This window comes from Actinomycetospora soli (assembly GCF_021026295.1).
Classification (GTDB): domain Bacteria; phylum Actinomycetota; class Actinomycetes; order Mycobacteriales; family Pseudonocardiaceae; genus Actinomycetospora; species Actinomycetospora soli.
This window is the reverse complement of sequence record NZ_JAJNDA010000008.1, coordinates 170472-226392: the sequence shown is the minus strand read 5'-3', so window position 1 is coordinate 226392 and position 55921 is coordinate 170472. Positions and strand designations below refer to the sequence as shown.

At 74.4% G+C, this 55921-nt stretch carries 61 protein-coding genes and 1 riboswitch (2 of these 62 only partly in view); of the genes, 43 read left to right on the top strand and 18 right to left on the bottom strand.

Annotated elements, in window-relative coordinates:
• The 4 genes from LN037_RS15505 to LN037_RS15490 all read right to left on the bottom strand — a co-directional run.
• On the bottom strand, positions 1–190 hold the 5' portion of the coding sequence (locus tag LN037_RS15505; RefSeq protein WP_255694252.1) for an ABC transporter ATP-binding protein. The gene continues 875 nt to the left of window position 1, outside the view; 190 of the gene's 1065 nt are visible here — the first part of the coding sequence; its start codon is at positions 188–190; its stop codon lies off the left edge, out of view.
• A gap of 10 nt (positions 191–200) precedes the next feature.
• Entirely contained in the window at positions 201–887 is a 687-nt protein-coding gene (locus LN037_RS15500; protein WP_230754125.1) for an ABC transporter permease, read from the bottom strand.
• Positions 884–1906 carry an IclR family transcriptional regulator gene (locus LN037_RS15495; RefSeq protein WP_230754123.1) on the bottom strand — a complete coding sequence of 341 codons (1023 nt, stop codon included), beginning with the start codon at positions 1904–1906 and terminating at the stop codon, positions 884–886. Before LN037_RS15495 ends, LN037_RS15500 begins: the two co-directional genes overlap by 4 nt.
• A gap of 344 nt (positions 1907–2250) precedes the next feature.
• Complete coding sequence (locus LN037_RS15490) at positions 2251–2907, bottom strand: DUF6474 family protein (RefSeq protein WP_230754121.1); 657 nt, start codon at positions 2905–2907, stop codon at positions 2251–2253.
• A 148-nt stretch (positions 2908–3055) separates the two neighbouring features.
• Here LN037_RS15490 and LN037_RS15485 point away from each other — a divergent pair, with 148 nt between their 5' ends.
• Positions 3056–4873: a TM0106 family RecB-like putative nuclease gene (locus LN037_RS15485; protein ID WP_230754119.1), complete on the top strand. Its 1818-nt coding sequence runs from the start codon at positions 3056–3058 to the stop codon at positions 4871–4873.
• Here LN037_RS15485 and LN037_RS15480 read toward each other — a convergent pair.
• Entirely contained in the window at positions 4833–5591 is a 759-nt protein-coding gene (locus LN037_RS15480) for an SDR family NAD(P)-dependent oxidoreductase (RefSeq protein ID WP_230754117.1), read from the bottom strand. The genes LN037_RS15485 and LN037_RS15480 overlap by 41 nt on opposite strands.
• A 127-nt stretch (positions 5592–5718) precedes the next feature.
• The gene (locus tag LN037_RS15475) at positions 5719–7014 is read right to left on the bottom strand and encodes an SAM-dependent methyltransferase (protein WP_230754115.1); all 1296 of its coding nucleotides are present in this window, start codon (positions 7012–7014) and stop codon (positions 5719–5721) included.
• Positions 7015–7234: 220 nt separating this feature from the next.
• On the opposite strand from LN037_RS15475, the gene LN037_RS15470 reads away from it, so the two are divergent.
• The 5 genes from LN037_RS15470 to LN037_RS15450 all read left to right on the top strand — a co-directional run bounded on the left by LN037_RS15470 (position 7235) and on the right by LN037_RS15450 (position 11059).
• A complete protein-coding gene (locus LN037_RS15470) occupies positions 7235–8269 on the top strand; it encodes a hypothetical protein (RefSeq protein ID WP_230754113.1) in 1035 nt (344 codons plus the stop codon).
• A 16-nt stretch (positions 8270–8285) separates the two neighbouring features.
• Positions 8286–9077, top strand: coding sequence for a PIG-L family deacetylase (locus LN037_RS15465; protein ID WP_230754111.1), 792 nt, complete (start codon positions 8286–8288; stop codon positions 9075–9077).
• Between the two features lie 19 nt (positions 9078–9096).
• Positions 9097–9762, top strand: coding sequence for a peptide-methionine (S)-S-oxide reductase MsrA (gene msrA, locus LN037_RS15460; RefSeq protein ID WP_230754109.1), 666 nt, complete (start codon positions 9097–9099; stop codon positions 9760–9762).
• Positions 9763–9773: 11 nt separating this feature from the next.
• Positions 9774–10664: an alpha/beta hydrolase gene (locus LN037_RS15455; RefSeq protein WP_230754107.1), complete on the top strand. Its 891-nt coding sequence runs from the start codon at positions 9774–9776 to the stop codon at positions 10662–10664.
• 110 nt (positions 10665–10774) lie between these two features.
• Complete coding sequence (locus LN037_RS15450) at positions 10775–11059, top strand: hypothetical protein (protein ID WP_230754105.1); 285 nt, start codon at positions 10775–10777, stop codon at positions 11057–11059.
• 93 nt (positions 11060–11152) lie between these two features.
• On the opposite strand, the gene LN037_RS15445 is transcribed toward LN037_RS15450, so the two are convergent.
• Positions 11153–11839 carry a response regulator transcription factor gene (locus LN037_RS15445; RefSeq protein WP_084681620.1) on the bottom strand — a complete coding sequence of 229 codons (687 nt, stop codon included), beginning with the start codon at positions 11837–11839 and terminating at the stop codon, positions 11153–11155.
• Between the two features lie 372 nt (positions 11840–12211).
• Between LN037_RS15445 and LN037_RS15440 the strand changes: the two genes are divergently transcribed.
• The 25 genes from LN037_RS15440 (at position 12212) to LN037_RS33645 (ending at position 36593) form a co-directional block, all read left to right on the top strand.
• On the top strand, positions 12212–13588 hold the full coding sequence (locus LN037_RS15440) for a DUF1996 domain-containing protein (RefSeq protein WP_230754101.1): 1377 nt from the start codon (positions 12212–12214) through the stop codon (positions 13586–13588).
• Between the two features lie 64 nt (positions 13589–13652).
• Positions 13653–13763: riboswitch (TPP riboswitch) on the top strand.
• Positions 13762–15141, top strand: a complete 1380-nt coding sequence (locus LN037_RS15435) for a purine-cytosine permease family protein (RefSeq protein ID WP_230754098.1) — start codon at positions 13762–13764, stop codon at positions 15139–15141. (Overlaps the previous riboswitch by 2 nt.)
• Before the next feature lie 71 nt (positions 15142–15212).
• On the top strand, positions 15213–16343 hold the full coding sequence (locus tag LN037_RS15430; protein WP_230754096.1) for a glutathione-independent formaldehyde dehydrogenase: 1131 nt from the start codon (positions 15213–15215) through the stop codon (positions 16341–16343).
• Positions 16344–16415: 72 nt separating this feature from the next.
• Positions 16416–17444: an aldo/keto reductase gene (locus LN037_RS15425; RefSeq protein ID WP_230754094.1), complete on the top strand. Its 1029-nt coding sequence runs from the start codon at positions 16416–16418 to the stop codon at positions 17442–17444.
• Between the two features lie 89 nt (positions 17445–17533).
• Positions 17534–18169, top strand: a complete 636-nt coding sequence (locus tag LN037_RS15420; protein WP_230754092.1) for a hypothetical protein — start codon at positions 17534–17536, stop codon at positions 18167–18169.
• Between the two features lie 208 nt (positions 18170–18377).
• Positions 18378–19262, top strand: coding sequence for a methyltransferase domain-containing protein (locus LN037_RS15415; RefSeq protein WP_230754090.1), 885 nt, complete (start codon positions 18378–18380; stop codon positions 19260–19262).
• Positions 19263–19441: 179 nt separating this feature from the next.
• Positions 19442–21223, top strand: a complete 1782-nt coding sequence (locus LN037_RS15410; RefSeq protein WP_230754088.1) for a PHA/PHB synthase family protein — start codon at positions 19442–19444, stop codon at positions 21221–21223.
• A 219-nt stretch (positions 21224–21442) separates the two neighbouring features.
• Positions 21443–21655 (top strand): hypothetical protein, encoded by a 213-nt coding sequence (locus tag LN037_RS15405; protein WP_230754086.1) that lies wholly within the window; start codon positions 21443–21445, stop codon positions 21653–21655.
• 81 nt (positions 21656–21736) lie between these two features.
• A complete protein-coding gene (locus LN037_RS15400; RefSeq protein ID WP_230754084.1) occupies positions 21737–22042 on the top strand; it encodes a hypothetical protein in 306 nt (101 codons plus the stop codon).
• 4 nt (positions 22043–22046) lie between these two features.
• The gene (locus tag LN037_RS15395; RefSeq protein ID WP_230754082.1) at positions 22047–22541 is read left to right on the top strand and encodes a helix-turn-helix domain-containing protein; all 495 of its coding nucleotides are present in this window, start codon (positions 22047–22049) and stop codon (positions 22539–22541) included.
• A complete protein-coding gene (locus LN037_RS15390; protein ID WP_230754080.1) occupies positions 22538–23425 on the top strand; it encodes an alpha/beta fold hydrolase in 888 nt (295 codons plus the stop codon). The genes LN037_RS15395 and LN037_RS15390 overlap by 4 nt, the downstream gene beginning before the upstream one ends.
• A 20-nt stretch (positions 23426–23445) precedes the next feature.
• Positions 23446–23892, top strand: a complete 447-nt coding sequence (locus tag LN037_RS15385; RefSeq protein ID WP_230754078.1) for a hypothetical protein — start codon at positions 23446–23448, stop codon at positions 23890–23892.
• A gap of 9 nt (positions 23893–23901) precedes the next feature.
• Positions 23902–24762, top strand: a complete 861-nt coding sequence (locus tag LN037_RS15380; RefSeq protein WP_230754076.1) for an Fpg/Nei family DNA glycosylase — start codon at positions 23902–23904, stop codon at positions 24760–24762.
• Between the two features lie 85 nt (positions 24763–24847).
• A complete protein-coding gene (locus tag LN037_RS15375) occupies positions 24848–26053 on the top strand; it encodes a histidine kinase (protein ID WP_230754074.1) in 1206 nt (401 codons plus the stop codon).
• 23 nt (positions 26054–26076) lie between these two features.
• Positions 26077–26982: a S49 family peptidase gene (locus LN037_RS15370; protein ID WP_230754072.1), complete on the top strand. Its 906-nt coding sequence runs from the start codon at positions 26077–26079 to the stop codon at positions 26980–26982.
• 72 nt (positions 26983–27054) lie between these two features.
• The gene (locus LN037_RS15365; protein WP_230754070.1) at positions 27055–28371 is read left to right on the top strand and encodes a WXG100 family type VII secretion target; all 1317 of its coding nucleotides are present in this window, start codon (positions 27055–27057) and stop codon (positions 28369–28371) included.
• Entirely contained in the window at positions 28368–29111 is a 744-nt protein-coding gene (locus LN037_RS15360) for an ESX secretion-associated protein EspG (RefSeq protein ID WP_230754069.1), read from the top strand. Before LN037_RS15365 ends, LN037_RS15360 begins: the two co-directional genes overlap by 4 nt.
• The gene (locus tag LN037_RS15355) at positions 29108–29461 is read left to right on the top strand and encodes a hypothetical protein (protein WP_230754068.1); all 354 of its coding nucleotides are present in this window, start codon (positions 29108–29110) and stop codon (positions 29459–29461) included. The genes LN037_RS15360 and LN037_RS15355 overlap by 4 nt, the downstream gene beginning before the upstream one ends.
• Before the next feature lie 128 nt (positions 29462–29589).
• Complete coding sequence (locus LN037_RS15350) at positions 29590–30450, top strand: LytR/AlgR family response regulator transcription factor (protein WP_230754067.1); 861 nt, start codon at positions 29590–29592, stop codon at positions 30448–30450.
• On the top strand, positions 30447–31382 hold the full coding sequence (locus LN037_RS15345) for a DUF485 domain-containing protein (protein WP_230754066.1): 936 nt from the start codon (positions 30447–30449) through the stop codon (positions 31380–31382). The genes LN037_RS15350 and LN037_RS15345 overlap by 4 nt, the downstream gene beginning before the upstream one ends.
• 6 nt (positions 31383–31388) lie before the next feature.
• Entirely contained in the window at positions 31389–33107 is a 1719-nt protein-coding gene (locus tag LN037_RS15340) for a sodium/solute symporter (protein WP_230754065.1), read from the top strand.
• Positions 33108–33253: 146 nt separating this feature from the next.
• Positions 33254–33610 (top strand): DUF485 domain-containing protein, encoded by a 357-nt coding sequence (locus tag LN037_RS15335; protein ID WP_230754064.1) that lies wholly within the window; start codon positions 33254–33256, stop codon positions 33608–33610.
• A complete protein-coding gene (locus tag LN037_RS15330) occupies positions 33607–35256 on the top strand; it encodes a monocarboxylic acid transporter (protein WP_230754063.1) in 1650 nt (549 codons plus the stop codon). The genes LN037_RS15335 and LN037_RS15330 overlap by 4 nt, the downstream gene beginning before the upstream one ends.
• 76 nt (positions 35257–35332) lie before the next feature.
• Positions 35333–35653, top strand: a complete 321-nt coding sequence (locus tag LN037_RS15325) for a rhodanese-like domain-containing protein (protein ID WP_230754062.1) — start codon at positions 35333–35335, stop codon at positions 35651–35653.
• Between the two features lie 4 nt (positions 35654–35657).
• Positions 35658–36593 (top strand): DUF4328 domain-containing protein, encoded by a 936-nt coding sequence (locus LN037_RS33645; protein WP_230754061.1) that lies wholly within the window; start codon positions 35658–35660, stop codon positions 36591–36593.
• A gap of 17 nt (positions 36594–36610) precedes the next feature.
• Here the strand turns inward: LN037_RS33645 and LN037_RS15315 are convergent, their stop codons facing one another.
• Together LN037_RS15315 and LN037_RS15310 are read right to left on the bottom strand one after the other, a co-directional pair.
• Positions 36611–37171, bottom strand: a complete 561-nt coding sequence (locus LN037_RS15315; protein ID WP_230754060.1) for a ferritin — start codon at positions 37169–37171, stop codon at positions 36611–36613.
• A 62-nt stretch (positions 37172–37233) separates the two neighbouring features.
• The gene (locus tag LN037_RS15310) at positions 37234–38667 is read right to left on the bottom strand and encodes a ferric reductase-like transmembrane domain-containing protein (protein WP_230754059.1); all 1434 of its coding nucleotides are present in this window, start codon (positions 38665–38667) and stop codon (positions 37234–37236) included.
• A 217-nt stretch (positions 38668–38884) separates the two neighbouring features.
• On the opposite strand from LN037_RS15310, the gene LN037_RS15305 reads away from it, so the two are divergent.
• Positions 38885–39607, top strand: coding sequence for a class I SAM-dependent methyltransferase (locus tag LN037_RS15305; RefSeq protein ID WP_230754058.1), 723 nt, complete (start codon positions 38885–38887; stop codon positions 39605–39607).
• Between the two features lie 63 nt (positions 39608–39670).
• On the opposite strand, the gene LN037_RS15300 is transcribed toward LN037_RS15305, so the two are convergent.
• The 3 genes from LN037_RS15300 to LN037_RS15290 form a co-directional block, all read right to left on the bottom strand.
• Entirely contained in the window at positions 39671–40684 is a 1014-nt protein-coding gene (locus LN037_RS15300; protein WP_372460463.1) for a Rieske (2Fe-2S) protein, read from the bottom strand.
• Positions 40685–40788: 104 nt separating this feature from the next.
• The gene (locus LN037_RS15295) at positions 40789–41979 is read right to left on the bottom strand and encodes an arginine deiminase (protein ID WP_230754057.1); all 1191 of its coding nucleotides are present in this window, start codon (positions 41977–41979) and stop codon (positions 40789–40791) included.
• Positions 41980–42001: 22 nt separating this feature from the next.
• Positions 42002–42802, bottom strand: coding sequence for a CPBP family intramembrane glutamic endopeptidase (locus LN037_RS15290; protein WP_230754056.1), 801 nt, complete (start codon positions 42800–42802; stop codon positions 42002–42004).
• A 55-nt stretch (positions 42803–42857) separates the two neighbouring features.
• On the opposite strand from LN037_RS15290, the gene LN037_RS15285 reads away from it, so the two are divergent.
• Both LN037_RS15285 and LN037_RS15280 read left to right on the top strand, forming a co-directional pair.
• On the top strand, positions 42858–43295 hold the full coding sequence (locus LN037_RS15285; RefSeq protein ID WP_230754055.1) for a hypothetical protein: 438 nt from the start codon (positions 42858–42860) through the stop codon (positions 43293–43295).
• Positions 43292–43627 carry a DUF3817 domain-containing protein gene (locus tag LN037_RS15280; RefSeq protein ID WP_230754054.1) on the top strand — a complete coding sequence of 112 codons (336 nt, stop codon included), beginning with the start codon at positions 43292–43294 and terminating at the stop codon, positions 43625–43627. The genes LN037_RS15285 and LN037_RS15280 overlap by 4 nt, the downstream gene beginning before the upstream one ends.
• On the opposite strand, the gene LN037_RS15275 is transcribed toward LN037_RS15280, so the two are convergent.
• A complete protein-coding gene (locus LN037_RS15275; protein WP_230754053.1) occupies positions 43596–44402 on the bottom strand; it encodes a DUF2470 domain-containing protein in 807 nt (268 codons plus the stop codon). The two genes, LN037_RS15280 and LN037_RS15275, sit on opposite strands and share 32 nt — an antisense overlap.
• Positions 44403–44516: 114 nt before the next feature.
• On the opposite strand from LN037_RS15275, the gene LN037_RS15270 reads away from it, so the two are divergent.
• The 3 genes from LN037_RS15270 to LN037_RS15260 are packed head-to-tail and all read left to right on the top strand — an operon-like array spanning position 44517 to position 47073.
• Positions 44517–45434 carry a hypothetical protein gene (locus LN037_RS15270; protein ID WP_308286151.1) on the top strand — a complete coding sequence of 306 codons (918 nt, stop codon included), beginning with the start codon at positions 44517–44519 and terminating at the stop codon, positions 45432–45434.
• Complete coding sequence (gene pheA, locus LN037_RS15265; RefSeq protein ID WP_230754052.1) at positions 45434–46417, top strand: prephenate dehydratase; 984 nt, start codon at positions 45434–45436, stop codon at positions 46415–46417. Before LN037_RS15270 ends, pheA begins: the two co-directional genes overlap by 1 nt.
• A gap of 11 nt (positions 46418–46428) precedes the next feature.
• Positions 46429–47073: a histidine phosphatase family protein gene (locus LN037_RS15260; protein WP_230754051.1), complete on the top strand. Its 645-nt coding sequence runs from the start codon at positions 46429–46431 to the stop codon at positions 47071–47073.
• Between the two features lie 93 nt (positions 47074–47166).
• Here LN037_RS15260 and LN037_RS15255 read toward each other — a convergent pair whose 3' ends face one another.
• Genes LN037_RS15255 through LN037_RS15245 form a run of 3 tightly spaced genes read right to left on the bottom strand, consistent with a single transcriptional unit; the run spans position 47167 to position 49005 of the window.
• Entirely contained in the window at positions 47167–47409 is a 243-nt protein-coding gene (locus LN037_RS15255; RefSeq protein WP_230754050.1) for a helix-turn-helix domain-containing protein, read from the bottom strand.
• A gap of 43 nt (positions 47410–47452) precedes the next feature.
• Entirely contained in the window at positions 47453–47800 is a 348-nt protein-coding gene (locus tag LN037_RS15250; protein ID WP_372460460.1) for a metallopeptidase family protein, read from the bottom strand.
• Between the two features lie 2 nt (positions 47801–47802).
• Positions 47803–49005 (bottom strand): septum formation family protein, encoded by a 1203-nt coding sequence (locus LN037_RS15245; RefSeq protein ID WP_230754049.1) that lies wholly within the window; start codon positions 49003–49005, stop codon positions 47803–47805.
• 100 nt (positions 49006–49105) lie between these two features.
• Between LN037_RS15245 and LN037_RS15240 the strand changes: the two genes are divergently transcribed.
• From LN037_RS15240 to LN037_RS15225, 4 genes are read left to right on the top strand one after another with little or no spacing between them, the layout of a single operon-like run.
• On the top strand, positions 49106–49954 hold the full coding sequence (locus LN037_RS15240; RefSeq protein WP_230754047.1) for a hypothetical protein: 849 nt from the start codon (positions 49106–49108) through the stop codon (positions 49952–49954).
• 13 nt (positions 49955–49967) lie between these two features.
• Complete coding sequence (locus LN037_RS15235; RefSeq protein ID WP_230754046.1) at positions 49968–51134, top strand: glutathionylspermidine synthase family protein; 1167 nt, start codon at positions 49968–49970, stop codon at positions 51132–51134.
• A 1-nt stretch (position 51135) separates the two neighbouring features.
• Positions 51136–51939 carry an SCO6745 family protein gene (locus tag LN037_RS15230; RefSeq protein ID WP_230754044.1) on the top strand — a complete coding sequence of 268 codons (804 nt, stop codon included), beginning with the start codon at positions 51136–51138 and terminating at the stop codon, positions 51937–51939.
• 45 nt (positions 51940–51984) lie between these two features.
• A complete protein-coding gene (locus tag LN037_RS15225) occupies positions 51985–52422 on the top strand; it encodes a DUF350 domain-containing protein (RefSeq protein WP_230754041.1) in 438 nt (145 codons plus the stop codon).
• A 15-nt stretch (positions 52423–52437) separates the two neighbouring features.
• Here the strand turns inward: LN037_RS15225 and LN037_RS15220 are convergent, their stop codons facing one another.
• Positions 52438–53688, bottom strand: coding sequence for a carboxylate--amine ligase (locus LN037_RS15220; RefSeq protein ID WP_230754039.1), 1251 nt, complete (start codon positions 53686–53688; stop codon positions 52438–52440).
• A gap of 72 nt (positions 53689–53760) precedes the next feature.
• Positions 53761–54393 carry an endonuclease gene (locus LN037_RS15215; RefSeq protein ID WP_230754037.1) on the bottom strand — a complete coding sequence of 211 codons (633 nt, stop codon included), beginning with the start codon at positions 54391–54393 and terminating at the stop codon, positions 53761–53763.
• 56 nt (positions 54394–54449) lie between these two features.
• Here LN037_RS15215 and LN037_RS15210 point away from each other — a divergent pair, with 56 nt between their 5' ends.
• Positions 54450–55241 (top strand): HAD family hydrolase, encoded by a 792-nt coding sequence (locus LN037_RS15210; protein WP_230754035.1) that lies wholly within the window; start codon positions 54450–54452, stop codon positions 55239–55241.
• Between the two features lie 131 nt (positions 55242–55372).
• A protein-coding gene (locus LN037_RS15205) for a phosphatase PAP2 family protein (RefSeq protein ID WP_372460459.1) crosses the window boundary here: on the top strand, positions 55373–55921 show its 5' portion. 6 nt of this gene lie beyond the right edge of the window; the window shows 549 of its 555 coding nt (coding positions 1–549); the start codon lies at positions 55373–55375; its stop codon lies off the right edge, out of view.

Here is a 55921-nt window from a genome sequence, read left to right as displayed (position 1 = left end):
CGTCGAGGATGATGCGGCCGCCCGTGGGCTCGATGAGCCGGTTCATCATCTTGAGGGTCGTCGTCTTGCCGCAACCGGAGGGGCCGATGAGCATGACGATCTCCCCGCGGGGGATGGCCATGTCGAGGCGTTCGACCGCCGGGGAGCTGGAGCCGGGATAGATCTTCTCGACGGCTTCCAGGACGATCATGTTCTCGGTGTCAGACACGGATCCCCCTCGGGATGGTCAGGCGCTGCACGATGGCGAACGCGATTTCGAAGACGGCGGCCACCACGAGGCACATGAACGTGCCGATGAGGACCTGGGGGAAGGCGTTGGCCGCGCCGATGCGGGTGATGCCGGTGAGGAGCAGCTGACCGAGGCCCGGTCCCTGCACGATGGAGCCGACCACGGCGATCGAGATCGAGATCAGCGTGGTGACGCGGATGCCGTTGAGGATGACCGGCCAGGCCAGCGGCAGCTGGATCGTCAGGAGCCGGCGGACGCGGCCGTAGCCCAGGCCGCGGGCCGACTCGAGGACGGCGCGGTCGACCGAGGTCAGGCCGGCCACCGTGTTCCGCAGCACCGTGTAGAGCGAGTAGACGGTGAGCACGATGATCGCGGTGGTGACGCCCAGCCCCGTGATGGGCAGGAAGAGCACGAACAGCGCCAGCGAGGGCACGGTGAGCACGGCCGCCGTGATCAGCAGCGAGCCCTCGCGGATCCCGGTGGCCCACCAGTCGAAGCTGAACCGGGTGGGGTTCGGCTCGCCGGTCGACACGATGAGGCCGAGGACGATGCTGATGGCGGAGCCGATGCCCACGCAGATGAGCACGTAGAGGAAATGCGCCTGGGTCAGGAACAGGATCTGCTGGCTGTTCGCCGAGAAGTACTGGAAGACGTTCACGACACTCCTTCCTTTCTGGTCGGAGGAACGGGGCGGGTGGTCGGAGGGCGGCGCTGCCGGGGTGGTCGGGGAGGACCCGTCGCCGGGGGCGGCAACGAGGCGCCGAGGGCGCGGGAGAGATCGGCGGCGGCGCGCAGCACGCCCGCGCTCACCTCGGGCAGCACGGGGTCGATCCGGGAGTCCGGCCCGGCGACGCCGACCGCGGCGACGACCCCACCGGCGGCGTCGCGCACCGGCGCGCCGACGGCGAGCAGCCCGCGGTCCATCTCGTGGCGGGCGAGCGAGTGGCCCCGCTCGCGGTCCTCGCCGATGCGCGCGACGAGCTCGTCGAGCGACCGCGGGGCGCCGGGGCCGGCCTGGGCGAGGCCCTCGGGGACGATCAGGCGGGCGACGGCGGGGGTGTCGAGGTCGAACAGCAGCGCGCGTCCGGTGGCGGTGCAGGACAGGGGCACGATCCGGCCCACCCAGCCGATGGCGCGCAGCTCGCTGTCCGGGGCGGCGGTCGCGACCGTCATCGACGAGCCGCCGCTGCGCACGCAGACCTCGACGCGCTCGCCGAGCAGGGCGGCCTCGCGCTCGACGAGGGCGTCGGCCTCGTCGCGCAACCGGCGGCTCACGGCACGCACCCCGAGGGAGAACAACCGCGTGCCGATCCGGTACCGCAGCGTGCCCGCCTCGCGCTCGACGAAGCCGGCGTCGGCGAGCAGGCGCAGCAGCCGCGAGATCTGCGACTTGTCCCGCCCGAGGGTGCGGGCGATCTCGACGACGCCGAACGAGGTCGGCACGTCCGCGCCGCCGACCGCACCCCCGAGTCCGCGCGACTCCGGGTCGCCGAGGAGCTCGAGGATCGCGAGCGCACGGTGCACCTGGCCGCCCTCGAGGCCGCCGCGCACGGGCCGCTCGTCCTCGGCGGCTTCGGTGGCGTCGGCCCCGTCCGGGTCCGCGTCGGTGACGGCCGGGGCGCTCGACGGGGCGGTGGCGGTCGGGGTCGACGGACGGCGCGGGGCTCGCGGGCTCACTCCGGGTCCCCCTCTCGGCTCCCCTGACGCCGGGAGCGCGAGGGACAACGGTCGTTGTCTGTCGGGCAACGGCCGTCGAGAGGTTAAGGGGAGGGCCACCGGGTTGTCACCCGGAAGTTGGTTCTTTCTGGTCGGTACGTCACGCCGACATCGGAGCAACCTCGTCACGCACGGTCGGAATCGCCGTGACGCGAGCGCGAACGTTCCTGGTCAGGGCGATGCGGCCCCGTCAGGGTGAACGATCCGAGGCCGGACCGTGACGTGGCGTGATCTCGCGAGATCCACCCGGCCGGGCGGTACCCGGGAGCGGCGCGTTGCAGATTCCGCCGACGCGCGGGGCGGGATCAGCGCTCGCCGGTGGGCAGCTGCGCGGTCCGGTCGAGGCCCCACAGCTCCAGCAGCCGCGCCTCCAGCCGGTCGAGCTCGGCGGCCACGGCGAGGTGCGCCCGACGGCGCCGGGCGGTCGGCATCTGCTCGGCGGAGCGGACGGCGGCCTCGAGGTCGGAGAGGCGGTCGCGGGCGTCGCGCGCGAAGGCGCGGACGTCGGCGTCGCCCTCGCGGCGCCGCTCGATCTCGCGCACGGAGGTGGCGAGGTTGTGCGCGCGGGCGTAGAGCCCCGTGCCGCGGCCGGAGAACGACGACAGCTCGTCGGGGGCCACCCCGAAGCGGCGCGCGCGCTGCTCGTCGATGCGGGACCGGGCGGCGCCGACGGCCTGGTAGACCAGCGGCGCGGCGATCGGCACGACGATGCGGGCGATGCCGATCCAGCGCTTCACCGTGGCCCCGGTGAGGTGGGTGTCCTCGGGGTCGGGGGCCTCCGCGGCACGGCGGGCCTCGACCTCGGCCGCCTCCGCGCGCTTCTCGGCCGCCTTCCGGTCGGCCTTCGCGGCCCGACCGGCCTGCTTCTCGGCCTTCGCCGCGTGCTTCGCGGCCTTGCGGGACCAGATGACCACACCGTCCCCGCCGTCGAGCTCGACCGTGTGACTGGTGCGCCGTGCCATCGGGTTCCTCCCCGCCGTTGCCCCGGGAGGTCCCGGGACGATCTCCTCGCGGGGACGGTTCCCCACCCGGGGCCGGACCCTAACGGTGGTGCCCCCTCCGTGGGCGGTGACACGGAGACCGTCGGGGGTCCGTGGCACCCTGACGGCCATGAGCAGCATTCCCGACGGCGGGTCGGTGCCGGCTCCGGGCGCGGTGCTGCTCGACGCCGCCGTCACCACGCGGTGCCGGCGCCGGGTGCACCTGGAGCACGATCCGGCCGCCGGGCGGGCCGTGGGGGCCACGGGCGTGGAGGGCGCAGGCCAGATCGTGCTGCCCGAGCCCGATCCCGGGGTGGAGATGCGGGTGGCCGACGCGGCGGAGCACCGCGCCCAGCTCGCCGCGCGCTTCGCGGCCGACCTCGTGGACGCCTACCGCCGGGTGCCCGACGGACGGCGGTCCGAGCGGGTCGAGGCGACGCGCGCGCTGCTGGCCGACCCCGCCGTCCGGGCCGTCGGTGCCGCCGAGCTCCCCCCGGACGAGGGCCGGCGGGGGCACGCCGAGCTGCTCGTCCGCGCGGGGGGCGACGACGCCGGGTGGTACCCCGTGATCGTCGTGCGCCACCGGGTCACCGACCCGGGCACCGGGGCGCTCACCTCGCCGCTGGACCGCCCGCACCCGTCGTCGCTGACCGTCGACCCGGACCGCAAGCCGCGCGCCGTCTCCCGGGACGTCCTGCGGCTGGCCCACCTGCACCGGATGCTCGCCGCCGCCGGGCTGGGCGCGCGCCGGGCCTGGGGCGGCGTGGTGGGGCTGGACGCCGACTGCGTGGTGTGGACCGACCTCGCGGCCGGGCCCGGGCAGGAGGCGGGCCGCAGCCCCCTCGACACCTACGACCGTCGCTTCGCCGACCGGCTGGCGGTCGCCACGGCCGCCCGGACCGGCGGGCCCGCGCTCGCCGAGCCGTCGCGCATCACCGAGTGCCGCCGCTGCCCCTGGTGGCCGGTGTGCGAGTCGGAGCTGCGCCGCGCCGACGACGTGAGCCTCGTGGTCCGCGGGGAGGACGCGCTGCGCCTGCGCGGCCGCGGGATCACCACCGTGCGTAGCCTCGCCGCGCTCGACCCGCGGCAGGGGCTGCCCGCGCCCACCGAGGACGGCGACGAGCAGGTGGGGGGCGAGCTGACGGCCGACCTGCGCGAGGCGGTGGCGCTGGCCCGCGCCTGGCGGGCGGACGTGCCGCTGGTGCGTCGGGTGCGCCGGCCCGAGGTCCCGCGGGGGGCCGTGGAGGTCGACGTCGACATGGAGAGCCTCGGCGAGGACGGCGCCTACCTGTGGGGCGTCCTGCTCTCCGGGGTCGACGTCGGACTCGACCACGGCTACCGCGGCTTCGTCACCTGGGACCCGGTGCCCACGCGTGACGAGGCGCGTTCGTTCGCGGCGTTCTGGGCCTGGCTCACCGACGTGCGGCGGCGGGCGGCCGAGCGGGGGCTGTCCTTCCGGTCCTACTGCTACAACGAGCAGGCCGAGAACCGCTGGCTGCGCGGGTCGGTCGAGCGCTTCGCCGGCGAGCCGGGCATCCCCGCGGCGGCCGAGGTCGAGGCGTTCATCGCCTCCGACGAGTGGATCGACCTGTTCCCGGCCGTGAGCACCTCGTTCCTGTGTCCCCACGGCAAGGGACTCAAGCGGGTGGCGCCGTCCGCGGGGTTCGGGTGGCGGGACCCGGAGGCCGGCGGGGAGAACTCGATGCGCTGGTACCGGCGGGCCGTGGGCCTCGACGGCGAGCCGCCGGAGCCCGCGATGCGCGACCGGCTGCTGATCTACAACGAGGACGACGTCCGGGCCACCCACGCCCTGCGGACGTGGATGACCTCGGACGCCGTGCTGGCGGTCCCGCACCTCGACGACCTGCGGCCCGACCCCGGGGAGCCCGGGGCGCCGCAGGACCGGGTCAGCGCGGCTGCATGCGCAGCGCCCCGTCCATGCGGATGACCTCGCCGTTGAGGTAGTCGTGCCCGACGATCATGCCGACGAGCGCCGCGTACTCGGTCGGGTCGCCGAGACGCTGCGGGAACGGCACGCCCTTCGCGAGGTCCGCGCGGAAGGACTCCTCGACGCCCGCGAGCATCGGGGTGTCGACGATGCCGGGGGCGATCGTCATGACCCGGATTCCGTACTGCGCGAGGTCGCGCGCCGCGGGCACCGTCATGCCGACGACGCCGCCCTTCGACGCCGCGTAGGCGATCTGACCGATCTGCCCCTCGAAGGCGGCGATCGACGCCGTGTTGATCACGACCCCACGCGCGTTGTGCTCCAGCGGCTCGGTCTGCGCGATCGCGGCGGAGGCGAGGCGCATCACGTTGAAGGAGCCGATCAGGTTGACCCCGACGACCTGCGAGAACACCCCGAGGTCGTGCGGGCCCTTCTTCGACAGCACGCGGCCCGCGGTGCCGATGCCGGCGCAGTTCACGACGACGCGCAGCGGGAGCCCGGTGCCCACGGCCGCGTCGACGGCCGCCTGCACCTGGTCGCCGTCGGTGACGTCGGCCGGGACGTAGTCGACCCGCTCCAGCTTCTCGGCGTCGTCGATCGCCTTCGGCAGGTCGATCGCGATGACGTGGGCGCCGTCGGCGGCCAGTCGCCGGGCGGTCGCCCCGCCCAGACCGGACGCCCCTCCGGTGACGATGGCGGCGACGTCGGTTACGTCCATGGTGGGTGCACTCCTCGGCAGGTGGTCCGGTGGCTCGGGTGGCCCCGCTCGGGCGGAGGCTATCCCCTCGACGGTCAGCGCTGACCGTTACGGGTCGGGGTCACACCCGACCGGGCCCGACCGGACGTCAGGAACGCGTGATGCCGAACTGCCAGTCGTCGAGGTAGCGCGACGCGAAGCCGGCCTCGCAGTAGGCGAGGTAGAAGTCCCACATCCGCACGAAGGTCTCGTCGAAGCCCAGGCCCCGCACCTGCTGCTCGCGGGCGAGGAAGGTGTCCCGCCAGCGGTGCAGCGTCTCGGCGTAGTCGAGGCCGATCGAGCGCCGGTCGTCGATGTGCAGCGTGGTGTGGCGGTCCAGGGTCTGCTCGATCGCCTCGACGCTGGGGATGATCCCGCCCGGGAAGATGTACTTGTGGATCCAGGTGTACGACGACTTCGTCGCCTGGAGCCGGTGGTGCGGCATCGTGATGGCCTGCAGGCCGAAGCGGCCGCCGGGGGCGAGCAGCCGGTCGATCGTGCGGAAGTACTCCGGCCAGTAGCGCTCGCCGACCGCCTCGATCATCTCGATGGAGATGGCCGCGTCGTACTCGCCGCGGGCGTCGCGGTAGTCGCGGATGTCGATCGTGATCCGGTCGGAGACGCCGGCGGCCTCGGCGCGGGCGCGGGCGAGCTCGGCCTGCTCGACCGACAGCGTCAGGGTGGTGACGCGGGCGCCGCGCTGCGCGGCGCGGATGGCGGCCTCGCCCCACCCGGTGCCGATCTCGATGACGCGGGAGCCGTCGCGGACGCCGGCGAGGTCGAGGATGCCGTCGACCTTGCGGTGCTGGGCGGCGGTGAGCGACTCGAGGTGCTGCCCGTCGGGGCCGACCGGGCCCTCGAACCAGGCGGCGGAGTACATCATCGACTCGTCGAGGAAGAGCTGGAACAGGTCGTTGGACAGGTCGTAGTGCCGGTGCACGTTCTCCTGGGAGACGGCGGCGTCGGCGGCGCGCTCCTCGCGCGGCTGCCCGCGGTCGTAGAGCCGGCGCAGGTTGCGGACCGGCTTCGGGACCAGCGACTCGATGTGGTCGGTGAAGCAGCGCATGACGCCGACGAGGTCGTCGGAGTCCCAGTCGCCGACCATCCAGCCCTCGCCGAGACCGATGAGTCCCTCGGTGCCGAGGCGGGTGAAGAACGCCTCCGGCCGGATCACGCGCATGTCCGGGCTGGTCGCGTCGCCGGCGCCCTCGCTCGACCCGTCGGGCCAGGTGAGACGCATCGGCATGCGGCGCACGGCCGCGCGCAGCAGCGAGCGGGCGATGACCATCCGCACCCGGTTCTCGCCGGGGTCCTGCAGCCCCGGCCAGACGCCCTCCGCGGGGCGCGGCACGACGCGCTCGGCGCGCAGCGGGGTCCGGTCGGGCACGGGCACGGTGGACGACACGGCGGTGGTCCTCTCGACGCTGGGGTGTCAACGGGCGACGGAGTTCGTCGGCAGCACCTTCGCCGCCGACGGCCCGATCGTTCGGACGCGTGTGGTGGTGATCTCGCGCCGTTCGGTCGGGAGCTGCGCGATCGTGCCCGTGTCGATCACGATCGCGTCGGTCGGGGTTCTCGTCGGATACCGTGCGGCGGTCGGCGGACGAGGAGAGGGTGACCGCGCGGTGGACCCCAGCGAGGAGCTGCAGCGGCTCGACGCCGACCTCGCCGCGGGACGCGTGGACGCGACCTCCTACCGGCGTCGCCGGGACGAGCTCCTCGCGCGCCGCCGCGAGGAGGAGGCGTCCGCCCGGGCCGCCGCGGCTGCGACGGACGTCACGTCCGGTGCGCCCGTGCCGGCGCCGGTCGAGCCCGCCGTGGACCCGCTGCCGGTGACCCCGGTGCGGGGCGAGGTGTCGACCACCGAGGATCGCCCCGGGTCCGCCGGGCCGACCGGAGGGGCGGGCCGGCCCTCGGCTGTCGCGTCGGACCCGCTGCCGCTCCTGCCGGACGTGGCCGATCCGCTGCCACCCGAGCCGGATCCGCTGCCGCCGGAGCCGGATCCGCTGCCACCCGAGCCGGATCCGCTGCCGCCGGTGCCGGAGCCGGAGCCGCTACCGGAGCCGCTGCCGGTCGTGCCGCCAGTTGGCGAGGGGCGCCCACGGCCCATCTATCCGACCGAAGGTGCCCCTCGGTCAGCGGCTGAACCGGTGCCGCCGGTTGGCGAGGGGCGCCCACGGCCCGTCTATCCGACCGAAGGTGCCCCTCGGTCAGCCGGGAGTGCCGCCCCGCCCCTGCCGTCCGACCCGTTCCCGCCGCCCTTCCGGTGGGGCCCCGCACCGGGGACGCCGGACGCGGACGCCACCCAGGTGGTGCCCGACGACGGCGAGCACACGCAGGTCGTGCCGCCCTCGACGTTCCAGCCCCCGACCTTCGCGGCGCCCCCGGCGTCCGGGCCCCCGCCGCCCGGGTCGCCGGCCGAGCGCACGCAGGTGGTGCCCGGCGACCGGGCGGGGCGGCGGCCGTCGGCGCCCGTGCCCGCCTCGCGCACCACCCCGCCGTGGGTGGAGCGGGCGCCGGAGCGGCAGGACCCGTCGTCGGGGATCGCGGGCTCGGACGTGTTCTACGGCGGCCGCCGGGACCTGGCGTCGACCCTGGGGACGGTCGCGGTGGTGGTCGTCGTGATCCTGATCCTGGTGCTGTCCTTCACCCTCGGCTGACCTACGCTCCGCCCTCGTGGCGACGCTGGTGACCTTCCACGCCCATCCCGACGACGAGTGCATCACCTGCGGCGGGGTGATGCGCGCGGCCGCCGACGCGGGCCACCGCGTGGTGCTCGTGATCGCGACCGGGGGCGAGCACGGCGAGATCGTGCAGGACGTCCTGGACCCGGGCGAGACGCTCGCGCACCGGCGGCACCTCGAGACGCTGGCTTCCGCCCGCATCCTCGGCGCGGCCCGCACCGAGTTCCTCGGCTACGTCGACTCCGGCATGGTCGGCACCGAGACCAACACCGGCGAGGGTGCGTTCGCCGCCGCCGACGTCGAGGAGGCCGCGGGCAGGCTCGCGGCGATCCTGCGGGAGGAGGACGCCGACGTCCTCACCCACTACGACGACCACGGCGGCTACGGCCACCCCGACCACGTGCAGGTCCACCACGTCGGGCAGCGCGCCGCGGAGCTCGCCGGCACGCCGCGGGTCTACCAGGCCACGACCAACCGCGACGAGATGCGCCGACTGATGGCGATGGCGCGCCAGATGGGGATGGGCGACGGCGAGGGACCCAGCGAGCTGGACATGGAGACGATGGGGACGCCGGAGTCCCAGCTGACGACCCGCGTCGACGTCACGCCCTGGCTCGCGGCCAAGCGCGACGCGATGCGCGCCCACGCCAGCCAGATCGCGCCCGACCCGTTCTTCCTCGCCCTGCCCGACGAGGCCTTCGCCGCCGCCTTCGGCACGGAGTGGTTCCTGCGCGCCGGCGAGCCGGCCGGCGGGCCGTTCGAGACGGGCCTGTTCGGCTCCTGATCCGCGTAGCCTCGCGCCCATGAGCTGGTTCGGTCGTGACAAGCGCGAGATGGTCGACCCCGCCGACGCCCTGCCCGGACGCCGGTCGCCGCTGCCCACGCTCGAGCGCAGCCTGGTCAACGGCCGCCCGCTGAAGCCGCCGTTCCCGGAGGGCCTGCAGACCGCGGTCTTCGGCATGGGCTGCTTCTGGGGCGCCGAGCGGCTCTTCTGGAACCAGCCCGGCGTCCGGGTCACCGCCGTCGGCTACTCCGGCGGCTACACGCCGAACCCGACCTACGAGGAGACCTGCACCAACCGCACCGGCCACGCCGAGGTGGTGCTCGTCGTGTTCGACCCGGCCGTGATCACCTACGAGCAGCTCTGCCGCCTGTTCTGGGAGGAGCACGACCCGACGCAGCGGATGCGCCAGGGCAACGACGTCGGCACCACCTACCGCTCGGCGATCTACTACGCCGACGACGCGCAGCGCGCGGTCGCCGAGAGCACCCGCGACGCCTTCCAGGACGCGCTGACGGCCGCGGGCCGCGGCGCGATCACCACCGAGATCGCCCCGCTCGGCGCGTTCTACTACGCCGAGGACTACCACCAGCAGTACCTGCACCGGATCCCGAACGGGTACTGCTCGATGGCCGGCACCGGGGTCAGCTGCCCGACCGGGCTGGGCGTGCGCACCGAGCAGGGCTAGCCTCCGCGCCCGTGGAGATCACGGTCGAGTCCGACGGACTGCGCCTCGGCACGACGTACCTGCGGGCCGAGGACGAGTCGCTGGCCGGTCCGGGCGGGCGGCCGTGCGTCGTCATGGCCCACGGCTTCGGGGCCACGCGCGACTCGGGCCTGCGCCCCTTCGCCGAGGCCTTCACGACGGCGGGTGCGGACGTCCTGCTCGTCGACTACCGCGGCTTCGCCGACTCGGAGGGCGACACCCGACGGCACGTCGACCACCGCGCGCACCGTTGCGACTACCACGCGGCGGTGGCCCGGGCGCGGCTGATCGACGGCGTGGACCCGGAGCGGATCGTGCTGTGGGGCTCGTCGTACTCGGGCGGCCACGTGGTCGCGGTGGCGGCGGCCGACCGGCGGATCGCCGGCGTGATCTCCCAGGGCGCGGCGATGGACGGGCTCGGCGCGCTGGTCGAGATCCTGCGCTACGGCGGCCCCTGGCAGTTGCTCAAGGTCTCGGCGCACGCGGTCGCCGACGCGGTCGGCCACGCCCTCGGCCGGCGGGAGCACCGGGTGGCGATCTACGGCCCGCCCGGCGCGGTCGCGGCGATCACCTCGCCGGACGCGGAGAGCGGGTACGGCGCGATCGTCGGCCCGTCGTTCGTCAACGACATGCCCGCCCGCGACATCCTCACGATCCCGTTCAACCGCCCCGTGACCGCGGCGCCCCGGGTCCGCTGCCCCATGCTGCTCGTGGTCGCCGCGTCGGACTCGATCGCGCCGCCGTCCGCCGTCCGCACGGTCGCGGCGACCGCCGGGGGACCGGTCGAGACCGTGGAGATCGACTGCGGCCACTTCGACATCTACCTCGGCGAGCCGTTCGCGACCTCGGTCGAACGCCAGGTCGCCTTCGTCCGTTCGATGTAGCAGCACCCGTCCGGGTGGTCTGACGCCGTGGGCGAAACACGGCGGCGCGCGCGGCGATACCCAGGGTGTCAGCGGGTTGTGAGGACCCGCTCTTCTCGGGGGAGAACACCATGGGCCGTCACCACGCCGCCGCCGCGCTCGTCGAGCTCGCCGCCGTCCCCGCCCCGCGGGTGTCGTCGGACGCCGCGCTGCGCTCGACGCCGTTCCCGGTGATCCCCGCCCCGCGGCGCGCGCCCGAGGCCACCCCCGCCCCCGTCGCCGTGCCGGAGCCGCGCGGCTGGCGCGCCCGCCGCGCCGCGAAGGCCGACGCCGCGACCGCCCGCGCCCAGGCCGTGGCCGTGGCCCACGCCCAGCGCCGGGCCCGTCAGGTCGCCCTGGCCTCGCTGACCGACTGACCGACTGATCGAGCCGGCACGGACGAACGGGCCGTCCATCACGATCCGACGTGATGGACGGCCCGTTCGTGCGTTCCGGGGCGAGGGTGGGGATCAGCCCTCGAGCACGTACCCGCGGCCGCGGATGGTGCGAATGCGCTCCGCGCCCAGCTTGCGGCGCAGGTAACCGATGTAGACCTCGACGATGTTCGAGGTCGGCGGGCCGCCCCACACGCGCGTGACGAGCTCGTCCTGCGACATGGCCTGCCCGCGCGGGTGCCGGATGAGCGCGTCGACCACCGCGTACTCGGTGCGCGAGAGGCTGACCGGCTTGTTCTCGACGAACACCTGCTCGAGCGCGGTGTCGACCATGACCTCGCCGCGGCGCAGGTAGAGCTGCGCCGTCGGACGGTCGTCGCCGAGCCGCAGGCGCAGCCGGGCGAGGAGCTCCTCCATCGGGAAGGGCGTGACCAGGTAGTCGTCGTGGCTCGCGCGCAGGGTGGACACCGTGCGGTCGCGCGCCTCGGGCGAGGTCAGCGCGATCACCGGGGTCCGCGGGCTCTCGCGGTGCAGGTCGGCGAGGACCTCGACCGGCCGCAGGCCGCTCATCTCCACGTCCAGGACCACCGCGCGAGCACCGCCCGCCCGGGCTGCGGCCCCGACGCTCCAGCTCTCCCGCAGGAGTTGGGGTTCGAAGCCGTTGGACCGCAACGCACCGACGAGCACGCTCGTTGTGCGGTGGGGAGGAGCCACACACAGCACGCGGCCCCGCTCCGCGTCCGCATAACGATTGGGTTGCATCGCGGACCAGGCTGCCGTGTGGACGGCGCGGGGGCAACGAGCCAGCGCCGAACGGCGGTGTGGTGTGTGCGACGGGCGGTTCCCTGAGAGCGAGAACCGGCGTCCGTCGCAGCGATTCCTCCGAGCGGAGCAGTGGATCTGCTCGTCGTCGCGTCTCGGCGTGCGGTCGACGGCATCGAGAGGTCTTCACTCTCAGATCACGGTCCGGTGACGGCCGGCGCTCCTAGCGTTCCGATCCGCTCCCCCCACGCAGCGGCGACGTCCGGGCTCCCCCGACCGAACACCCCGAGCCCCGGCCGACCGGACGCCGCCGCCGCGACCCGGACCGCTCCCCAGGTCCGGGACCGAAGAACGTCTGGAGGTCGTTCGCCCATGCCCCGACGTGGACGACATCGCACCCGGCTCCCGCTCCGGCTCCTGGCCGTCGTCGCCGCCCTGCTCGTGGGCGGCACCGCCGTCGTCCTCGGCGGCAACGCGCTGGCCGAGGACAACGGCGGCGACTCCGGGGGCGGCAGCAGCATCCTGTCCGCCCTCACCGGCGGGAAGTCCGACTCGAAGGACTCGGGGGACTCGAAGGACTCCGACGACTCCGGCTCCGACGACTCGGACTCGAACGACTCGGGCGACTCCGGGGACTCCGGAGACTCGAAGGACTCGAAGGACTCCGGCTCCGAGGACGGGTCGAAGGACTCGGGCGACTCCGAGCGCTCGCAGGCCAGAGGCACCGGGCACGACGGTGACGGCAACGACGACGGCGGGCAGGACACGTCCCCGGACGAGTCCAAGAAGACCGGCGACCAGAAGAAGGACGACCAGGACAAGCAGGCCAAGGGCGAGAAGAAGGTCGAGTTCCCGGGCCGCGACCAGATCCAGGCCGCGGGCGCCGACGAGTACGTCGACATCCGGTCCGTGAGCCGCAACGGCAACATCGGCGACGGCGGGTCCTTCTCCGAGGGCAGCTACTCCGTGGACTGCGGCGTCAGCGACCACAACAACTCGGACAACTACATGGCCGCGCCGGGCAAGCGGAACGGCGCCCAGCACGTCCACGACTACGTGGGCAACACGTCGACCGACGCGAACTCGAACGACGACTCGCTGCAGGCCGCCGGGACCTCCTGCAAGAACGGTGACAAGAGCACCTTCTTCTGGCCGGTCCTGCGCGACCTGAACGGCACCGGCGACGACGTCGGCCGGGACGGCGGCAGCCTCGACGGCAACGTCGGTCGCAAGCTGACCCCGACCTCGGCGCAGCTGACCTTCCGGGGCCACGGTGACCAGGAGGTCGAGGCGCTCCCGCAGCACCTCATGATGATCATGGGCAACGCGAAGGCCAAGGCGCAGGACGGCAAGAACGCCAACGCGAAGTACACCTGCACCGGCTTCACCGACCGGGTCACCGACAAGTACCCGATCTGCCCGAGCGGGTCGAACCTCGTGCGCCTGCTCGACTACCCGAGCTGCTGGGACGGCCAGAACCTGGAGTCGAAGGACCTCCGGTCGCACATGGCCTACCCGGAGGAGAACGGGCGCTGCGGTGAGGGCTTCAAGGCCGTGCCGGCCCTGCGCATCACGCTGACCTACGACCAGCCGGCGGGCCGGGCGTTCGCGATCGACTCGTTCCCGGACAACCAGCACGACCCGGCGACCGACCACTCCGACTACGAGAACATGGCCACCGAGGCCCAGAACCAGGCCGGAGCGGACTGCATCAACGAGAAGAAGACCTGCATCAACGTCGCAGGCTGAGCGCCGCCGCGCGCACCCCCTCGCGCCCCGTCGCCCGACGATCTACCGTCGGCGGCGGGGCGCGAGCGCGTTCCACGGGAGTCCGAGCAACGGGCTGAGAGGGGACCTGGCGGTCCCGACCGTTCGAACCTGATCCGGATCATGCCGGCGCAGGGACACGGAGGGTGTCATCCATGAGCACGTCCACGCCCACCCACGACGAGGTGGCCCCCACCCTCGACGGACCCGTCCCGCGGTCGCTGGGGTTCCTCGACCAGGGCGCCTTCTGGGCCAACCTCGGCGTGAGCCTGCTCGGGTTCGCCGGGGTCCTCGCGGTGCTCCAGCCCGCCGGCGCCCCGCCACTGACCGTGGCGGCGGCGGTGGTCGCGACCGTGGTCGGCACGATCATCGGCAGCGCGATGGTCGGCCTGTCGGCGATCCCGGGGGCGCGCAGCGGAGCGCCCGCCATGGTGGTGCTGCGCGGCCTGTTCGGCGGCGTCCTGTCCTGGATCCCCTCGGTGCTCAACGTCGTCCAGCTCATCGGCTGGGGCACCTTCGAGCTCGTCGTCATCGCGCAGGCCGGCACGCTCGCGATCGGCGGCCCCACCTGGGCGTGGGTGGTCGGGGCCGGGGTGGTGACGACGCTGCTGACGTTGCGCCCGCTCGGGATGCTGCGGCTGCTGCGCCGGGTCGTGACGATCCTCGTGGCGATCTCGGTGGCCTACCTCGCCTGGTGGTTGTTCACCCGGCCCGCCGCGGCCGACCTCGGGGCGAGCGGTTCGTGGGACGGGTTCTGGGCGGGGACGGACGCCGCGATCGCCGTGGCCGTCTCCTGGATCCCGGTCGCCTCGGACTACTCGCGGCACTCGCGGCGGGTCCCGACGGCGTTCGCCGCGGCCACGGTGGGCTACGGCGTCACCCAGATCCTCTGCTTCGTCGTCGGTCTCGCGGCGCTCTCGCTCGTCGCGGGCAACGGGGACGAGGTGTTCGCGCCCATGCTGGCCGCGCCGCTCGGCGTGGTCGCCCTGGTGATCCTCACGCTGCGCGAGACCGACCAGTCGTTCGCGAACGTCTACTCCACGGCGGTGTCGGCGCAGAACCTCGTGCCGCGGGCCGACCGGCGGGCGCTCTGCCTGGCCATCGGTGCGCTGATCACCGTGCTCGGGCTCGTCGTCACGATCGACGACTACGCGGTGTTCCTCGCGGTCATCGGGTCGATCTTCGTGCCGCTGCTCGGCGTGGGCGTCGGGGAGGCCCTGGTGAACCGTTCCTGGGCGGGCGGCGCGACGGGGGACGGGGCGAGCCGGCTCGACCTGTCGCGCTGGGCGCCGTCGCGCCCGCTCATGGTCGTCGCGTGGGTGGTCGGCCTCGCCGTCTACCAGCTGATCAACCCGGGCGGGGCGCCCGGTTGGTCGGACGCCTGGAGCGCCCTGCGCGACGCGATCGGCCTCGTCCCGCCGTCGTGGCTCTCGGCGTCGCTGACGTCGTTCCTGGTGGCGGGCCTCGTCGCGGCGGCGTTCGCCGCCCTCGTCGAGCGCGGTACCCGTCGGGAAAGGGCCTCCGCCCGGGGTTGAGATCCACGCCCACCGGGGGAGCCCCGCGGGTCGGATGCGCACCCGTGCATCCCGCCTGCGGAGGGAGCGTCATGCGAGCCGTGGTCTACAAGGGGACGAACGAGGTGGCCGTCGAGCAGGTCGACGACCCGCGGCTGGAGGCGCCCAACGACGCCCTGATCCGGATCACGACGACCGCGATCTGCGGCTCCGACCTGCACATGTACGAGGGCCGGACGGTCGCCGAGACCGGCATCGTGTTCGGGCACGAGAACATGGGCGTCGTCGAGGAGGTCGGCTCCGGCGTCACGCGCGTGAAGAAGGGCGACCGGGTCTCGCTGCCGTTCAACGTCGCCTGCGGGTTCTGCCGGAACTGCCTCGCGGGGAAGACGGCGTTCTGCCTGACGGTGAACCCGCCCTACGCGGGCGGCGCGTACGGCTACGTCGGGATGGGGCCCTACACCGGCGGGCAGGCCGAGTACCTGCGGGTGCCGTTCGCCGACTTCAACGCGCTCGTGCTCCCGCCCGGCGACGAGCACGAGAACGACTTCGCGATGCTGGCCGACATCTTCCCCACCGGCTACCACGCCACCGTGCTGGCGGACCTGAACCCGGGCGAGTCGATCGTCGTGTTCGGCGCCGGACCGGTGGGCCTGATGGCCGCCTACTCGGCGGTGATCAAGGGTGCCTCGAAGGTCTTCGTCGTGGACAAGGTGGCGTCCCGGCTGAAGCTCGCCGAGGACATCGGCGCCGTCCCGGTCGACTTCTCGGCGGGCGACCCCGTGGAGCAGGTCGTCGACGCCACCGACGGCCTCGGGGCCGACAAGGGCGTCGACGCGGTCGGCTACCAGGCGACCGCGAACGACGGCGAGGAGCAGCCCGCCGTGGTGCTCAACCAGCTCGTCGACGCGGTGCGGCACACGGGCCGGCTCGGCATCGTCGGGCTCTACCTGCCGCAGGACCCGGGCGCGCCGGACGAGAACGCCGCGAACGGCCGGCTGCTGTTCAACGTGGGCCGCTTCTTCGAGAAGGGCCAGAAGATGGGGACCGGGCAGGCCGACGCGAAGGCCTACAACGCCCAGCTGCGCGACCTGATCGTCGCGGGGCGGGCCACGCCGTCGTTCGTGGTGTCCAAGGAGGTCCCGCTCGACGAGGCGCCGGACGCCTACGCGCGCTTCGACGCCCGCGAGGACGGCTACTCGAAGGTCGTCCTCAAGCCGTAGGTGGCTGCGCCACGTGAGCACTGTCCGTGGCCGGAGCCACGGACGGTGCTCACCTGCCGACGAAGGAGGCACATGAGGTACCGCACGCTGGGCCGGACCGGCATCAAGGTCAGCCCGTACTGCCTGGGCGCGATGATGTTCGGGGCCATGGGCAACCCGGACCACGACGACTCGATCCGGATCATCCACCGCGCGCTCGATGCGGGGGTGAACGTCGTGGACACCGCGGACGTCTACTCCCGGGGCGAGTCGGAGGAGATCGTCGGGAAGGCGTTGAAGGGCCGCCGCGACGACGTCGTCCTCGCGACCAAGGTGCACGGCGGGATGGGGGACGACCCCAACCGCGCCGGGAACTCCCGCCGCTGGATCGTCGCGGAGGTCGAGCACTCGCTGCGCCGGCTGCAGACCGACCACATCGACCTCTACCAGATCCACCGCCCGTCGCCGGACACCGACGTCGAGGAGACGCTCTCCGCGCTCACCGACCTGGTGCGCAGCGGCAAGGTCCGGGCCGTCGGCTCCTCGACGTTCCCCGCCTCGGAGATCGTCGAGTCGCACTGGACGGCGGAGCGGCGCGGACTCGAGCGGTTCCGCACCGAGCAGCCGCCGTACTCGATCGTCAACCGCGGCATCGAGCGCGAGGTGCTGCCGGTCTGCGAGCGCTACGGCATGGGCACGCTGGTGTGGAGCCCGCTCGCGATGGGCCTGCTGACCGGGCGCTACCGCAAGGGGCAGGAGACCGACTCGAAGCGGATGTCGTTCGCGTCGGGCCGCCTGACCGACGAGCGCAAGCTCGACGTGGTGGAGCAGCTCGTCCCGCTCGCGGAGAAGGCGGGCCTGTCGATGACCCACCTCGCCATGGCGTTCGCGGTGGCGCACCCGGGCGTCACCAGCGCGATCATCGGGCCGCGCACGATGGAGCACCTCGACGACCTGCTCGCGGGGGCCGAGGTGACGCTCGACGACGAGGTGCTCGACCGCATCGACGAGATCGTGCCGCCGGGCACCGACGTCGACCCGGGGGACGTCTCGTACGCCCCGCCGGCGATCGAGCACGCCGGGCTGCGGCGTCGACCCGTGGCGGAGCGGTCGGCGGCGTGACCCCGGGGAGGAAGTTGCCCGTCCTCCGATCGTGAACGTCCGGCGGTGCGGTACAACCATTCCCGTATCCGCCAGGGGAGGATCGGACCGTGAGCTACCCGCAGCGTTCCTGGAACGACGGCGACGTCGAGGTCGTCCCCGGACGCCTCTGGGCGGGCGGGGTGGCCACGGCTCTCGTCGCCGCCGGCATCGCGTTCGTCGGTGTGCTGATCATCAACAGCATCTTCGAGGTCGGGATCCAGACGGCGGGCCGGTCGGGGGCGTTGGTCGACAACGCCTCCACCGTCATCCCCGTCGCGGCCGCGATCGCCGCGCTCGCCAGCACCGCGCTGCTGCACCTGCTGCTGATGACGACGCCGCGGCCGGCCTCGTTCTTCTCGGCCATCGCGGTGCTCGTGATCGTCGTGCTGATCCTGCAGGTGTTCCTCGCCGAGGGGTCGATCTCGGCGCACATCGCCACGGGCATCCTCTACGCGGCGATCGGCATCGGCATCGTGTCGATGCTCTCCGGGGTCTCGGCGACCTCGGTGCGGCCGGCGCAGCGCGGCGGCTGGGGCGGCCGGGCCTACGAGCCCCCGCCGCAGCAGGCCTACGACGGGCGCTACGACGCGAACTACGGTTCGTACGACCCGCAGGCGCCGTACCCGCCGCAGGGCGGCTACGGCAACCCGCAGGACCGTACGCAGCGTTACGACCCGCGCGACCAGCGTGGGCAGTGGCGCTGACCGAATCCCTGTCGTGATCACGAGCAGTGATCGCGTCCGGACGCACCGGCGTCATATCAAGCGATCGTGAGGCTCATCGCTCCCACGACCGCTCGGCTTGACCGGTCCGGACGGGCCTGACGACGATCGATCGTCCTGATCCTGCGGACGGGCGTCCTCGCTCGTCCGCGTGCTGGTCACGCCCCGGCGTGACCGAAGGGTGGTCGCCATGACGTCGACGGTGAACGGGTTCGATTCCGCAGTCGCCGGAGCAGGACACGCGGGACACCTCGGCAGCGAGGCGGCCCGCCGCGAGCACGGCCGCCTGGGGGTCGGCACCTACCGCGGCCCCGGCGCGCTCGCCGCGGCGCGGCAGGCCCTGCGCGTCGCGCTCCCGGAGCCGAGCAGTCGCTTCGACCAGAACGACGAGTGGTGCGTGGTGCAGCAGCCCGACGGGTCCTGGTCGGAGTTCCGCTTCCACGACTACCATCGGATCTTCGACGTCCCCGGGCTGTACGAGAAGATCTTCTACGACGTCCTCGGCTGCGACACGCCGCGGTTCATGGCCGACCTGTTCGCGGACGCCCTGGCGGGCAGCCGCGAGTCGGCCGCCGACGTCCGCGTCCTCGACCTGGGCGCCGGCAACGGGATCATGGCCGAGGAGCTGTCCACGATCGGCGTCGGGCACGCCGTGGGCGTCGACATCCTCACCGAGGCCCGCGCGGCGGCCGAGCGGGACCGGCCCGGGCTCTACGCCGACTACGTCGTCGCCGACCTCACCGCCCTGCCGGCCGAGGCGGAGCGGACCCTCGCCGACCACCGGCTGACCGCCCTCGCGGTCGTGGCGGCCCTCGGCTTCGGCGACATCCCGCCGGCGGCCTTCCGCACCGCCTACGACCAGATCGCCGACGGCGGGTGGGTCGTGCTCACGATCAAGGACGCGTTCCTCGCCGAGGACGACACGTCCGGCTTCGCGCGGATGATCTCCGACGGTCTCGCCTCGGGGGCCCTCGAGGTCGTCCGCCGCGAGCGCTTCCGCCACCGCCTCGCCACCGACGCGAGCCCGCTCGTCTACGAGGGGATCGTCGCGCGCAAGCGCGGTCCGCTGGGCTGAGCGGTTCCCGCTCCGCACGGGGTGGGACGTGCATCTCTTACCGGCCGGTCGGGCCTCCGGGCCCGGCCGGCCGGGCTGTTTTCCTGGCAGTGTGAAGGGGCACACATTCATGCGAACGGTGGTCCGGACAGGCACGCCCGGCGCGAGGGGTGCGGGACCGCCCGGCAAGGAGAGAAGGCATGGCCGCCACCAGCGACCCCGGACGCAGCGGACCCCCTGCGCTGCGAGCCCCCGACATCGCCACCGCGATGGAACGGGTGGTCCCCGATGCAGTCCTCGCCCGGACCGACCCGGCCCTGTTCGGCCGCACGGTCCTCCAGCTCGCCCAGGGGTGGGTGACCCACCCCGGTGAGGTGGGCCGCGCGGCGTCGTCGTTCGCCGCGCTCTCGGCCCGCATCGGCGCGGCCGCGACCGGACGCGCCCTGCGCGGACTCGCGGGCGGCGGCGTCGAGAACGACCCGTCGACCGAGCCGGTGCCGACGAGCAAGGACGGCCGGTTCAAGGACACGACCTGGGTGGAGAACCCGGCCTACTGGGCGCTGCGCCAGGAGTACCTCGCCCTGGTCGCGCTGCTCGAGGACCTCGTCGGCGCCGCCTCGCTCGACGCGGACTCCGACGACCGCGCCCGGATGCTGATGAGCCTGATCGGCAGCGTCGTCTCGCCGACCAACGTGCTCCCGGGCAACCCCTCCGCGCTCAAGCGCGCGTTCGAGACCGGCGGGTCGAGCGTCGTCGCCGGCCTGCGCAACGTGCTCGACGACCTCGCGACCAACGGCGGCAAGCCCCGCCAGGTCGACAAGAGCGGACTGCGCGTCGGGAAGGAGCTGGCCGCGACCCCGGGCAAGGTCGTCTACCGCAACCGGCTCATGGAGCTCGTGCAGTTCGAGGCCCAGACCGACGAGGTCCACGCGGTCCCGCTGCTGTGCAGCCCGCCGTGGATCAACAAGTACTACGTCATGGACCTGGCGCCGGAGCGCAGCCTCGTCGAGTGGGCGGTGCAGCACGGCCACACCGTGTTCATGATCAGCTACCGCAACCCGGACAGCTCGATGGCGACCACGACGTTCGCCGACTACCTCGAGCTCGGCCCGGCCACCGCGCTCGACGTGGTCCAGGAGATCACCGGCGCCGACAAGGTCAACGTCATGGGCCTGTGCCTGGGCGGGCTGATGGCGGCGCTGCTGACCACGCGCTGCGCGGTGCGCGGCGACGACCGCATCAACTCGCTGACCCTGCTCAACACCATGCTCGACTACTCGAGCGTCGGCCCGATCTCCTCGTTCGTCAGCCCGGAGATCGCGGACCGGCTGGAGAAGTCGATGGAGCAGACCGGCTACCTGCCGGCCGAGTCGATGGCCACGACGTTCGACCTGCTGCGCGCCAACGACCTGATCTTCAACTACATCGGGCCGAACTGGCTGGAGGGCAAGGCGCCGCCCGCCTTCGACATCCTCGCGTGGAACACCGACTCCACGCGGATGCCCGCCGCGATGCACTCCTTCTACCTGCGCCACTTCTACCTCGACAACGAGCTGTCGAGGGGCGAGCTGGAGATCGACGGCGAGCCGCTCACGCTCAAGGCGGTGCAGGCGGACACGTTCATCGTGGCGGCCGAGAACGACCACATCGCGCCGTGGAAGACCTCCTTCACCTCCACCGAGCTCCTCGGCGGCGACGTCACCTTCGTCCTCTCGACGGCGGGTCACATCGCCGGCGTGGTCAACCCGCCCAGCCCCAAGGCCAAGCACTGGGTCGGCACCGTGGGCGCCACCGGTTCCGACGCGCCCGGTCCCGACGCCTGGCGGCAGCGCTCCACCGAGGTCCAGGGCTCCTGGTGGGAGACCTGGATCGCGTGGATCGACGAGCGCGGCGGCGAGAAGCAGGACCCGCCGCCAGTGGGCAGCGAGGCGCACCCGGTCCTCGGGGACGCACCCGGGCAGTACGTGCTCGGCACGGGCTGACCGGTACCCGGCGGGGCGGGAGGCGGACCGGCCTCCCGCCCCGCCGTGTCCCGTGGCCGGGCCGGGGTGCGTGCCCGGCGCGTGACCATCGGGTCACCGGGCCGTGACGTGCCTTGACGCCGCCACGGACGGACGGCACCGTGTTGCGTAGAGCGCGACGGCGGTGCGGGGACCGCAACGGGGCGCTCCGACCACGAACTGTCCGCGAACGGTTGCCCCATGGACCAGCACCCCTCCGAATCCCTCGTCCGGTCGGCCTCCGTCGCGTGGCGCCGGGTCGTCGACGAGGCCGTCGGCCCGCGCTACGACACGGCGTTCCTGCGCCTGGACCTCCTGCTGACCACGCCCGAGTCCCGGTGCGACTGCCCGGACTGCCTCCTCGAGGTCGACCGCCGACTGGGCGCGATCCTCGCCTCACTCCCACGCCCCTGACACACGCGCGGGTGCTCGGTATCCTGAGCGGTTGATCGGCCGGTCGAGCAGGCCGGCGACGACGCAGCAGAGGAGCCGAGGATGTCGACCTCGAACGGCAGCGCACCCACCGCGAACGTCACCGACCAGGTGGCCGACGCCGTGGCCCGCGGCCAGCAGCTGTTCACCGAACTGACCTCCGGGGTCACCGAGCTCTGGAGCGCCGCGCTCTCCGGCGCGGACGACGCCACCCGTCGCGCCGGCCACGGCACGGTCGTGGGGGGCCTCCCGTCGACCGCGGCGGAGTTCGTCGACCGCGCCTACGACACCGGCATCGCGGTGCTCGAGATGCAGCGCTCGGCCGCGCACCAGATGCTCGGCGCCGTCTCCGCGCTGCGGACGCGCTGACCCGATGTCCTCGCCGAACGGCGCCGCGGGCCGGGCACGCCCCACCACGGACGCCGCCGGGTCGGTGTGGGACGCCCAGCGCCGCGCGCTGGGCGCCTTCATCCGCGACCAGCGGCGTCTCGCCCGGCTCTCGCTGCGCCAGCTCTCGGCGCTCTCGCACATCTCGAACCCCTACCTGAGCCAGGTCGAGCGCGGGCTCCACGTGCCGTCGGTGCGTGTCCTGCAGGCCATCGCCGACGCGCTCGACCTCTCCGCGGAGACGCTGCTCGAGCACGCCGGACTCGTGCGCGAGCAGGCCGGGTCCGCGGGCGGGAGCAGCCCGGCCGCCGACCCCGCCGTCGAGCGGGCGGTCCGCGCCGACTCCCGGCTCACCCAGGCGCAGAAGGAGGCGCTGATCGCCGTGTACCGCAGCTACACCGACGGTCGCCCCGACGCCTCCCACGCACCCGACACCGCCGACGGGGCCGCGCCCCGGACGCCGGAGGGAGTCCACCGATGACCGCCACCACGCCGCGCCGGGCGCCCGACGCCGCGCCCCCCGAGCCGTTCGAGCGGACGCTGTCGGTCGCGAGCCGACGGCTCCGGGTCGCGGTCCGCCCCGCGGTCCCGTCGCCGGCGGGCAGCCCCGCGCCGCGCCCGCTGGTGCTGGTCAACGGCATCGGCGCCAGCCTCGAGCTGCTGGATCCGCTCGTCGCCGCCCTCGACCCGCGCCGCGAGGTCGTTCGCTTCGACGTGCCCGGCATCGGCGGCTCGCAGCTCTCGACCGTGCCGCTGCCGATGGCGGCGCTGACCACGCTGCTGGCCGACGTGCTCGACCAGCTCGACGGGCTCACCGGCACCTCGCACCGCGTGGTCGACCTGCTCGGCCTGTCCTGGGGCGGCGGGATCGTGCAGCAGTTCGCGCTGCAGTACCCGCGGCGCACCGGGAGCCTCGCGCTGGTCTCCACCGGCACCGGCGTGATGATGGTGCCCGCCCGCATCAGCGTGCTGGCCCGGATGCTCACCCCGCGCCGCTACAACGACCCCTCCTACCGGCGCGACGCCGGCCGCGAGATCTACGTCGGCGAGGACCCGGACGCGGTGGACGCGCTCTTCTCGCGTGTCCGGCCGGTGCGGGCGCGGGCCTACCTCCACCAGCTCTTCGCCCTGACGACCTGGACGAGCCTGCCGGTGCTCCCGCTCATCACCGCACCGACGCTCGTGCTCGCCGGCCGCAAGGACCCGGTCATCCCGATCGTCAACGCCCACGTCATGGGATCGCTGCTGCCGCGCTCCGAGGTGCACCTGCACCGCGGCGGCCACCTCGGGCTGCTCACCCGCCCGAACGAACTCGGTCCCGTCGTCGAGGCCTTCCTGGATCGGCACGGTCCCGATCGGGGCTGACCGCCCGTAAGCTGGCGCGCGTGAGTGCGAGACCGGTCACCGGCGTCGACGGGCGCGAGTGGCTCGTGAGCATGAAGATCATGTGGAGCGACCGCTCGGAGCACTTCGAGCACGAGAAGGAGGGCGGCCGCCGCGCCGTCATCGGCATCATCGTGGTGCTCGGGCTGCTCTGGTTCGCGCTCATCGCGTGGAAGTTCCAGGTCGACGCCGTGAGCGTGCCGTGGTGGATCGTCGTGATCCTGCTCGGTGTCGCGGGCTTCTTCCCCGCCCGGTGGGCGCTGCGGCGGCCCCGGCGGCTCATGGTCGAGGGCGGCCGGTGGCCCGACGACGACACCGCCGTCGGCGAGGCGTGGAGCGGCTACGTCCGCGGCCGCACCGAGGCGCGGGCGGAGTACAAGCAGGCCATCAAGACGCTGCAGCGGCGCGGCACCCCCGCCCGGGCCAACAGCCCGCTGCAACCCCAGTAGGAGGGTCCCGTGCCCGAGCTCCCCGAGGTGGAGGCGCTCGCCGAGCACCTGCGCACGCACGCCATCGCCCGGCCCGTCGCGCGGGTCGACCTCGCGAGCATGACCGCGCTGAAGACCTTCGACCCGCCCCTGTCCGCCCTCACCGGCCGGCTGGTCACGGGGGCGGGGCGCATCGGGAAGTTCCTCGACGTCGACCTGGACGGGCTGCACCTCGTCGTGCACCTCTCGCGCGCCGGTTGGATGCGCTGGCACGAGCAGGCCTCGACGACGCCGCCGAAGCCGGGCAAGGGTCCGCTGGAGCTGCGGGTCCACCTCGAGACGGTGGGCGGCCCGGGCTTCGACCTCACCGAGGCCGGCACGCAGAAGCGGCTCGCGGCCTACGTCGTCACCGATCCCGCCACGATCCCGCAGGTGGCCTCGCTCGGTCCGGACGCGCTCACGCTCTCCCGGGCGCAGTTCGGGGAGATCCTCGCGGGCGCCTCCACCCGGCTGAAGACGCTGCTGGCCGACCAGCGGACGATCGCGGGCATCGGCAACGCCTACTCGGACGAGATCCTGCACGTCGCGAAGCTCTCGCCGTTCGCGATCGCGGGGAAGCTCGACGCCGAGGCGCTCGACCGGCTGCACGCCGCGCTGATCGGGGTGCTGACCGAGGCGGTCGACCGGGCGGTGGGCCAGGACGCGGCCCTGCTCAAGGGCGAGAAGCGCTCGGGGATGCGCGTGCACGCCCGCACGGGGCTGCCGTGCCCGGTCTGCGGGGACACGGTGCGGGAGGTGTCCTACGCCGAACGCTCCTTCCAGTACTGCGCCACCTGTCAGACCGGGGGCAAACCGCTGGCGGACCGCCGTCTGTCCCGCCTCGTCAAGTGAGGGACACCGCCGAACGGATGATCACCCGCCGTCGGGAACGTGTGGCTCGTTGCTCTGACGGGGTGGCGGAGGAGACGATGACCGCGTGCTCGGCTGGCTGACCTCCCCGACCGTCCTCGTCGTCCTCGGCGTGGTGGTCGTGCTGGTCGTCGTCGGGGTGGTGGTCTACCGGCGCTTCCGGCGGCGGCACGCGTTCGCGTCCCCGCTCGAGCGGGCGACCTTCTCGACGCTGCACACGGTCTCGCTCGCGGCGCCCGCGCTGCGCGAGGGGCTCTCGGAGTCCTCGGCGCAGTTCGCGGTGCCCTACCTGCGCACGCTGCTCGACACCGAGGCGCTGTCCATGACGGCCGCGGACTGCGTGCCGCTGGCGTGGGACGGCGAGGCGGAGCACCACAACCTCGACGTGCGGTTCTACGCCGAGAAGGTGATGAAGACCGGGCGGCAGCAGATGGCCAGCCGCCGGGACATCGAGTGCGGGGACGACCGCTGCCCGGTCAAGGGCATCGTCGTCGTCCCGCTCGAGGTCGACGGCAACGTCGTCGGGACCCTGGCCGCGGTCAGCGGGGAGACGCCGGGGCCGGTGCTGCTGCGGGCGACCGCGGAGGTCGCCCGGTACGTCTCCAGCCAGCTCGAGCTCGCCGACCTCGACGACTCGCGGGACCGCCTCAACCGGGCCGAGGTCCGCGCGCTGCGCGCCCAGATCTCGCCGCACTTCATCTACAACGCGCTGAACACCGTGGCCTCGTTCATCCGCACCGACCCCGAGCGGGCCCGCGAGCTGCTCATGGAGTTCGCCGACTTCACGCGGTACTCGTTCCGGCAGGCGGGCGAGTACACGACGCTCGCCGAGGAGCTCAAGAACATCGACCGCTACCTCATGCTGGAGCGGGCGCGCTTCGGCAACCGGCTCGCGGTCAAGGTGCAGGTCGCGCCCGAGGTGCTGTCGGTGGTGCTGCCGTTCCTCGCGCTGCAGCCGCTGGTGGAGAACGCCGTGCGGCACGGCCTGGCGGGCAAGGTCGAGGGCGGCACGGTCACGCTCACCGCCGAGGACTCGGCGAGCGAGTGCCTCATCACGGTCGAGGACAACGGCGTCGGCATGGACCCCCAGGCGCTGCGCGAGGACAACCGGGACGCCCACCTCTCCGGCGCGCACGTGGGGCTCGGCAACGTCGACGACCGCATGCGCTCGGCGTTCGGACCGGACTACGGCCTCGTCGTCGAGACCGAGCGCGGCGCGGGGACCAAGATCAGCCTGCGGGTGCCGAAGTTCCGGGCCGGCGTCCGGGTCTGACCGGATACGGCAGACTGGCTGGTATGGACCTCCGCCTGCCCTCGGCCCTCAAGCTCCCGCCGGCGGTCTCGTCGGTCCTCCCCGGCGCCCTGGCCTCGCGCGTCTCCGGCGGCACCGTGTCGGTGGTGCGGCTCAACGGCGTCATCGCCTCGGCGTCCGGGCCCGTGCCCCGCGCGGTCATCAACCTGCAGTCCGTCGAGTCCGCGCTCACGCGCGCCTTCGAGGCCGAGAACGCCGTCGCGGTCGCCCTGGTGATCAACTCCCCGGGCGGGTCGCCGACCCAGTCCCAGCTCGTGGCCGACCGCATCCGCGGCCTCGCCGCCGAGCACGAGCTGCCCGTGCTCGCGTTCTGTGAGGACGTCGCGGCGTCGGGCGGCTACTGGCTCGCCTGCGCGGCCGACGAGATCTTCGCGTGCCCGACCTCGCTGGTCGGGTCGATCGGCGTCGTCAGCGGCGGGTTCGGCCTCACCGGGCTCATCGAGCGGTTCGGTATCGAGCGCCGCCTGCACACCGCGGGCCAGAACAAGGCCCGGCTCGACCCGTTCCAGCCGGAGAAGCCCGAGGACGTCGAGTGGCTGCTCGGCATGCAGGCCGAACTGCACGAGCTGTTCATCGAGTGGGTCCGCAGCCGCCGCGGCGACGCGCTCGACGAGACCGCGGACCTGTTCACCGGTGAGGTGTGGACCGGGCGCCGCGCCCTCGAGCTGGGCCTGATCGACGGCATCGGGACGCCGCGCGAGGTGCTGAAGGAGCGCTACCCCGACGCCGAGGCGGTGGCGGTGGAGCCCCGCAGGCCGCTGCTCGCGCGCCTCGGCGTGGGCGTGCTCGCCGGCGTGCCCGGCCTCGGCGCGGTCGACCCGGCGGCCGCCGTCGTCGGTGCCCTGGAGTACCTGGAGGACCGGGCCGTGTGGAGCCGCTTCGGCCTGTAGGTGCCGGCTTCGCCGGGTGAGCACTTTCTGGTCCCATAGGCACGGACGGAGCTCACACGAGGGCGGAGGCCGATGCCGGCGGTCGGCTGGGACGGGCGCGACGTGTCCGGGCTCAGCCATGAGCAGATCCATCGCTGGACCCGGGACGGGGCGAGCCCCGAGGCCCTCGCCGCGGCCCGCGACCGCCACCTCGCCCGCGCCGACGAGCTGCGCGGCGCCGCCGACCGGCTGCAGGCCGCGCAGCGCGGCGTCGGCGAGACCTGGGTCGGGCGCGACGCGGACGCCGCGGGCGCGCGGACCCGGGTCCTCGCGGAGCGCATGAGCCGGTTGGCCGAGACCGTCGGGGGCCAGGCGCGCGGGGTCGACGGCCTGCGCGCGGCCCTCGTGCGGGTCCGGGCGGCGGTCGGTCCGCCCCGCCCGCCCGCGCTGCCGGGCCTCGGCGTGGCCCCGGTGCTCGAGGAGCTGCGCTCGCTGGTCACCGGCCGCCCCGCCGACGGCTACGGCGGGTTCCGGGCGGCGGCCGCCGACCAGGCCGCGGCCCGCGAGGCCTACCGCACCTACCTCGCCGAGACCGCTGCGGCGGCGCGCGGGGTCGGTCCGGCGGGCGCCGGGGGCCCGGCCGTGCCCGGGACCGTGCCGGGAGCGGCGACCGCGCCCGGCCGCACCCCGCTGCCGGTCGGGGCCCGCGGGGCGGCGAGCGGCGTGCTGCAGCGGGCCGCCGGACCGGGGGAGTTCCCGACGACGGGTGCCGGTGTCCGCTCCCCGGTGGCGGCGGGTGGCGTCGGGCCCGGGGGCGCGACGGGGGCGCCCGGACCGGCGCCGGGCGTCGCGCGTCCCGGGGCCGGTCCCGTGGCCGGCTCCGCTCCCGGCGGGGCGGGCGCCGGCGTGGCGGGCGGCTCGCCGGTCGGTACCGCGGGCGGTGTCCCGGGCGGGTCCGGCGTCGGGTCGGTCGGCCCGGCCGGATCGGCCCGGAGGCCGGTCGGCGTGGGTCCGGTCGGCGTGGGTCCGGGCGGTCCCGCCACCGGGGGCGCCCCGGAGCCCGGTGGCGCGGGACCGGCACGCGGCGGGACGGTGGTGGGCGCCCCGGTGCCCGGGGGTCCGCGCCCGGTGGAGCCGACCCGTCGTCGGAACGGGTGGCCCGCGGCGGGCGACCGCCCCCCGGGAGCGCCGGGGCTGCCCGGGGACGACCGGCCGGGTCGCGGCGCCGACTTCGGCCCGGACGGCCCGAGCGCGGCGACGTCGCGACCCGACGAGGGGGCGGAACCGGAGGAGGACGACCGCGCGGCGGTCCCGGTGCGGCACGTGAGCTGGCTCGTCGACGCCGATCCCGCGGGGTGGGGCGCGGGCGGGCGCCGGGTCGCCCCGCCGGTGCTCGGGGAGGGGCCGTGATCACGCTGCGCCGCCACGAGCTGCTCTGGGTGCTGGAGCAGTGCGGGGTGGGCGACTGGCCCTACCCGCTGACCCCGGTCGCCTGGCCCGCCGACTCCGAGGACGAGACGGTGCTGGCCCGGGCGCGCACCGAGGACGCGCTCGCGGCGCGCGGACTGCTCGATCCCGGGCCGGCCGCGACCCTGCTCGCCGTCGGCACGGCCGTCCGGGACGCCGACCGTCAGCTCGACCTGGTGCGTCGCGGCGCGGGTCCGGTGGCGGCCGTCGCCCTCGCGGGTTGGACCGGTGCCGCCCTGCTCACCTCCGCCGACCACGCGGGCGCCGACGTGCACGTCCGCCCGGTCGCCCCGACCGAGCTCGCCGCCGCCGTGCTGGGGCTCCTGCCGCGGCTGCCGCCCGCCCCCGGAGGCCCGCTCGACGTGCCGCCGCCCGCGGCGGCCCTCGAGACCCGTCGTCGGGAACGGCAGCGGCTCGCCGTCGACGCGGTGCTGGAGAGCGCCACCGCCTGGACCCAGCTCGGCGTCGCGTCTACACCGAACGGGGTACGTTGGGCCGACGATCGTGCCGATGCACGGGTCAAATGGCTCGACTCGCCCCGCGGTCGCTACCGACTGCGGCACGATCGGCTCCGGGCGGGGCCGCCGGGCACGGCACGGCTCGTGCCGGACGACACGGCGTCGCCCGGGACACGGGCCGAGGTCGAGGCACTGCTGCCGGACCCGGGGAGGAGCACGACATGAGCGGACCGGGTCCCGCGTCCGAGCGGGGGTTCGCGGCGCTCGACCCGGCCGACGCCGAACGGTTCGCCGGCAAGGTGGACGACCTGGAACGCACGGTCGCGGAGGCCCGGGAGGCCCTCCGCCGGCTCGCGGAGGACCCGCTGGCCACCGGCACCGGCCAGGAGAACGCCGAGATGGCCGCCTGGTACCGCGAGCTGCTCGTCACCGACACCGTCCCCGCGGCGGACGACCTGGCCCGCCAGCTCGACGCCGTGCGCCGCGCGGTGGTCGAGGGCACCGCGGCGTGGCAGGAGTCCGAGCGGTCGATCCGGGACTCGCTGGACCCCGGTCCCGATCCGGGTCAGGGGTGATCCGATCGGGTGACGGAGTACGTCAGGTCCGGTAGCGCCGCGCGTCGGAGCCCCGACCCGGGCACGGTGACACGGGCAGGGTCCCTATCGTGGACGTGGGACCGACCCTTGGGCAGGATGGCGCGACAGTGACTACCAACGACAACGACGGCCTCGTCGTCCTCGCGGTCGACGACGAGGAACCCGCTCTCATGGAGCTGGCCTACCTGCTCGAGCAGGATCAGCGCGTCTCGACCGTGCTGAAGGCGAACGACTCCATCTCGGCGCTGCGCATCCTCACCGGTGGCGACCAGGTCAACCTGGGCGGCTTCGGCACGCCGCCGCAGGGCTTGGCCTCGCCCGCGAAGCAGTCCGACGTCGACGTGCTCTTCCTCGACATCCGGATGCCGGGGCTCGACGGCCTGGAGCTCGCGCAGGTCCTCTCGCGCTACGTCATCCCGCCGTCGGTCGTGTTCGTGACCGCGCACGACGACCGTGCGGTCGAGGCCTTCGACGTCGGCGCCGTGGACTACCTGCTCAAGCCCCTGCGCCCGGAGCGGCTCTACGCCTCGCTCACGCGCATCCTCGCCTCGCGCGGCACGACGGTCCCCGTCGAGCCCGCCGTCGAGGAGGAGGGCGACGACGAGGTGATCCCGGTCGAGCTCGCCGGCACCACGAAGCTGGTGCAGCGCTCCACCGTGCGCTGGGTCGAGGCCCAGGGCGACTACGCCCGCCTGCACACCACCGAGGGCAGCCACCTGGTGCGCATCCCGCTCTCGGTGCTCGAGGAGCGGTGGTCCGACGCCGGGTTCGTGCGCATCCACCGCTCGTACCTCGTCGCGCTGCCGCTGATCACCGAGCTGCGGCTGGCGGGGTCGGGCTACGTCGTGCGGCTCGGCAACGGCAACCAGCCGGGCGAGGTGGCCGAGCTCCCGGTGAGCCGCCGCCACACCCGTGAGCTCAAGGACCGTCTCGTCCGCTCGACGAAACAGGCGTGGGGCCGGCGGTGACCGCCACCGACGGGCGGACCCGGGCCGGGGGCGACGACCCCGACCCGACCGGCCCGCCGGACACCGCGGTGCCTCCGGAGGAGCCCGCCGCCGGACACCCGGGGTACGGCGGGATGCCCGCCGCCCGCAGCGCCGACGAGTCCGGGCCGCAGGAGGTCCCGGCGATCGCGCGCATGCGCGCCCGCGCGGCGATGTCGGCGACGGCACCGCCCCGACCCGCACCCGGACCGGTGCCGCCCGGCGTCGCCCGTCGCGTCGGTCGGCACGCCCGGCCCGAGTCCGAGCACACCGGCCACACCCCGCCGCCGGACTACCGACCGCGCCACGCCGCGCCCCACGAGGACGCGGCGTCCGCCGACGCCGCCGCGGTGACGCCCCTCCACCAGCGGCCCCCCGCCGGGCCGCCCACGCCCGCGGCGCCGCCGGACGTCGAGATCGACCCGACCCCGGTGCGCGGGCTCCCGCTCGCCTCCACGTTCCCCGCCTCCGGGGTCACCGCGTCGGAGGTGGTGCGCTTCGACGACAAGAAGTCGCTCTACGGCTCCCCGGCCGGCCCGGACACCCCGAACGCGACGCCGCCCGCCCGGCAGCGGATCGTGCTGGCCGAACGCCGCTCGCCCACCCGCGCCGTCGGCACCGTCGCCGAGATCGAGCAGCAGACCGCCACCGGTGAGCTGCTCCTGTCCAACCTCATGCGGTCCCAGCTCATGCTCGCCGTCCGGCTCGCCGTGGTCGCCGTCATCGTCCTCGGCGTGCTCCCGATCGTCTTCCTGACGATGCCCGGGGTGGCCGGGACCGTCGTGTTCGGCGTCTCGCTGCCGTGGGTGCTGCTCGGCGTGCTCGCGTTCCCGTTCCTGCTCCTGCTGGGATGGCTCTACACCCGGACCGCCGAGCGCAACGAGCTCGACTTCGCCGACGACGTCGAGGACTGAGCCAGCATGTCCGGGTCGGACTCCGTCGTCGCCGTCGTCCTGTTCGGGCTCGCCGCGGTCGCGGTCATCGCGATCGGGTCGCTCGGGGTCCGCGTCACCCGCTCCACCGACGACTTCCTCGCGGCGTCGCGGACGGTGCGCAGCCGCGCGAACGCCGCCGCGATCGCCGGGCAGTCGCTCTCGGTCGCCTCGTTCCTCGGCATCGCCGGGATCGTGCTCTCGCACGGCGTCGACGGCCTCTGGTACCCGGTCGGCTTCGTCGCCGGGTTCGGCGTGCTCCTGCTCTTCGTCGCCGCCCCGCTGCGCCGCTCCGGGGCGTACACGGTGCCCGACTTCGCCGAGACCCGGCTCGACTCCACGACGCTGCGCAGCCTGACCACGCTCGTCGTGGTCGTGATCGGCTGGCTCTACCTGGTCCCGCAGCTGCAGGCCGCCGGGCTCGTGCTGATGGTCGTCACCGGGGCGCCCGGCTGGGTGGGCGTGCTCGCGGTCGGCCTCGTGGTCACGGCGGCGGTCACCTTCGGCGGCATGCGCTCGATGACGCTCGTGCAGGCGTTCGGCTTCTGGCTCAAGGGCGTGGCGCTGGTCGTCCCGGCGATCGTGCTCGTCGCCTGGTTCCTCGGGACGGGTCTCACCGCGGCACCCGACCGGGGCGGGGTGGTCGCCTTCGACCGCCCGACCACGGTCGAGATCCACGACGCGGTCGAGCTCACCGTGGTCGAGCCGGTGACCGTCGAGGTGCAGCCCGACGGCGGCGACCCGACGACGGTCACCTGGGGGCCCGGGACGCAGGAGATCCCGCGCGACACGACGCTGGTGTTCCCCGCCGGGGCCCGCATGCCGGTGGTCGGCGAGGCGGTCACCGACAACCGGGCCTGGGACACCCCGTTCGGCGACGGTCAGCGCGATCCGCTCTGGGTGTACTCGCTGCTGCTCGCGACCTGTCTCGGGACGGCGGGTCTGCCGCACGTGCTGGTCCGCTACTACACCAACCCCGACGGACGGGCGGCCCGGCGCACGACGGTGCTGGTGATCGGCCTGCTCGGCTTCTTCAGCATCGTGCCGATCGTGCTGGGCGCGCTCTCCCGCTCCGTCGCACCCCAACTGCTCACCGCGGGCGAGGGCGACGCCGTGGTGCTGCTGCTGCCCTCGCTCACCGTCGGCGGGTGGATCGGCGCCGCGATCGGCGGACTCGTCGCGGCCGGGATCGCGGCGACCCTGCTGTCGGTGTCGGCGGGGCTGCTGCTCTCGGTGGCCGGCGTGCTCTCCAGCGACGTCCTGCCCGGCCGTCTCGGCGACTTCCGGATCGCCGCGCACGTCGCGGGGGTGGTCCCCATCGTCGGCGCGCTCGTGTTCGCCCGGCTCGAGTTCGCCCACGCGGTGACCCTCGCGCTCGCCGTGGCCGCCTCGACCTTCGCGCCGCTGCTGCTGCTCGGCATCTGGTGGCGCGGCCTCACCGACCGCGGTGCCATCGCCGGCATCGCGGTGGGCGGCACGCTCTCGCTGGCGGCCGCGATCACCACCCTGGCCGGCGTCCGGCTCGACGGGGTCGTCGGCATCCTGCTCGCGCAGCCGGCCGCCGTGTCGGTGCCCGCCGCGGCGATCACGATGGTGGCGGTCAGCCGCGCCACGGCCTCCCGGATCCCGGCCCAGGTGGGCCGGACGCTGTTGCGCCTGCACGCTCCTGAGCGCCTCGGGCTCGGCGAGATGCGTGTGGGTCGCTAAGATCACCCACTCGCTTCACACGCGGCATACAGTACGTAACGCCTTTCGCCACACGAAAGGACCACCTGCGCCGGAGTGACGCCCACTAGGGTTCGTCCGTTGGAATTCCGGCACGCGGCGGACCGACTGCCCGAAGGGTGACACGCATGAGCGCGACCGAGGAGAGCTCGAGGGGTTCCGACCCGCTCGGTGCTCCCACCCCCTACGAAGAGATGCAGCGGAGCCCGGAGTTCAAGGCGCTCCGCAACCGGTGGCGTCGCTACATCTTCCTGATGAGCGGCCTGTTCCTGGCCTGGTTCCTGGTGTACGTGCTGCTGGCCGACTTCGCGCCCGGCGTCGTGAACACCCGCCTGGGCGGGAGCAACTTCACGGTCGGCCTCCTGCTCGGCCTCCTGCAGTTCGTGTCCACCTTCGTGATCGCCGTGGCGTACGCGAAGTTCGCCGAGAAGAACATCGACCCGCAGGCCGAGGCGCTGCGCGAGACGGTGGAGGGGAAGCTGTGACGACCGGACTGCTCGCCCAGGGCGGGGCCTCCCAGCTCGGCAACCCGTACCTGAACATCGGGATCTTCCTGGCGTTCGTCGTCGTCACCCTCTTCATCGTCTACCGGGTGAGCCGGTCGGCGACGACGGCCTCGGACTACTACGCGGCCGGGAGTTCCTTCACCGGCCCGCAGAACGGCTTCGCGATCTCCGGCGACTACCTCTCCGCGGCCTCGTTCCTCGGGATCGCGGGCGCGATCGCGGTGAACGGCTACGACGGCTTCCTGTACTCGATCGGCTTCCTCGTCGCGTGGCTCACCGCGCTGCTGCTGGTCGCCGAGCTCCTGCGCAACGTCGGCCGCTTCACCCTCGGCGACGTCCTCGCGTTCCGGATGAAGCAGCGTCCGGTGCGGGCCGCGGCCGCCGTGTCGACCCTGGTGGTCTCGTTCTTCTACCTGCTCGCGCAGATGGCGGGCGCCGGCGGCCTCATCTCGCTGCTGCTCGGCATCCCGAACACGCCGGGCACGATCTTCGACGGCCAGTCGATCGTCATCGCCCTCGTCGGCCTCGTCATGATCGTGTACGTCCTCTACGGCGGCATGCGCGGCACCACGTGGGTGCAGATCATCAAGGCGACGCTGCTGGTCATCGGCGCCGCGGTGATGACGGTCTGGGTGCTGGGCCTCTACGGCTTCAACCTCTCCGCGCTGCTCGGCGCCGCGAACGAGGGCTCCCCGACGAACCTGCTCAACGCCGGCAACCAGTACGGCAAGACGATCACCAGCCGGATCGACTTCCTGTCGCTCGCGGTGGCGCTCGTCCTCGGCACCGCGGGTCTGCCGCACGTGCTGATGCGCTTCTACACCGTGCCCACGGCCAAGGAGGCCCGCCGCTCGGTGAACTGGGCCATCTGGATCATCGGCATCTTCTACCTGTTCACCCTGGTGATCGGGTACGGCGCCGCGGCGATCGTGCCGGCCAACCTGCTGTCGTCGAAGAACGTCAACGACGCGGCCCCGCTGCTGGCCTTCGAGCTCGGCGGCACGATCCTGCTGGGGGTCGTCTCGGCGATCGCGTTCGCGACGATCCTCGCGGTGGTCGCCGGCCTGACGATCACCTCGGCGGCCTCGTTCGCGCACGACGTGTACGCGTCGGTGATCAAGGAGGGCAAGCCGGAACCGGGCTCCGAGGTCCGGGTCGCGCGGCGGACCGCCCTCGTCGTCGGGTTCGTGGCGGTGATCGGCGGCATCCTCGCCAACGGGCAGAACGTGGCGTTCCTCGTCGCGCTCGCGTTCGCGGTGGCCGCCTCGGCGAACCTGCCGACGCTGCTCTACTCGCTGTTCTGGAAGAAGTTCAACACGACCGGGGCGATGTTCTCGATCTACGGCGGGCTCGTGTCCTGCGTCGTGCTGATCATCTTCTCGCCGGTGGTGTCCGGGTCGGCGACCTCGATCTTCGGGGAGGGGGCGGACTTCGCGCTGTTCCCGCTGTCCAACCCCGGCATCGTGTCGATCCCGCTCTCGTTCCTGCTGGGTGTCGTCGGCACCTACGTCGGCGCGAACAAGGGCACCGCGGCCGACCAGGCGGAGCACGACCGCAAGGCCGCCGAGATGGAGGTCCGCTCCATGACCGGGGCGGGCTCGTCGAACACGGCCGTCTCGCACTAGGTGCTTCGCCTGTGAGCACTTTCGGCGGCTATGGCCGCCGAAAGTGCTCACAGGCGCGGAGCGCACAATGGAGACCATGAACGTCCCGGCCGTGACGGTGTCCGAGGTGCCCGCGGGCGCCACGCTGCTCGACGTCCGCGAGGACGACGAGTGGGCCGCCGGCCACGCGCCGGAGGCGGTGCACGTCCCGATGTCGGCCTTCCTGGAGCGGCTCGACCAGGTGCCCGACGGCCCGCTCGCGGTGGTCTGCCGCGTCGGCGGCCGGTCGGCCCAGGTCACGGCCTACCTGCGCGGGCAGGGGCGGGAGGCGGTCAACGTGACCGGCGGGATGCTCGCGTGGGAGGCCGCCGGGCGTCCGGTGGTCGCCGACGGGCCCGGCCCCGCCCAGGTGGTCTGAGCCCGTGACCTGTCCGCGGTGCGGCCGCGAGCAGCCCCCCGGCGGGTCCGGGCGGTTCTGCGTGCACTGCGGCCGCGTCCTCGGCGGGGTCCGGTGGGTCGCGACGACCCCCGAGGCCACCCGGCCCCGCACGTCGGCCCCGCGGCGGGCGCCCTACGCCGGCCCGCCCCGCTACCGGTCGATCCCGCGGTGGAGCCTCTGGCCGTGGGCGGCCCGGCCCGAGCCCGGCGACCCGGACGGCCCCCTCGCCCCGCCGCCCCCGCCCGCGCCGGACGACGCGCTGCGCGCCACCGCGGACCTGCTGCGCCGGCTCGCCGTCACCACCGCCCTGCTCTGCGGCGTCGCGGCCCTCGGCGAGGCCCTCCGCTACGTCCTGCTGCTCGTGAGCCGGGACCGGGCCCTGTCCGGCGTGCTGCTCGGCTGGTCCGACGCGATCGTCGGACTGTTCGGTCTGCTCGCACCGGCGGCCGCGCTGGCCACCGGCGTCGTGTTCCTCCGCTGGCTGCTGCGGGCCCGGGAGATCGCGGCGGAGGCGTCGGGCACGCGGCCCTGGCGTTCCGCCCGCATGCTGCTCGTCGGGTGCGTCCTGCCGCCGCTCACGCTGACGGTGCCGGGGGCGACCCTCGCGGAGATCGAGCACGCCGCGTCGGGCCGCCCCGCCGACGTCCGGCCGTTCCCGTCGCGGCCGGTCCTCGCCTGGTGGGCGGCCTGGGTGGTCGGCGTGGTGCTCGGGCTCGTGACGGTGGTGCAGGGCTTCGCCGACAGCACGCAGGCGTTGGCCGACGGCGTCGTCCTGCACTTCTGGAGCGACGTCGTCGCCGCGGTGGTCGCCTGGCTGACGATCCGGGTCACGGCGCACCTCACCGAGCTGCTCGCGCCGGTGCTGCGCGCCTCCGGCCGCAGCTACGTGGTGCCGCGCGCGACCGTCGACGCGGGCTGAGGGTCGACCGGCGCGGGTCAGGCGCCCCCGCCGAGGGTGGCGATCCCGCCGGCCGAGGGCGGCGCGGTGGGGTCGGTGCCCGCGTCCGACGGCATCTCGCGGGCGACGAAGTCCTCGACGTGGAAGAGGTTCTCGCCGGCGCGGCGCACGATGCGCAGGAGCGTCGTCATGGAGGCGACCTCCTCGACCTGCTCCTTGAGGTACCACTGCATGAACTGCTCGCCGAGGTAGTCGCCCTGGTCGCGGGCGGTGCGGGCGAGCAGCGTGATCTGGTCGGTGACCCGCCGCTCCTGCTCCAGCACGAGCTCCACGACGTCCTCGACGGACTTGAAGTCGTTGCGCACCTCGTCGATGCCCGGGATCCGGACGTGGACGTCGTTGTCGAGCAGGTACTGCACCATGCCCATGGCGTGGTTGCGCTCCTCCAGCGCCTGCGCGTAGAAGTGCGCCGCCAGCTGCGGGAGGTCCTCGTCGTCGCAGTAGACCGCGACCGCGGTGTACTGCTGCGACGCCGTGAACTCGTGGCGGATCTGGTCGCGCAGGAGGTCGTGGAACCTCGAGGAGGACGGCTCTTCCATCCGGCGAGTGTAGGGCGGCCTTACCTCCGGGAGTTATGGCGTCCACCATGCCGTCCTGCCGGTCAGAGCGATGCGTGTCGCCCGCCGCGTCGGGAGCGGCGTACGCCCGACCCTCGTTCAGGCGCGACGACGACCGGATCCGCGCCACGTCCGGGACGGGCAGGACCGACCGGGGCGGCCATCCCGGAGGTCGTGGTGGAGGTGGGCAGCGGCCCCGACCACCCGAACTGCTCGCAGTGGACCCGCGAGGCGGGGACCGCGAGCTGTTCGAGGGCGGCGAGGGTGCCGGTGGCCAGGGAGGCGGGTCCGCAGACGAAGTAGTCCAGGTGGTCGCGCTCCGGGGCGGGCGGCAGCACCTCCGCGAGGAACGCGAGGTCGATCCGGCGACCCGCGGTGCGGGTGATCTGCAGGTCCAGGCGACGGGTGAGCACGGCGAGCTCGTCGGCGAACAGCGGCTCGGAGCCGCGCTCGGCGAGGACCAGGCGGTGGCGGCGGGGGTCACCGCGCTCGGCGAGGGTGCGCAGCATGCTCATCATCGGGGTGATGCCGACCCCGCCGGCGACGAGGACGAGCCCGGCCCGCCCGCCGTGCTCGACGGCGGTGAACGACCCGTGCGGGCCGTCCAGCCACACCTTCTCGCCCTGGCGCAGCGCGGCCACGCGGTGCGAGAAGTCGCCCTGGTCGCGCACCGTCAGCTCGAGCCGGCCGGTCACGTTCGCGCTGGAGGCGATGGTGAACGGGTGCTCCTCGGTGCCCACCACGGCGCGGCGCAGGCGCAGCCAGACGAACTGGCCGGGCTCGAAGTGCAGCCCGCCCCGACGCAGGTGGACGGGCGCGAGCACGAGGGTCGCGACGCTCGGCCCCTCGCGTCGCACGCCGTAGACGACGAAGGCGCCCTGGCGGGAGAACAGCGGGCGCCACACCCAGCGGTGGGAGAGGACGAGCAGCAGCGCGGCGGCGAGGACCAGGAGACAGACCCGCATGACGGGGTCGGCCACGAGGTGGTTCAGCCAGACCACGTGCAGGGCGGCGAGGACGAGCCCGGCCGCGGCGAGGGCGACGTGGAGCCGGGCCCACACCTCGTAGCGGGCGCCCGGCCGCCGTCCGCCCGCCGCGACCCCGCCGACCAGCAGCAGCGACACCAGGGAGCCCCAGCCGACCTTCGCGGTGTCCCGCGCGGTGAGCGGGTTGACGAGCGCGGGGTGGTTCCACAGCGCGACGACGGCGTGCAGCACGACGGCGGCGAGCGCGAGCACGCCGAGCCACCGGTGCAGGCCCATCACCCGGTCCACGCCGAACGCGCGGGTCAGCGTGCGGATCCGGCTGGGCACCAGGACGACCACGACCAGCGCGCCGAGGCCGAGCACGCCCAGCCCGACCGAGAGCATCGTCCCCGGCGCGGTCGAGTGCCCGCGCCAGGCCGAGAGCACGAACGGCACCGCTGTCATCGCGAGGAGCACGCCGCTCCACGCGATCGTCGTCATCCGTCTACGCACGGCCGGAGAAGGTAGGTCCGTGACCCCGCCGTGACCCGCGAGTCTGAGAGGCCCGCCCGCCCGACGGCGCCGATCGACCGGGATCCGGCGACGACGGGCATGATCGCTGCGCCGTTCGTCGATACCCCTCTCAGGTTCGTGCGGAGCGGCCCCGCGGCCGGTCGGTCACCGGTGCCGGACATGCCCCCGGCGGGGCCGCACGGCAGGATGGCCGACCGTGACCTTCGACCGCGCCCGTGAGGCCGCCCAGGTGCCGGCGGCGTTCGACCAGGACGCCACCTCCTACGACCGGTTGGTCGGCGCCAACCCGGGCTACCTCGACCACCTGCGGCTCTCGGCGCGGCGGCTGGCCCTGCCCGACGACGGAGCCGGGCTGCGGCTGCTCGACGTCGGGTGCGGGACCGGGCTGTCGACCCAGGCGCTGGTGGAGACCTACCCGCGGGCCGAGATCGTCGCCGCCGACGCGTCGGCCGAGATGCTCGCGCAGGCGCGCTCCAAGTCGTGGCCGAGCACCGTGCGGTTCGTGCACTCGCGGGCCGAGGAGCTGGCCGCGCACGGCGTCGAGGGTCCGTTCGACGGCATCCTCGCGGCGTACCTGCTGCGCAACCTGCCCGACGTGACGGCCGGGGTGAAGGACCTGCACGGGCTGCTCGCGCCGGGCGCCCCGCTCGCGGTGCACGAGTACTCGGTGGCCGACTCGGCCCGCTCGCGGGCGACGTGGACCGCCGTGTGCTGGGCGATCATCATCCCGCTCGGGTGGCGGGTCACCGGCGACGCATCGCTCTACCGCTACCTCTGGCGGTCGGTGCTGCACTTCGACGGCCTCGCCCGGCTCACCGGGCGGCTGCGCGACGCGGGTCTCGACGACGTCCGGGTCGAGCCGGTCGACGGCTGGCAGAAGGGCATCGTGCACACCATCCTGGGCCGCCGCCCCGCCTGAGCGTGGCGCGCCGCCGACGTCGGACGTCAGCCGTGTGCCACCGCTGACACCCGCCGCGGAGGCTCAGGACCCGAGCAGGCGCCGCCGGCGCACCTCGTAGGTGCGCTCGGCGTACTCGATGTCGTCGACCCACAGGCGCTTCGCCGCGAACTCCATGAGCGGACGGACGAGGCGCTGCGCCTTCGTCGCGTGCACGAACCCGGGGCGCTCCGAGTGGGCGACGACGGCCTCCGTCACCTGCGTGCGGGCCCGGCCGTCGGGGTGCGGGGCGAGCGGGGTCGCGTGGGTCTCGACGACGCTGCCCGCCCCCTCGCCGCGGGTGATGTGCATGACGACCGTGCGCGGGTCGGGGCAGGTGAAGCGGGCCTCGACCGGCACGCCCCAGTTGCGGGTGAGCCGGAAGGCCACGTGCAGGTCGAAGTGGTCCTCCGCCTCGGACGCGGTGCGCCCGGGCGCGGAGTCGACGCGCAGGTCGGCGAACGAGTGCGGGTGGAACCAGGCGCCGTGCCAGGGGTCGAGGCGGTTGGCGACGACGTCGTCGGGCTCGCAGGTGCCGACCATGGTCGCGACGGCGACGAGGCTGTCCGCGTGCGGCGGACGCACCGGCAGGATCGGCGCGGCGGTGGGTGCCTCGCCGCCGACGGCGTCGAGCCGGACCCAGACCAGCACCCCGTCGTCGTGGGCGGGCAGCGTGCGCCACCCGGCGCGCCCGGAGGGGCCGAGGGCGAGGCCGTGCCAGCGGCAGATGAGCTCGCAGCCCGACTGCTGCGCGGTCGACATGTCCGCGCCGAGGTGCGGGCACGCGCCCGGGCCGGCGTGCACCCCGCCGTCGGGGGCCCGCCACACGACGAGCTCGACGCCCGCCACGGTGACCCCGGTCGGCGAGCCGGCGCGGACCTCGCGCGAGGCGCCGACGACGTACCAGTTGCCCGACGGCCGCGCCTGCGCCCGCTCCAGCGCGGCGTGGATGATGCCCGGCTTCGCGTCCCGCCAGGTCGGCTCCATGGCCTCCCAGCGTTCGCCGGACAGTCGTCGCAGAGGGTTCGCCGAGGTTCGGCCGACCGGGCGCTTCTTCAGCACGGAACGGACGCTAGGGCGGCGTCCGTACCGGTGCAGTGGGGCGCGGTCGTCTGTGGCCGGACGCACGTCTGGCTGCGCCGAACGAGGGCGCGCCGACACGATCAGGGGACCTCGCGGTCCCAGGGGCAGGACAGGCAGCGCGGTCCGCCCCGTCCCGAGCCCAGCTCGAACCCCTCGATCGTCACGACCTCGACGCCTGCGTCGCGCAGCCGGGCGTTGGTCGTGGTGTTGCGCTCGTAGGCGACGACGAGGCCGGGCGCGAGGGCGAGGGTGTTGTTGCCGTCGTCCCACTGCTCGCGCTCGGCGGCGACCCCGGCGGGCCCGGTGTCCACCGCGCGGAGCTCGTCGATCCCCATGGCCCGGGCCGCGGCGGGACGGAACGGCTCGGGGCCGGTGATCGACAGGTCGGGCGTGCCCGGCCGCATCGTCCACGCCTCCAGCGCGTCGAGGACCTCCGGGAACACCACCATCGCGTCCACGTCGACCATCGTCGCGACCGTGTCGAGGTGCATGGTCGCCCGCCGCTGGGTGATCGGGACCGCGAGCACGGTGTGGGCCAGCCCGTCGGCGAACATCGCCCGGGCGAACGACTCGGCCCCCGCGGGGCTCGTGCGCTCCCCGACCCCGATCGCGAGCACGCCGGGCGCCAGCAGCAGCACGTCGCCGCCCTCCACCGGCGAGGTGTCCCGCGGCGCGGTGTGGGTGACGCCGCCGAGGGCCGGCCGACCGGCGTGCGCGAGCGCCACCAGCGAGGCCTCCCGGCGTCGCGCGGGCATCCCCATCACCGCGGCCACCACCCGGTCGCCCACCCGCATCGACGAGTCGCGGGTGAACATGAGGTTGGGCAGCGGGTCGACGGCGAACTCGTCGGGACCGTGCATCCGGCGCACCAGCGAGTGCCCGCCGTCGCCGAGCTCGCGGAAGGTGAGCCCGCCGATGAGGGCCTCGGCGAGGTCGGCCGGGGCCAGCCCGGCCATCTGCTCCCGCACCGCCGCGCCGAGCTCCCGGCCGAGCACGCGCTCGTCGACCGCCGCGACGATGCCCGCGTCCCGCGACCCGGCGTCGTGCAGGGCCTCCGTGAGCAGGTCCGCGAGCAGCAGCACCTCGACCCCGCGGGCCCGCAGGGTGTCGGCGAAGCGGTCGTGCTCGAGCTGCGCCCGCTCGACCCAGGGGATGCCGTCGAAGAGCAGCCGGTCGGCGTTGCGCGGCGTCAGCCGCTGCAGCTCGGGGCCCGGGCGGTGGAGCACCACCGTCCGCAGCGGGCCGACCTCGGTGTCCACGCGCGGGGCCATGGGCGACGACCCTAGGACCGCCTCAGCGCCCCGGCAGGAAGGACACCTTCCCGGCGAGCAGCGCCGAACCCACGAACGCGACGACGTCGATCAGCGTGTGCGCCACGACCAGTGGCCAGAGCCGGCCCGTGCGCTGCCAGTAGCGCCCGAACACCAGGCCCATGACGAGGTTGCCGAGACCGCCGCCGAAGCCCTGGTAGAGGTGGTACGACCCGCGCAGGACGGCGGCGACGAGCAGCGAGCGGTTCTCGGTGAGTCCGAGCCGGCGCAGCGCGGAGAGCAGCCAGCCGACGACCAGCACCTCCTCGGCCCACGAGTTCGCGAAGGCCGACACCAGCAGCACCGGGACGCGCCACCAGTGGTCGTCGAGGACCGACGGCACCACGGTCAGGTTGATCCCGATCGCGCGGGTGAGCAGGTAGAACCCGAGCCCCGGGATGCCGATGAGGGCGGCCAGGCCGCAGGCGGCGCGCAGGTCGCGCCAGGGCCGGCGACCGTCCAGTCCCACCCCGCGCGGCCCGGACCCGGCGCGCAGCAGGAGGTAGAGCCCGAGCCCGCCCCACGCGATCAGCTGCAGCGAGGAGGCGAGCTGGGCGGCGAGGTCGACCCAGGCGTCGGTCGCGAGCGGCTCGTCGATCGCGACCTGGCGTTGGGACAGGGGCGCGGTCGCGGCGAGCGAGTCGAGCAGCGAGATGAGCGAGCGCAGCCCGGAGAGCCCGAGGGTCACGGTGGCCACGACGAGGATCTCGGTGACCAGGAGCCGTCGCTCGCGGCCGGTCACGACCTCGACGTCCGGCCGGGCCGGGGACAACCAGCTGTTCATCGGTGATCACGGTAGGCCCGCCGCCGCCGGGCGCGGCGTCGGTAACCTCGGTGGGGTGCAGGTCCTGCGAGTGCTCGCGACACCCCGGTGGGTGGGCTGGACCGTGCTCGCGCTCTGCGCCGTCGTGGTGTGCGGGGGCATGGCCTACTGGCAGCTGATCCGCGCCGAGTCGGCCACGGGCACGCTGCTCAACGCCGGGTACGCGCTGCAGTGGCCGCTGTTCGGGGTGTTCTTCGCGGCGCTCTGGTGGCGGATGCTGCGCTCGGAGGCCCGGTACCTCACCGAGATCCGGCGCGACGTCCCCGACGCCGGGTCGTCCCCGGCCCCGGAGCCCGAGGCGCTCGCGCCGGAGGACAGTCCCTTCACCCCCCGCCCCCGGGGTGTCGAGCCGGGCGACGGGGCGGGCCGGCCGACCCGCGTCCGGGCCACCGACGACTACAACGCGATGCTGGCGGACCTGAACCGCCCCAGGGACGAGGAGCCCACCCCGTGACCGCACCGACCGATGCCCTCACCGAGAAGGTCGTCGCCGCCATGCGGCGCTACCGCGTGGGCGCCTACGTGGTCGGCGTCGGCCTGCTCGTGCTGGTGCTCGTCGCGATGCCGCTGAAGTACCTCGCCGACCAGCCGCTGCTCGTCGCGATCGTCGGACCGATCCACGGCTTCCTCTACATGGGCTACCTGGCTCTGACCGCCGACCTGGGCGTGAAGGCCCGCTGGCCGGTGGGGAAGCTGCTGCTGGTGGCGCTCGCCGGGACGATCCCGTTCGTGTCGTTCGTCGCCGAGCGGAAGGTCACCGCTCCGCTGCGCGCGTCGTCGGGCTGACGCCGGACGGGTCCGGCAGGCCCGCGAGCCGACGGACCTCCGCGCCCAGCACCCGCGGGCAGGCGACCGGGCGGGAGAAACCGAGCCGGACGTCGTGGTCGCCGTGCGCGGTCTCGACCCGCAGGCGCAGCCCCAGCCGGTCGACGGCGAGCGGCACCAGTGTGTGCTCCGGGCGGCGCAGGGCGGCGGGCAGGTGCCGGGCCAGCCCCGCGACCAGCGAGCCGTGCGCCCCGGCCAGGTGGGCGAGCCAGGCGTCGCCGCACCCGGTGAAGGGGTCGACCGGGGCGGCCGCCATCTCGGCCGGCGTGAGTGTGCCGGTGCCCTCGGCGTCGCTGAGCACCACCGACGCCGGGTCGAGGCGCAGCAGGACGTCGGAGTGCCCGACGTCGAGCAGGCGCTCGTCGGGGCGGTCGGCCGCGATCCGCAGCGCCGCGCGGCGGGCCACCCGGGCGGGCAGCACCCGCACCCGGCCGCAGACCCAGACCAGCCCCCGGACCGGCTGGCGCACCGCGACCGGCGCGGTGTCGGAGAGCTCCATCATCACGGGCAGGTACTCGGCCGCGCGCGTGGCCGCGACCAGCGGGTGGTCGGCCGGGACCTGCAGCGTCGCCGCTCCCGAGGCGGGCACGTGGTGCAGCGTGGGGACCACCCGGTCGATCTCGTTGCCGGTGGGCGACCCGGTGATCAGGGCTGCGGACGACGCGCGCTCGGCCGTGGCCCGGGCGCGCTCGGCCGGACTCGGGACGGCGGGCTGGGGCGGGCAGCTCCTGGCCACGGCGGGCTCCTCACGGTCGACGAACTTAGGTGAGCCTAACGGAAGCCAGGGGTGTGAGGGCAAGGTCGACGCCCGGTGGACCGCACCCGCCCGGTGGCCCGCTACCGTGCCCTCGTGTCCACCGTCCCCCAGGCCGGTGGGGCACCGGTCGACGGTGTGCCCACGCTCCTCGCGCGCATCCTCGACGACGCGGTGCTCGTCTCGCCGGGTCCACGTCGCGAGATGGCCGACGTCGTCGGTGCGCACCTCGAGGCCCGGGCCGGGGAGCACGGCGGTCTGCTCGGGGCACTGGTCGTCCCGGTGTCGCGGCTGCAGGAGTTCGTCGCCGAACTGGTGCGGCGCCGCCCCTCCGCGCCGCTGCCGGTCGCGCTGTCGGTCGACACCGGCCTCGGCGGGGTGCCGAAGGCGCTGTCGCTGACGTCCTCGCGGGCGGCGCTGCTGACCACGGGCACCGTCGAGATGCCCGCGCCGCACGACGTCGACTCGGTGTGGCTGGAGCGGGTCACCGAGTTCGTGCCGGACGAGGTCGTGGCGGTCGTCGAACCGCGCCGCCCCGACGCGGACGGCTCGCAGGACTGGATCGACGGCGTGAAACGGGTGGTCGGCCACGGCTGCCGGCCCAAGCTGCGCTGCGGCGGCGACCGGGCGGGCGTCTTCCCGGGCGTCACCGACGTGTCGCGCTTCCTCGCGGTCGTCGCCGCCTCCGGGCGCTCCTTCACCGCGAGCATCGGGCTGCAGTCCGCCGCCCGCCACGTCGACCCCGACACCGGCTTCGACCACCACGGGTGGCTCAACCTGCTGGTCGCCGTCACCCGGGCGCTGCGTGCGGCCCCCGCCGACGGCGAGGTCACCGACGAACTCGTCGCGGAGGTCCGGCAGGCACTCGAGACCACCGACGCGGAGGCGCTCGCCCGGGAGGCTGCGGCCGTCGACGAGCCCACCGCCGCGCGGGTCCGGGCGCACCTGTCGTCGTTCGGGTCCACCGCGCCCGCCGACCAGGGCGCCGAGATGGCGCGGCTCGGGCTCGTCTAGTGCGCATCGCGTTCCTCGGTCCGCACGGCACGTTCTGCGAGCAGGCGCTGGGCACGGTCCTCGACGACTTCCCGGGCGCGACGACGACCCCGGCCGCCAGCACCACCGCCGCCCTCGACGCGCTGCGGGCGGGCGACGCGGACCTCGCGTGCGTGCCGATCGAGAGCTCGGTCGAGGGTGCCGTGCCCGCGACGATGGACGGCCTGGTGGAGACCCCGCCCGTCGTCGTGGTCCGGGAGATCCTGCTGCCGGTGCGGTTCGGGGTCCTGGTGCGGCCGGGGACGACCGTCGCCGACGTCGCCACCGTCGCGTCCCACCCGCACGGCGAGGCCCAGACCCGCCGCTGGCTCGCGACGCACCTGCCCCGCGCCGAGGTGCGGATGACGCCGTCGACGGCGGCGGCCGCGGCGGCGGTGGCCGACGGTCAGGTCGACGCCGCGGTGTGCGCGCCGGTCGCCGCGCGCCACTACGGGCTCGAGGTGCTCGCCGACGGCGTGCACGACACCGGCGACGCCGTGACCCGCTTCGTGGTCGTCGGCCGCGCCGACGGCGCCCTGCCCGCGCCGACCGGGGCGGACCGCACGTCGATCGCCGCCACCACGGTCAACGAGCCGGGTGCCCTGCTCGCGATCCTCACCGAGTTCGCCATCCGCGGCGTCGACCTCACCCGGATCGAGTCGCGACCCTCCAAGGCGCGGCTGGGCACGTACTGGTTCTTCCTCGACGGGGCCGGCCACGTGGCCGAGGCCGCGATGGGCGAGGCCCTGGCGGCGCTGCACCGCCGCTGCACCGACCTGCGCTTCCTCGGGTCCTACCCGCGGGCGACCGTCCCGGAGGGGTCGACGGCCCCGTCCCCGCCGGTCGCCGCGACGGTCCCCGGGCAGGGGCCGGCGGACTACGCGGCCGCTGAGGACTGGTTGCGCGCCCTGCGGGCGGTGGGATCCCTGCCATCCCGCACGGCTGCGGGGCCCGCCGTCGGGTAGACGTGGAGACCGTGCCGACCCTGGTGCTCGCCCGTCACGGACAGACCCCCGCCAACGTCGGGAGGATCCTCGACACCGTGCTGCCCGGCCCCGGGCTGACCGATCTCGGCCGGCTGCAGGCCGAGGCGCTCGGCAAGGAGCTGTCCTCGCTCGGCGTCACCGCCCTGTACGGCTCGCGGGCGCGCCGCGCGCAGGAGACTGCCGGCGTCGTCGGGACCGTGCTCGGGATGCCGGTCGGGACGGTCGACGGGGTGCACGAGGTGCAGGTCGGCGACCTCGAGGGCCACTCCGACGACGACTCGGTCGCCGTCTTCCGTGACGTCTACGACGCCTGGCGCGCGGGCGACCTCACCGCGCGCATGCCGGGCGGGGAGTCCGCCCAGGACGTCCTCGACCGCTACCTGCCCGCCGTCGAGGACCTGCGCCGCCGCCACCCCGACGGCACGACGGTGCTGGTCAGCCACGGCGCGGTGCTCCGTCTCGTGGGACACGCGCTCGCGGGCGCCGACGACCTCCTCCCGGACGGGGACGACCACCTCGACAACTGCGGCCGCCTCGAGTTCGAGGGCCTTCCCGACGGCGGGTGGCGCCTGCTGGCGTGGCGCCGCGAGGCCCCGGGCGGGTTGGCCTCCAGCCGCGACGCGACGGGCGGCTGAGGGCGGGCACCCCGCCGGCGGCAAGATCCGGACGAGCCGCGCGATGTGATCGCTCAGCGATCAGATCGCGCGGCGCGATGAGATCTCGGGCGGCTACGCCCCCTGGTCGGCGACGTACTTCCGCCCGGCGTCCGTGACGGCGACGTGCACGAAGCGACGCCCGACCTCCTCGGGGCTCACGTCCTCGATCAGCCCGGCCGCCTCGAGCTGGGCCAGGAACGCGTCGAACTGGGCCTGCTGCTCCTCCGCGACCCCGCCCGCCAGGGCCGACTCCGGGATGACCCGGTCGCCGGCGCCGTCCACGGCCTGCAGGAACTCCGCGATCAGGTCCGCCATGGGCGGCCACGGTGCCCGCTCGACGGCGGCCCGTCCAGCCCGGTCAGCCCCAGCCGTACCGGTGCAGGGTCTCCTCGTCGATCCCGAAGTGGTGGGCGATCTCGTGCACCACGGTGATCGCCACCTCGTCGCGCAGCTCGTCCTCGTCGGCGCACAGGTCGACCAGGGCGTCGCGGTAGAGCGTGATGCGGTCGGGCAGGACGCCGCCGTAGTCGCTGGTCCGCTCGGTCAGGGCGACGCCCTCGTAGAGGCCGAGCAGGTCGGGCTCGTCCGGGTGTCGGGCCTCGACGAGCACGACGACGTTGTCCATCGCCCGCAGCAGCTCCGGCGGGAGCACGTCGAGGGCCTCCCCGACGAGCTCCTCGAAACGCTCCGGGGCGACCCCGTCCACGCTCAGTTGGCCGGAGCGGGCGCCGGGGACTGCTGGCCGATCCCGGGCAGGGGCACCGGCAGCTGCAGACCCGGCTGCTGCGTCGGCTGAGCCGGGGCGGCGGGGTCGACGGGCTCGGCGCTGGGGGCGGCCGGCGCGGACGTGGTTGGCGCCTCGGCGGGGGCGCCGGCGGGCGGCAGCGGGTCGGCACTGGCCGGCGCGGCCCCACCGATCGTCACGCCGTCCTTGACCGCCCCGGTGAGCGGGGCGAACCCGGAGTTGTCGGCGAGCAGCGAACCCATGTTGCAGCTGACGCGTCGGGTCCCGGCGTCCCACGAGGCCTGGTTGACGTTCGTCCAGTACACGGTGAGCTTCGAGTCGGTCAGCTTCTGCGCCCCGACCGCGTCCTGCGCGACCTTCGTGCACTCGGGCTGCAGGTAGTTGTCCTGGTCGTCCACCGAGGGCAGGCCGTTCGGGAACTTGGCGCCGAGGTCGACGGTCCCCGCGACCTCCGCGGCGTGCGTCCGCGCGCACGAGGACACCGGGTCGGACACCTCCTTGCCCGCGAGGCCGAGGCAGGTGCCGGGCGCGAACACCACGGCCTGGTCGGCGTCGGCGACCTTGCCGGTCGAGGCGAACAGCGCCCCGGAGCGGCCGGGGGCCTGCAGGCCGCAGCGGACCGTGCGGTCGCCGTCCTCCCACGCCGCCTGGGTGGGCTTGAGCGCGCCGACCTTGTAGCGGCCGGTCGGGTCGAGGGCCTTCCCGAGGTAGCCCTGCACGAGCGGACCGCACTGCGAGGCCACCAGCTGCTGCCACGCGGCGTCGGCCGGGAACGGGGCGCCGTCGGGCAGCGGGGCCTGGACCGGACCCGCCGTCTCGAACAGGTGCGACTGGTCGCACGGCACCTGGGAGACGTCCGAGCCGTCGGCGGTCGTCCACGTCAGGCAGGTGCCGGGTGTCGACGGCAGCTCCGCGCGGTCGGACGAGGGGCCGGTGCTGGATCCGCCGAGGATGCCCGGCGAGCCGCCCTCGTTCGAGGCAAGCCCGAGGAACCCGAGGCTCGAGCCGGTGGCCGCCAGGGCGGACGCGGCGAGCAGCATCACCAGCGCGCCGACGAGCACACCGACGACGCCGCGGCGCGCGATGAGCCGCCGACCGGCGTGGTCGTCACGGTCGGTACCTGAGTCGTCCCCTCGGCCGGAGGACGGGCGTTCCCGTACGAGCATGGTGCTGCCATCATGCCGCGTGCCCGGTTCGTCTCCTTGACGGGGGGACGACGAGCCCGGTGGTGTGATGGACTGGCGACATGAGCGGGGGCGGAGGGACATGACCGACCAGCCGGGCGGCGCGCACCGGGCGGATGACGCCCCGACGCCGCCGGAGGGCACGCCGGCCGCGTCCTCCACCCCCACTGCGTCGGGGACGCCGGACGCCCCCGACACCGCGCGGCGCGAGGCCGCCGAGTGGCAGGCCGTCCGCAGCGGCGAGGCCGCCGAGCCGGGCGGCACCGGGCCGGAGGGCACGCTCGTGTCGCCCACGCCCGAGCCGGAGAAGCGCCGGGGCGGGATCCGCTACCAGGACCCGGAGACGACGACGCCGCGCGAGCCCACCGTGGCCGAGCAGCGCGCCCGCCGGGAGGCCGAGCGGCGCCGCCGGGCCCAGGAGGAGGCGGCGGCCGCCGCCGAGCAGCGCAAGTCCAAGGTGCGCAAGCGGATCCTCATCGGCGGCGGGGTCGCCGTCGGGATCGTCGCGATCGTGGCCATCGCCTACGCCGCCTCGAGCGGCGACGACGAGACCACCGCGCAGTGCGTGGACCAGAACGGCGTCGTGGTCGACGACAGCCAGTGCTCCACCGGCGTCCAGCAGGGCGGCTACTACAACTCCAGCGGCGCCTTCGTCCCGATCTTCCTCGGCGGCTTCGGCAACCAGTACCACTACAACTACGGGTCGAACGCCCCCGTGGGGACGGTCGCCCGGGGCGGGACGACCAACCCGCCGGCCAGCGGCACCACGCTGCGCGGGAGCTCCGGCGGCAGCGTCGGCACCTCCAACGGCAGCAGCGGCACCGTGAGCCGCGGCGGGCTCGGCGTGGGCGGCACGTCGTCGGGCACCAGCGGGTCGGGCAGCCGCGGCTCGTCGGGCAGCTCCTCCGGCGGCTCCAGCTCGGGCAGCTGAGAGGCTCTCCCGCGTGCGACGCGAACGCTCCACCCCCCGCCCGGACTGGCGCCAGAAGATCGAGGAGCAGGGGCTCGTCTTCGGGACGCCGGCCACGTCGTCGAACGGCACCCGCCCCTACTGGGACGAGTCCGTGCACTACGTCTTCGACATGGCCGAGATCCTCTCCCTCGAGGCCGACGTCGAGCTGCTGCACTCGATGTGTCTCGAGGCGGTCGACCACGTCGTGACGACCGGGCGGTTCCGCGACTTCGCGCTGCCCGAGTGGTGCTGGGACCAGGTGGCCGACTCCTGGAAGCGGCACGACCCGCACCTGTACGGGCGCTTCGACCTGCGCTACGACGGGTCCGGGCCGGCGAAGCTGCTCGAGTACAACGCCGACACCCCGACCTCGCTGCTCGAGGCGTCGATCTGCCAGTGGTACTGGCTCAAGGACGTCTACGGCGACCAGGACCAGTGGAACTCCCTGCACGAGAAGCTGGTGGCGCAGTGGGGTGCCATCGCGGAGAACCTCCCGCGCGGCGACGTGCACTTCTGCTGGTCGCAGGCCGAGACCACCGGCGAGGACCACGTCACCACCGCCTACCTCCAGGAGACGGCCGCCGAGGCCGGGCTGGACACCGTGGGCCTGGCGATCGAGCAGATCGGCTGGGACTCCGCGCTGGACCGGTTCGTCGACCTCGAGGAGGCCCCGATGAGCTGCGTCTGCAAGCTCTACCCCTGGGAGTGGATCCTCGGCGACGACTTCGGCAAGCACGTCACCCGCAGCCTCCCGGAGACCCAGTGGGTCGAGCCGTTGTGGAAGACGCTGCTGTCGAACAAGGCGCTGCTCGCCGTGCTGTGGGAGATGTACCCGGGGCACCCGAACCTGCTCCCGGCCTCGCTGGGCGACCCCGGCTTCCTCACCGAGTACGTCCGCAAGCCGCTGCTCGGCCGCGAGGGCGCGAACGTGCAGATCGTCGCCGGCGCCGGGGAGCCCGTCGTCGAGACCGGCGGGGTGTACGGCGAGGAGGGCTTCGTCTACCAGCTGTTCGACCCGCTGCCCGAGTTCGACGGCTACCGGCCCGTGCTCGGGGCGTGGATCGTCGGCGACGAGGCGGCCGGGATGGGCATCCGCGAGTCGACGGGCCTCGTCACCGACAACGGCGCGGCGTTCGTGCCGCACCGGATCCCGGACTGACGTGCCCGAGCCCGTCGCCCGGCGGATGTGGCGGCTCTACGAGCCCGTCCACGCGCTGATCTACTTCGCGCCGGGCTCGCTGCGGGCGACCGAGGACCTCGGGCCCTCGTTCTGGTCGCGGTACGTCGCGCAGCGGGCGGCACCGCTCGGGTCGGTGCCGTCGCCGGTGATCACGGCGGCGTTCGGCGGCTTCGCGCCCGACCGCATCGCCGACGCCCTCGAGACCGTCACGGTGACCCCGGAGGTCGCCCTCGAGCGCCGGCTGCGCGGCATCGACGCGGCGTTCCGCGACCTGCCCGCCCTTCCCGACGACGGGTGGGTGACCGAGGCCGCCGACCTCGCCTGGGAGGCGTCGCGGGCCTGCGAGGACGCCGGTCGCGTCCTCGGTGCGGCCAACCGTGCGCTGCCGCGCCCGGCCGACCCGCACCTGGCGCTGTGGCAGGCCACGACCACGCTGCGGGAGCACCGTGGCGACGGGCACCTCGCCGCGCTGACGGTGCACGGCGTCGCCCCGGTGGACTCGCACGTGCTCAAGGTGCTCGCCGGCGAGTCCCCGGAGCGCGACCTGCGGCTCGGCCGACGCCTGCCCGACGACGGGTGGGAGGCGGCCCGCGCGCGCTACTCGCCGGCCGAGGCGGCCGCGCTGCACGAGGCCGTCGAGGACGCCACCGACCGGGCGGCGGCCGGACCGTGGGCGGCGCTGGGCCCGGAGCGCACCGAGCGGCTGGCCGAGCTGCTGGCGCCGATCGCCGAGGCGTGCTGGAGCGTCGTGCCGGTCCCCAACCCGATCGGCCTGACCCGCTAGTCTGGCGCCCCTTTCGTCCGGTTGGACCACCCGTCTGGGGGCCGCGTGCTCACGCCCGACTTCTTCCCGACCCTGCTCTCCGGCATCGGCCTGATCGCCATCTACGCCGTGATCGGCGCGGTGCTGATGTACGTCGGCTACTTCGCGATCGACCTGACCACGCCCGGCGACCTGCGCGCGCTGGTGCGCGAGGGCCGGCCGAACGCCGTCGTCGTCGCCGCCTCCGGCCTCGTGTCGATGGCGCTGATCGTCGTCACCGCCATCTACGTCTCCGGCGGCGGCTTCCTCACCGGCATCCTCAACACCCTGGTGTTCGGCCTCGTCGGGATCATCGCCCAGGTGATCGCGGTGCGCGGGCTCGAGTTCGTCTCGCGCCTCGACGTCGGGGCCTGCCTGCACGACGAGGGCTATACGTCGGTCTCGGCGATGATCGCCGGGATGCACGTCGCGCTCGGCCTCGTCGTCGCGGTCGCGATCATCTGACGGAGCCGGCGCGCGTCAGCGCCGTCCGGCGACCCGGGCCAGGACCGGTCGGGCCCGCCCGGCGAGCATCGGCAGCACCGGGAACGGGTCGTCCGCCGCGAGCCAGCCGTACTCCGTCGACGGGACCCGCCCGGCCGGGGCCGGGCCGTCGGTGCGCCGCCCGCGGTAGGCGACGCGGGCCGCGTAGTCGAAGTCCTCGACGACGAAGGCCCGCCCCTCCGGGACCTCCGACCGCGGCACCGGGCGGCCGGTGAGGGCCAGGTGCTGCGCGCGCACCACGTCGACGCCCGCGTCGTCGGCGAAGAGCCGGAACTGCGCGCCCACCCGCGGGTTGAAGTCCACCAGCTTGTAGCGGCCGTCGCGCCGGTCCCGCCGGACGTCGAGGTCGGCGATCCCGGCGAACCCGGTCGCGGCGAACAGGCGGGTCGCGAGGTCGGCGAGCTCGGCGTTCCACCGGGCCCGACCCGCCGTCGTGATCCCGGCGTGGGGCGGCCAGGAGCGCAGCTTGACCCCGGTGTGGACGACGGCGGAGTCCGGCGCGGTCCAGGCGTGCACCACCCAGTCCTCGGAGTCCTCCGGCGGGAGGTACTCCTGCAGGATCACCCAGGGCTCGTCGTCCCAGTCCCGGGCCAGCGCCCGCAGCTCGTCGGGCGTGTCGACGACCGTGGTCGAGCGCACCGACGGGTGCCGGTGGCGCTCGAAGGGCGCCCGGCTCTTCACCACCACCGGGAACGTGCCGTGCGCCGCGTACGCCTCGACCTCGTCGCGCGAGGTGGGCACCACGGTGGCCGGGGTCGGGACGCCGTGCCGCGCGCAGACCTCGGCCAGTCCCTCCTTGCTCGCCACCCGGCGCGGCAGGGACGGGTCGGTGCAGCGCGCGAAGCGGAAGTCCTCGGCGAGGTCGTCGCCGAGCTCGGCGATCGCGATGGCGCTCTCGTCGTCGGTGGGCACCAGCACCGGCCGGCGCCCGATCGTGCGGGCGAGGGCGTGCAGCCCCTCCGCGAGCTCGGACGGGTCCTCGCCCCCGGTCGTCGGCCAGGTGAACCGGCCGCGCAGGTACCGGGAGCAGGCGACGGGCGTCCAGGGCCCCTCGGTGACGGCGTACACGTCGACGCCGGCGCGCCCGAGGCTGCGGACCACGCCGAGCCCGCCGTGGTGCAGCGGGTAGGAGCCGAGCTTGAGCAGCAGCGCCGGGACCGAGCGGTCGAGCTCGACCGCCGGACGTCGGGCCCTGCCGGGCTCCCTGCGGGCCTCGTCGAGGAGCACCGCGACCGCCTCTCACGCCGGTCGCTCGTCCGATCGGGGGACGAGCGAGTACGGGGCGAGACTAGACCGTGATCATGCCGAGACCCGCCCGGCCACCTCGTCGTCCAGCGCCGCCCGCACGAGCGCGGCCGCGAACCGGGCCAGGTCCGCCTCGTCGACCAGGCCCGCGAGGGCGTCGGGGTCGGTCGGCAGCCCGACCGCGCGGGCCCCGTCGGTGGCCTTGCCGTCGAGGTGCGGGCGGAACTCCGGCCACACCGCCTGCACCTCGCGGAGGAAGATGTCGGCCCCGACCGGGCCGAGGCGCGGGACCTCGCGGAGCAGCTCGGCCAGCCGGTCGGCGTCGCCGTCCGCCTCGGTGCGCAGGCGCCGCAGGTCGCCGGACCACCGGTCGGCCACGAGCGCGGCCCCGTCGACGAGGGCGTCGGCGGTCTGGTCCTTGGACAGGAACTTCGCGCGGTCCAGCGCGTCGTGGACCTGCTGGTGGGTGGCCGCCCGCATCTTGTCCGGCGTCCCGAGGTCGGAGTCGACGAGCTCGGCGCACGCGCGCGTGCCGAGCTTGGCCTGCACCCGGCTGGAGAGCAGCACGGTGAGGACGAGCAGCCGGTAGAGCGGGGCGGGCTTGTCGTCGAGCGTGATGCCGGCCTCGGCGGCGAAGGTCTCGCCCGCGTCCTTCAGCAGCCGGGCGGCCGTCTGCGTGTGGCTCATCCAACGGCATACCCGGGCTCGGGCGCGCGACGCGCCGACGGCGGAGAATCGCCGACATGAGAGCTCCCCGCCTGGTCGCCAGCGACGTCGACGGCACCCTGCTCGGTGCCGACGACCGGCCGGGCCCGCGGTTGGTGGGGGTCCTGGAGCGCATGACCGAGGCCGGGGTGCCGCTCGTCATCGCCACCGGACGCCCGCCGCGCTGGATCGACCCGGTGTGCGACGCGATCGGGCTCCGCGGTCTGTGCGTCGCGGCCAACGGGGCGGTGCTCTGGGACGCCGGCAGCCGACGGGTCGTGGAGGCCGCGGAGCTCGACGTCGACGCGCTCGGCGAGGTGATCGACCGGCTCCGCACCGCGCTGCCCGGCGCCGGGCTCGCGGTCGAGCGGGTGGATGCCCCGGAGTTCTGCTGCGAACCGAGCTACCGGCCCGCGTGGCCGGGGTCCGACCACGTGGAGATCGCGACGGGCGACCTCGCCGCCCGTCCCGCGGTGAAGGTGCTCGCGCGGCACCCGGGGATGTCGAGCGACGCGATGGCGGCCGCGGTGCGCGCCGGGCTCGGCGGCCTCGTCGACGTCACGTTCTCGACGGGCAAGGGGCTCGTCGAGTGCTCGGTCCCCGGCGTCACGAAGGCGTACGGACTGGCCCTGGCGGCGGCGCACCACGGCGTGCCGGCCGAGGAGGTCGTGGCGTTCGGGGACATGCCCAACGACCTCGCGATGCTGCGCTGGGCCGGGCACGGCGTGGCGATGGGCAACGCGCACCCCGAGCTCGCGGAGCTCGCGGACGAGGTCACCGGCCACCATGACGACGACGGCGTGGCGATGGTCCTCGAGCGCTGGTTCTGATCTCGACGACGCCGGGGCGTCCTGCCTCGGTGGGGAGCGCGTGTCAAGGCCCGCGTAGCATCGGATCGCCATCGGAGCTGTGCCGGGGAGACGCAGCGCAGCGGAGCTCGACCCGGACCTGAGGAGGACGTGTGCTCGACCGGGCACCCGGGGGAGTCGACGAGGCGGACCTGCTGGTCGCCGTCCAGCGTCGGATCGATCATCCCACCGTCGTGCGCGCGGCGCGGGCGATGTCCCTCTTCGGGGAGCACGCCGCCGGCTGGCTCGCCCTCGGCGCCGCAGGAGCGGCGCTCGACCCGAGCCGTCGTCGGACCTGGGCCACCGCCGCCGTGGGCGTGGCCGGGGCGCACGGCGCCTCGATCGCGGTGAAGCGGGTGGTCCGCCGGCGTCGGCCGCACGACCCGCGGATCGCCGTGCACGTCGGCACCCCGAGCCGGCTGTCCTTCCCCTCCTCGCACGCCACGTCCACCACCGCGGCGGTCGTGCTCTACGCCGGCCTGCTGCGGCGCTCCGGCGCCGAGGGGCCCCTCACCGCCGTGATCCCGGCGATGGCGCTCTCCCGCCTCGTGCTGGGCGTCCACTACCCGACCGACGTGCTGGCCGGAACCGCTCTCGGAGCCGCGTGCGCCCTCGCGACGCGCCGCGTGATCGAGCGGGGCCGGCTGGGCCGCTGGAGGACC

Coding starts and splice junctions, on each gene's coding strand:
- LN037_RS15490 (WP_230754121.1), bottom strand. CDS start 2,907: ATGGCACGGCGCACCAGTCACACGGTCGAGCTCGACGGCGGGGACGGT.
- LN037_RS15485 (WP_230754119.1), top strand. CDS start 3,056: ATGAGCAGCATTCCCGACGGCGGGTCGGTGCCGGCTCCGGGCGCGGTG.
- LN037_RS15480 (WP_230754117.1), bottom strand. CDS start 5,591: ATGGACGTAACCGACGTCGCCGCCATCGTCACCGGAGGGGCGTCCGGT.
- msrA (WP_230754109.1), top strand. CDS start 9,097: ATGAGCTGGTTCGGTCGTGACAAGCGCGAGATGGTCGACCCCGCCGAC.
- LN037_RS15450 (WP_230754105.1), top strand. CDS start 10,775: ATGGGCCGTCACCACGCCGCCGCCGCGCTCGTCGAGCTCGCCGCCGTC.
- LN037_RS15445 (WP_084681620.1), bottom strand. CDS start 11,839: ATGCAACCCAATCGTTATGCGGACGCGGAGCGGGGCCGCGTGCTGTGT.
- LN037_RS15440 (WP_230754101.1), top strand. CDS start 12,212: ATGCCCCGACGTGGACGACATCGCACCCGGCTCCCGCTCCGGCTCCTG.
- LN037_RS15435 (WP_230754098.1), top strand. CDS start 13,762: ATGAGCACGTCCACGCCCACCCACGACGAGGTGGCCCCCACCCTCGAC.
- LN037_RS15430 (WP_230754096.1), top strand. CDS start 15,213: ATGCGAGCCGTGGTCTACAAGGGGACGAACGAGGTGGCCGTCGAGCAG.
- LN037_RS15425 (WP_230754094.1), top strand. CDS start 16,416: ATGAGGTACCGCACGCTGGGCCGGACCGGCATCAAGGTCAGCCCGTAC.
- LN037_RS15415 (WP_230754090.1), top strand. CDS start 18,378: ATGACGTCGACGGTGAACGGGTTCGATTCCGCAGTCGCCGGAGCAGGA.
- LN037_RS15410 (WP_230754088.1), top strand. CDS start 19,442: ATGGCCGCCACCAGCGACCCCGGACGCAGCGGACCCCCTGCGCTGCGA.
- LN037_RS15405 (WP_230754086.1), top strand. CDS start 21,443: ATGGACCAGCACCCCTCCGAATCCCTCGTCCGGTCGGCCTCCGTCGCG.
- LN037_RS15400 (WP_230754084.1), top strand. CDS start 21,737: ATGTCGACCTCGAACGGCAGCGCACCCACCGCGAACGTCACCGACCAG.
- LN037_RS15395 (WP_230754082.1), top strand. CDS start 22,047: ATGTCCTCGCCGAACGGCGCCGCGGGCCGGGCACGCCCCACCACGGAC.
- LN037_RS15390 (WP_230754080.1), top strand. CDS start 22,538: ATGACCGCCACCACGCCGCGCCGGGCGCCCGACGCCGCGCCCCCCGAG.
- LN037_RS15370 (WP_230754072.1), top strand. CDS start 26,077: ATGGACCTCCGCCTGCCCTCGGCCCTCAAGCTCCCGCCGGCGGTCTCG.
- LN037_RS15365 (WP_230754070.1), top strand. CDS start 27,055: ATGCCGGCGGTCGGCTGGGACGGGCGCGACGTGTCCGGGCTCAGCCAT.
- LN037_RS15355 (WP_230754068.1), top strand. CDS start 29,108: ATGAGCGGACCGGGTCCCGCGTCCGAGCGGGGGTTCGCGGCGCTCGAC.
- LN037_RS15340 (WP_230754065.1), top strand. CDS start 31,389: ATGTCCGGGTCGGACTCCGTCGTCGCCGTCGTCCTGTTCGGGCTCGCC.
- LN037_RS15335 (WP_230754064.1), top strand. CDS start 33,254: ATGAGCGCGACCGAGGAGAGCTCGAGGGGTTCCGACCCGCTCGGTGCT.
- LN037_RS15325 (WP_230754062.1), top strand. CDS start 35,333: ATGAACGTCCCGGCCGTGACGGTGTCCGAGGTGCCCGCGGGCGCCACG.
- LN037_RS15315 (WP_230754060.1), bottom strand. CDS start 37,171: ATGGAAGAGCCGTCCTCCTCGAGGTTCCACGACCTCCTGCGCGACCAG.
- LN037_RS15295 (WP_230754057.1), bottom strand. CDS start 41,979: ATGGCCCCGCGCGTGGACACCGAGGTCGGCCCGCTGCGGACGGTGGTG.
- LN037_RS15290 (WP_230754056.1), bottom strand. CDS start 42,802: ATGAACAGCTGGTTGTCCCCGGCCCGGCCGGACGTCGAGGTCGTGACC.
- LN037_RS15255 (WP_230754050.1), bottom strand. CDS start 47,409: ATGGCGGACCTGATCGCGGAGTTCCTGCAGGCCGTGGACGGCGCCGGC.
- LN037_RS15245 (WP_230754049.1), bottom strand. CDS start 49,005: ATGCTCGTACGGGAACGCCCGTCCTCCGGCCGAGGGGACGACTCAGGT.
- LN037_RS15240 (WP_230754047.1), top strand. CDS start 49,106: ATGACCGACCAGCCGGGCGGCGCGCACCGGGCGGATGACGCCCCGACG.
- LN037_RS15215 (WP_230754037.1), bottom strand. CDS start 54,393: ATGAGCCACACGCAGACGGCCGCCCGGCTGCTGAAGGACGCGGGCGAG.
- LN037_RS15210 (WP_230754035.1), top strand. CDS start 54,450: ATGAGAGCTCCCCGCCTGGTCGCCAGCGACGTCGACGGCACCCTGCTC.